The sequence below is a fragment of the Adhaeribacter swui genome (assembly GCF_014217805.1).
Classification (GTDB): Bacteria; Bacteroidota; Bacteroidia; order Cytophagales; family Hymenobacteraceae; genus Adhaeribacter; species Adhaeribacter swui.
Genome location: NZ_CP055156.1, coordinates 5,594,127 through 5,651,797, shown reverse-complemented (window position 1 = coordinate 5,651,797; position 57,671 = coordinate 5,594,127). Strand labels below are relative to the sequence as shown.

43 protein-coding genes (1 of these 43 only partly in view) are annotated in these 57,671 nt (G+C 42.5%); 32 read left to right on the top strand and 11 right to left on the bottom strand.

Going from position 1 to position 57,671, the window contains the following annotated elements:
* Positions 1–138: 138 nt before the first annotated feature.
* Positions 139–981, bottom strand: coding sequence for a ThuA domain-containing protein (locus HUW51_RS23300; RefSeq protein ID WP_185271983.1), 843 nt, complete (start codon positions 979–981; stop codon positions 139–141).
* 271 nt (positions 982–1,252) lie between these two features.
* The gene (locus HUW51_RS23295; RefSeq protein WP_185271982.1) at positions 1,253–2,446 is read right to left on the bottom strand and encodes a phosphoglycerate kinase; all 1,194 of its coding nucleotides are present in this window, start codon (positions 2,444–2,446) and stop codon (positions 1,253–1,255) included.
* Between the two features lie 401 nt (positions 2,447–2,847).
* Between HUW51_RS23295 and HUW51_RS23290 the strand changes: the two genes are divergently transcribed.
* From HUW51_RS23290 to HUW51_RS23265, 6 genes are all read left to right on the top strand, one after another.
* Positions 2,848–5,553, top strand: coding sequence for a D-alanine--D-alanine ligase family protein (locus HUW51_RS23290; protein ID WP_185271981.1), 2,706 nt, complete (start codon positions 2,848–2,850; stop codon positions 5,551–5,553).
* Between the two features lie 262 nt (positions 5,554–5,815).
* Positions 5,816–6,586, top strand: coding sequence for a PASTA domain-containing protein (locus tag HUW51_RS23285; protein WP_317175612.1), 771 nt, complete (start codon positions 5,816–5,818; stop codon positions 6,584–6,586).
* Positions 6,587–6,705: 119 nt separating this feature from the next.
* Complete coding sequence (locus tag HUW51_RS23280; RefSeq protein WP_185271979.1) at positions 6,706–6,960, top strand: hypothetical protein; 255 nt, start codon at positions 6,706–6,708, stop codon at positions 6,958–6,960.
* Positions 6,915–8,540, top strand: a complete 1,626-nt coding sequence (locus HUW51_RS23275; protein WP_185271978.1) for a T9SS type A sorting domain-containing protein — start codon at positions 6,915–6,917, stop codon at positions 8,538–8,540. The genes HUW51_RS23280 and HUW51_RS23275 overlap by 46 nt, the downstream gene beginning before the upstream one ends.
* A 4-nt stretch (positions 8,541–8,544) precedes the next feature.
* On the top strand, positions 8,545–8,844 hold the full coding sequence (locus HUW51_RS23270; protein ID WP_185271977.1) for a rhodanese-like domain-containing protein: 300 nt from the start codon (positions 8,545–8,547) through the stop codon (positions 8,842–8,844).
* Between the two features lie 305 nt (positions 8,845–9,149).
* The gene (locus tag HUW51_RS23265; RefSeq protein ID WP_185271976.1) at positions 9,150–9,596 is read left to right on the top strand and encodes a hypothetical protein; all 447 of its coding nucleotides are present in this window, start codon (positions 9,150–9,152) and stop codon (positions 9,594–9,596) included.
* Between the two features lie 271 nt (positions 9,597–9,867).
* Here the strand turns inward: HUW51_RS23265 and HUW51_RS24810 are convergent, their stop codons facing one another.
* The 3 genes from HUW51_RS24810 to HUW51_RS23255 form a co-directional block, all read right to left on the bottom strand.
* A complete protein-coding gene (locus HUW51_RS24810; RefSeq protein WP_262891304.1) occupies positions 9,868–9,993 on the bottom strand; it encodes a hypothetical protein in 126 nt (41 codons plus the stop codon).
* 146 nt (positions 9,994–10,139) lie between these two features.
* A complete protein-coding gene (locus HUW51_RS23260; RefSeq protein ID WP_185271975.1) occupies positions 10,140–13,547 on the bottom strand; it encodes a methylmalonyl-CoA mutase family protein in 3,408 nt (1,135 codons plus the stop codon).
* A 230-nt stretch (positions 13,548–13,777) separates the two neighbouring features.
* A complete protein-coding gene (locus tag HUW51_RS23255; protein ID WP_185271974.1) occupies positions 13,778–14,962 on the bottom strand; it encodes a sensor histidine kinase in 1,185 nt (394 codons plus the stop codon).
* A 274-nt stretch (positions 14,963–15,236) separates the two neighbouring features.
* Between HUW51_RS23255 and lepA the strand changes: the two genes are divergently transcribed.
* The 4 genes from lepA (at position 15,237) to HUW51_RS23235 (ending at position 20,771) form a co-directional block, all read left to right on the top strand.
* A complete protein-coding gene (gene lepA, locus HUW51_RS23250) occupies positions 15,237–17,024 on the top strand; it encodes a translation elongation factor 4 (RefSeq protein WP_185271973.1) in 1,788 nt (595 codons plus the stop codon).
* A gap of 49 nt (positions 17,025–17,073) precedes the next feature.
* Positions 17,074–17,961 (top strand): bifunctional 5,10-methylenetetrahydrofolate dehydrogenase/5,10-methenyltetrahydrofolate cyclohydrolase, encoded by an 888-nt coding sequence (locus tag HUW51_RS23245; RefSeq protein WP_228466867.1) that lies wholly within the window; start codon positions 17,074–17,076, stop codon positions 17,959–17,961.
* A 221-nt stretch (positions 17,962–18,182) separates the two neighbouring features.
* Entirely contained in the window at positions 18,183–18,836 is a 654-nt protein-coding gene (locus HUW51_RS23240; protein ID WP_394353943.1) for a 7-carboxy-7-deazaguanine synthase QueE, read from the top strand.
* Positions 18,837–18,845: 9 nt separating this feature from the next.
* Positions 18,846–20,771, top strand: coding sequence for an OmpA family protein (locus HUW51_RS23235; protein WP_185271972.1), 1,926 nt, complete (start codon positions 18,846–18,848; stop codon positions 20,769–20,771).
* Positions 20,772–21,022: 251 nt separating this feature from the next.
* On the opposite strand, the gene HUW51_RS23230 is transcribed toward HUW51_RS23235, so the two are convergent.
* A complete protein-coding gene (locus tag HUW51_RS23230; protein WP_185271971.1) occupies positions 21,023–22,309 on the bottom strand; it encodes a citrate synthase in 1,287 nt (428 codons plus the stop codon).
* 554 nt (positions 22,310–22,863) lie between these two features.
* On the opposite strand from HUW51_RS23230, the gene HUW51_RS23225 reads away from it, so the two are divergent.
* The 4 genes from HUW51_RS23225 (at position 22,864) to HUW51_RS23210 (ending at position 26,788) form a co-directional block, all read left to right on the top strand.
* Positions 22,864–24,048 (top strand): porin, encoded by a 1,185-nt coding sequence (locus tag HUW51_RS23225; protein WP_185271970.1) that lies wholly within the window; start codon positions 22,864–22,866, stop codon positions 24,046–24,048.
* A gap of 397 nt (positions 24,049–24,445) precedes the next feature.
* Positions 24,446–25,882, top strand: a complete 1,437-nt coding sequence (locus tag HUW51_RS23220; RefSeq protein ID WP_185271969.1) for a glycoside hydrolase family 140 protein — start codon at positions 24,446–24,448, stop codon at positions 25,880–25,882.
* A gap of 100 nt (positions 25,883–25,982) precedes the next feature.
* Positions 25,983–26,393, top strand: coding sequence for a MarR family winged helix-turn-helix transcriptional regulator (locus HUW51_RS23215; protein ID WP_185271968.1), 411 nt, complete (start codon positions 25,983–25,985; stop codon positions 26,391–26,393).
* 80 nt (positions 26,394–26,473) lie between these two features.
* The gene (locus tag HUW51_RS23210; RefSeq protein WP_185271967.1) at positions 26,474–26,788 is read left to right on the top strand and encodes a YciI family protein; all 315 of its coding nucleotides are present in this window, start codon (positions 26,474–26,476) and stop codon (positions 26,786–26,788) included.
* 74 nt (positions 26,789–26,862) lie between these two features.
* Here HUW51_RS23210 and HUW51_RS23205 read toward each other — a convergent pair whose 3' ends face one another.
* Positions 26,863–27,852 (bottom strand): AraC family transcriptional regulator, encoded by a 990-nt coding sequence (locus HUW51_RS23205; RefSeq protein WP_185271966.1) that lies wholly within the window; start codon positions 27,850–27,852, stop codon positions 26,863–26,865.
* Positions 27,853–27,920: 68 nt separating this feature from the next.
* Here HUW51_RS23205 and HUW51_RS23200 point away from each other — a divergent pair, with 68 nt between their 5' ends.
* Positions 27,921–28,133 (top strand): hypothetical protein, encoded by a 213-nt coding sequence (locus HUW51_RS23200; protein WP_185271965.1) that lies wholly within the window; start codon positions 27,921–27,923, stop codon positions 28,131–28,133.
* Positions 28,134–28,661: 528 nt separating this feature from the next.
* Complete coding sequence (locus HUW51_RS23195; RefSeq protein ID WP_185271964.1) at positions 28,662–29,351, top strand: helix-turn-helix transcriptional regulator; 690 nt, start codon at positions 28,662–28,664, stop codon at positions 29,349–29,351.
* A 240-nt stretch (positions 29,352–29,591) separates the two neighbouring features.
* Here the strand turns inward: HUW51_RS23195 and HUW51_RS23190 are convergent, their stop codons facing one another.
* Complete coding sequence (locus tag HUW51_RS23190) at positions 29,592–31,112, bottom strand: malate:quinone oxidoreductase (protein WP_185271963.1); 1,521 nt, start codon at positions 31,110–31,112, stop codon at positions 29,592–29,594.
* Between the two features lie 326 nt (positions 31,113–31,438).
* On the opposite strand from HUW51_RS23190, the gene HUW51_RS23185 reads away from it, so the two are divergent.
* From HUW51_RS23185 to HUW51_RS23165, 5 genes are all read left to right on the top strand, one after another.
* Positions 31,439–31,687, top strand: a complete 249-nt coding sequence (locus tag HUW51_RS23185) for a hypothetical protein (RefSeq protein ID WP_185271962.1) — start codon at positions 31,439–31,441, stop codon at positions 31,685–31,687.
* A gap of 129 nt (positions 31,688–31,816) precedes the next feature.
* Positions 31,817–32,767 carry a D-2-hydroxyacid dehydrogenase gene (locus tag HUW51_RS23180; protein WP_185271961.1) on the top strand — a complete coding sequence of 317 codons (951 nt, stop codon included), beginning with the start codon at positions 31,817–31,819 and terminating at the stop codon, positions 32,765–32,767.
* A gap of 61 nt (positions 32,768–32,828) precedes the next feature.
* Positions 32,829–33,977, top strand: coding sequence for a glycerate kinase family protein (locus tag HUW51_RS23175; RefSeq protein ID WP_185271960.1), 1,149 nt, complete (start codon positions 32,829–32,831; stop codon positions 33,975–33,977).
* Positions 33,978–34,083: 106 nt separating this feature from the next.
* Positions 34,084–35,010, top strand: a complete 927-nt coding sequence (locus HUW51_RS23170) for a nucleotidyltransferase family protein (RefSeq protein WP_228466865.1) — start codon at positions 34,084–34,086, stop codon at positions 35,008–35,010.
* 88 nt (positions 35,011–35,098) lie between these two features.
* Positions 35,099–35,878, top strand: a complete 780-nt coding sequence (locus HUW51_RS23165; RefSeq protein ID WP_185271958.1) for an L-fucose dehydrogenase — start codon at positions 35,099–35,101, stop codon at positions 35,876–35,878.
* A 117-nt stretch (positions 35,879–35,995) separates the two neighbouring features.
* Here the strand turns inward: HUW51_RS23165 and HUW51_RS23160 are convergent, their stop codons facing one another.
* Positions 35,996–39,025 (bottom strand): PKD domain-containing protein, encoded by a 3,030-nt coding sequence (locus HUW51_RS23160; RefSeq protein ID WP_185271957.1) that lies wholly within the window; start codon positions 39,023–39,025, stop codon positions 35,996–35,998.
* Positions 39,026–39,806: 781 nt separating this feature from the next.
* Here HUW51_RS23160 and HUW51_RS23155 point away from each other — a divergent pair.
* The gene (locus tag HUW51_RS23155) at positions 39,807–39,944 is read left to right on the top strand and encodes a hypothetical protein (protein ID WP_185271956.1); all 138 of its coding nucleotides are present in this window, start codon (positions 39,807–39,809) and stop codon (positions 39,942–39,944) included.
* A 108-nt stretch (positions 39,945–40,052) separates the two neighbouring features.
* Here HUW51_RS23155 and HUW51_RS23150 read toward each other — a convergent pair whose 3' ends face one another.
* Entirely contained in the window at positions 40,053–40,916 is an 864-nt protein-coding gene (locus HUW51_RS23150; protein WP_228466861.1) for a sugar phosphate isomerase/epimerase family protein, read from the bottom strand.
* Positions 40,917–41,564: 648 nt separating this feature from the next.
* Between HUW51_RS23150 and HUW51_RS23145 the strand changes: the two genes are divergently transcribed.
* From HUW51_RS23145 to HUW51_RS23100, 10 genes are all read left to right on the top strand, one after another.
* Positions 41,565–43,109 (top strand): alpha-N-arabinofuranosidase, encoded by a 1,545-nt coding sequence (locus tag HUW51_RS23145; RefSeq protein WP_185271955.1) that lies wholly within the window; start codon positions 41,565–41,567, stop codon positions 43,107–43,109.
* Between the two features lie 272 nt (positions 43,110–43,381).
* Positions 43,382–44,590 (top strand): aldose epimerase family protein, encoded by a 1,209-nt coding sequence (locus HUW51_RS23140; protein ID WP_185271954.1) that lies wholly within the window; start codon positions 43,382–43,384, stop codon positions 44,588–44,590.
* A gap of 622 nt (positions 44,591–45,212) precedes the next feature.
* Positions 45,213–45,920 (top strand): NUDIX hydrolase, encoded by a 708-nt coding sequence (locus HUW51_RS23135; RefSeq protein ID WP_185271953.1) that lies wholly within the window; start codon positions 45,213–45,215, stop codon positions 45,918–45,920.
* A gap of 639 nt (positions 45,921–46,559) precedes the next feature.
* Positions 46,560–48,353 carry a ribulokinase gene (locus HUW51_RS23130; RefSeq protein WP_185271952.1) on the top strand — a complete coding sequence of 598 codons (1,794 nt, stop codon included), beginning with the start codon at positions 46,560–46,562 and terminating at the stop codon, positions 48,351–48,353.
* Between the two features lie 5 nt (positions 48,354–48,358).
* Positions 48,359–49,057, top strand: coding sequence for an L-ribulose-5-phosphate 4-epimerase (locus HUW51_RS23125; protein WP_185271951.1), 699 nt, complete (start codon positions 48,359–48,361; stop codon positions 49,055–49,057).
* Positions 49,058–49,162: 105 nt separating this feature from the next.
* Positions 49,163–49,843, top strand: a complete 681-nt coding sequence (locus HUW51_RS23120) for a hypothetical protein (protein ID WP_185271950.1) — start codon at positions 49,163–49,165, stop codon at positions 49,841–49,843.
* Positions 49,844–49,899: 56 nt separating this feature from the next.
* Positions 49,900–51,405, top strand: coding sequence for an L-arabinose isomerase (gene araA / locus HUW51_RS23115; RefSeq protein ID WP_185271949.1), 1,506 nt, complete (start codon positions 49,900–49,902; stop codon positions 51,403–51,405).
* A 360-nt stretch (positions 51,406–51,765) separates the two neighbouring features.
* Positions 51,766–53,463, top strand: a complete 1,698-nt coding sequence (locus HUW51_RS23110) for a sodium:solute symporter family transporter (protein ID WP_185271948.1) — start codon at positions 51,766–51,768, stop codon at positions 53,461–53,463.
* 505 nt (positions 53,464–53,968) lie between these two features.
* Entirely contained in the window at positions 53,969–54,685 is a 717-nt protein-coding gene (locus tag HUW51_RS23105) for a 3'-5' exonuclease (RefSeq protein ID WP_185271947.1), read from the top strand.
* Positions 54,682–56,589: a DUF294 nucleotidyltransferase-like domain-containing protein gene (locus HUW51_RS23100; protein ID WP_185271946.1), complete on the top strand. Its 1,908-nt coding sequence runs from the start codon at positions 54,682–54,684 to the stop codon at positions 56,587–56,589. The genes HUW51_RS23105 and HUW51_RS23100 overlap by 4 nt, the downstream gene beginning before the upstream one ends.
* Positions 56,590–57,227: 638 nt before the next feature.
* Here HUW51_RS23100 and HUW51_RS23095 read toward each other — a convergent pair.
* On the bottom strand, positions 57,228–57,671 hold the end of the coding sequence (locus tag HUW51_RS23095) for an alkaline phosphatase family protein (RefSeq protein ID WP_185271945.1). It continues 681 nt past the right edge of the window; only the last 444 of its 1,125 coding nucleotides appear in the window; its start codon lies beyond the right edge, outside the window; the stop codon is at positions 57,228–57,230.

Here is a 57,671-nt window from a genome sequence, read left to right as displayed (position 1 = left end):
TAAAAGGGCATCTTCTTATAAAATTTTTAAATTTTTGCATTTCCGGGAATTACAATGAGCGCAGTTAATATTAGTGAATGCAATACTTTAAAAAATAACGGCAGATGAATTCCTGAAAAAATGCAGTTTAAGGAATGTTTACTTGCTTTTAACCTTATTTCCCAGCCACAATAAAGCTTGCAATACAAGTTTGTTCTGGATTTCATTCTGAAAGGTAAACGACATTTCGCGGTTGGTGCCGTGTTCGTAATCAATGTCGTTGTGGCCCATGTTAAAATAAACCATGTTGTATTGGCGGTTGGTCCAGGCTACCGGGTAGTAGCCGCTGTGCCAGATTTCGTGGGGTTTGGGTCCGGTGCCCAACGGAAAACTCGTGGAATCGATAGCTAATAAAATCTGGATATGGGGGTTCTTACGCAAATCGTTTTGCCACCGGTACCATTCGTTAGGTGCCGATTTCCAGGTGCGTGGCAGGTTTTTAGTAACCGGGTGTTTCGGATTTTCGACTTTCAGGATAGCTGAGGTTGGTGGCCAGGTATTGCTGCCATATTGCCCCGAGCCCAGAAACTGGTTATGGTACCAATCCCAGTTTTGCGGGTAAGCCGAAGGCGTCAGGGCGAAAGCCGCAAAATGAAACCCCATCCAACCGCCGCCTTGCTGCATGTATTTCTCGAACGCTGCTCGCTGCGGCAGCGAATCGGGCCGGGTATCCAGAAATACCACTACCTGGTAATTCGATAAAAATTGCGGATTTAAATTGTTCCAGTTGGAGGTGGTGTCGTAGCTAAAAGGATGGCTGGTACTCATTTTCGAAAACCAGGTATTGGCTTCGTGCACAAAACTAATGTGCGCCCGGTCGTTTTTAGCCGTATAAAATGTCACTACCTTAAATGATTTGGCCTTGTTTTGAGCCTGGCTGATGAAACTGCAGCAAATAAGTAATCCGGTACACCAAATACAGGCCAGGTTTCTTAAGAACATGGTTTAGCAACTTTAGTTTTAAAGTAATAATAGTTAATGTTTTACAAAACGCTCTAACTAAAATGAGGGAGGTAGCAGGTAAATCTACTATTTTAATAAGTTTACCTGGGTTGTAATTCACTAATTTATGATGAAAGATGAACTAACCATTTGAAAAAGCAGCAGTCAAAAATCTAAAAATTTAAAAAATTATATTTAGAATAAACTGTAAAAACCAAAACACCCCGGCTGTTATTAACCGGGGTGTTTCATTTATAATTATTAAAAAAAATTATTCTTCCAGAGCAGCTACGCCTGGTAATGTTTTGCCTTCCATGTATTCCAGCAAAGCGCCACCACCTGTAGAAACGTACGATACATCATCGCCGTAACCGGCTTGGTTGATAGCGGCGGCGGAGTCGCCGCCGCCAATTAAAGAGAAAGCGCCGTTGCGGGTGGCTGCCACTACCGCTTCTGCAATGGCAGAGGTGCCTTTTGCAAAGTTCGGCATTTCAAATACACCCATGGGGCCATTCCATAATATCGTGCGGGATTTCCTTACTACTTCGCCAAAAGTAGCGCGGGTTTCGGGTCCTATGTCCAGGCCCATCCAGTTATCCGGAATGGTGCCGCTGGTTACTGTATCCGAGGTAGCATCGTTGGCGAATTTATCGGCAATAACGGTATCCTGAGGTAAATACAGTTTCACGCCTTTTTCTTTAGCCTTATCCATTAAGCTCAGCACTAAATCCAACTTATCGGCTTCCAGCAACGAATCGCCCACGGTACCGCCTTGCGCTTTGGCAAAAGTGTAGCTCATGCCGCCGCCAATAATCAGGTTATCTACTTTGTCGAGTAATCGCTCAATAATTAAAATTTTGTCGGAGATTTTGGCGCCCCCCATAATGGCGGTAAAAGGCCGTTCCGGATTTTCGAGCACTTTTTTCGCGTTTTCTAACTCTGCCTGCATTACGTAACCGGTCATTTTAGCGTCGCCGGGAAAATACTGGGCAATAATGGCCGTAGAAGCGTGCGCGCGGTGAGCCGTACCAAAAGCATCGTTCACGTAAACATCACCCAGTTTGCTTAACTTTTCGGCAAAAGTGGCATCGCCTTTTTCTTCTTCGGGGTAAAAACGTAGATTCTCCAGTAGCAATATTTCGCCGGGTTTTAAATTTTGGGCCAGTTCGGTTGCTTCGGCGCCAATGCAATCGGGGGCAAATTTAACTTCGGTGCCAAAAGCTTTAGAAAGTGCATCTACAATGTGGCGCAGCGAATACTTATCGCTGGGCCCGCCTTTGGGCCGGCCCAGGTGCGACATAAGAATAGCCGAACCGCCATCTTTTAAAATCTTTTGAATAGTGGGCACCGCCGCCCGGATACGGGTATCATCGGTAATCTGAAATTCTTCGTTCAAGGGAACGTTAAAATCTACCCGCACTAAGGCTTTTTTGCCGGCAAAATTATAATCATCTACTGTTTTCATAGTGGTTTTATTTGGTCCACAATCCATGGTCGATAGACGATGGATTTCTTGTTAGATTGTTTTGTGTTGGATTGTTGGGCTGTTATACTGTTAAAATAGCAGAAAGATTTATAGATTATTCCTTAAACAAAACAACCTTTAAACTTTTAAACTTTCCAACTTTATAACACAACAGCCGGGCAAAGTTAAATGATTTTGGGAATAAGAAAATACTTCGGTAAAAACCACAGCTTAATTTAAGCGCCTGCCTTACCCGGAAAAGCATTTAAGGTACATTACCAGAATAAACGTTTTGCCCGTGGCTGGCGTTGTAAGAACAGTTTTAAGGCAGGAGTTAGGCAGGCCTAATTTTAAAAATTTGGGCTTCTCCAATTTCCACATTTTAGAATATCTTTGCAGAGATGAAAGTAGGAATCATATTTGGCGGACCATCGCGCGAACGGGAGATTTCGTTTGCTGGTGGTCGTACGGTTTACGATAATTTAGATAAGTCATTGTTCGAGGCCATCCCGGTTTTTGTGGATAGCCTGGGCAATTTTATTTTACTCGACTGGCATTATATTTATAAAGGCACTATTCGCGATTTCTACCCACCCGTAGAAGCTTTGCCGCCATCCATCCACCAATTGCAGATTTACATTGAATCGTTGGGCGAACTGAGCACCGAAGAGCAAGACAGCATTATTAACCGGGTAGGTAAACGCATTTTGCCCCACCAGTTTAAAGAATATTTTGATTTTGCATTTTTGGCTTTACACGGCCCTTACGGCGAAGATGGCAGTGTGCAAGGTTTGCTGGAGTGGTACCGTATTCCGTATTCTGGTTCGGGTATTTTACCTTCGGCCATTGGCATTGATAAAATCTTGCAGAAAGATTACATGCACAGTCATGGTTTTGCCGTGCCGCGTTACCGCATTGTACCCGCCGAAGAATGGGCCGATATTAGCCAGCGCCCAATTATATTTGAGCAACTTACCCGCGATTTAGGCTTGCCGCTCGTGTTAAAAGCGCCCCACCAGGGTTCTTCTATTGGGGTTTCCATTATTAAAAAAGCTGATTTTAAAGCTTTTGAAGAAGCTATGGCGCGCAGCTTCTTTGCCAAGACCATTTACCGCAGCACCTGGGAGAACTACACGCCGGAAGAAAAACTAAGCTTAATTAAACAACTCACCGATATCCGGGAAGGCATTGGTTTACCGGTACGCAGCGAAAACGGCGTGATCATTCACCATCCGGAGCAATTGTTGGAAGTGCTAAATGGAGTTTTTAAAGATGATCCGCGCGAAGCAATTACCTTAACCAATATCGAGAGCGAACCTTACGTTTTGCTAGAATCATTTATTCAGGGTAAAGAGTTTTCGTGCATTGTTATCCAGGACCCGAATGGCAAACCTCTGGCCTTACCGCCCACCGAAATTATTAAAGGCGGCGAAGTGTTTGATTACCGCAGCAAATATTTGCCGGGCTTAAGCCGTAAAATAACGCCGATTGATTTACCTCATGAGCAAATTCAGCACATCCGGCAGGAGTGCAGCCGTTTGTTCCAGGCTTGTGGCTTTAACGTGTACGCCCGTTTAGATGGGTTTATAACCGATGATGGTCAGGTTTTTCTGAACGATCCCAATACCACTTCGGGCATGTTGCCTTCCTCGTTTTTCTTCCATCAGGCGGCCGAAATTGGCTTAAATCCTTCGCAGTTTTTAACGTATATTATCCGCACTTCATTAGTTGAAAGATTAAAGTCGGGGAAAGACACCGCGCATTTATTAAAGCAATTGCACCAACTGGATGCCGCAATTCAGAACGAGAAATCGGCTAAACAAGATAAAATAAGAGTGGGCGTAATCATGGGTGGTTATTCCTCGGAGCGGCATATCTCCGTGGAGAGCGGCCGGAATATTTACGAAAAGCTAGCTTCCTCAGTAAAATACCAACCCGTTCCGATTTTCCTGACGGGTTCGGCTGATGCGCACCGATTATACGTGATGCCGGTAAATATCATGTTAAAAGATAACGCCGACGATATTAAAGAAAAAATTGCGCAGGCCGAAGCCGGGCATTTACTGCACCCGGTGCTGGAGCAAATCCGGGAAGAGGCCAGTCTTATTACCGAAAAGTACGCCGGTAAAATGGTGCGCGAACCGCAACTGATTTCTTATGAAAATTTAAAAAATTTAGTAGATGCGGTGTTTATAGCGCTGCATGGCCGGCCCGGCGAAGATGGTGCTTTGCAAACTGAACTGGAAAAGTATCATATTCCGTACAATGGCTCCGGCATTCAATCGTCCCGGATTACCATTAATAAATACAACACTAACGAAATTCTGCGGCAACACGGCATTAAAGTAGCCGACCATTTAATGGCCTATAAAAAAGATTGGCTCTTGGATAAAGAAACTTTCTTCCGCCACATCGAAAACGCTTTTAGCTATCCGATCATTGCCAAACCGGCGGATGATGGTTGTTCTTCGGCGGTGAAAAAAATCAAAAATCGGCAAGAACTGGAAGCTTTTTCGGAACTCATTTTCCGGGAAACCGAAGATCTTGCGCCGGAACCAGCAACGGTATTGGCTTTAGGGTTTAAAGAAGAATTTCCGCAGAAAGATGCGTTCTTAGTAGAAACTTTAATCTCGAAAGAAGATGGCACTCACTTTCTGGAAGTAACAGGCGGTTTGCTAACCCGGTATTTACCCAACGGCCAGGTAGAATACGAAGTATTTGAAGCATCAGAAGCTTTGGCCGTTGGCGAAGTTTTGTCGTTGGAAGAAAAGTTTTTGGCTGGCGAAGGGCAGAATATTACGCCCGCCCGCTACGCGGCTAACCCGCAGCAACGCCAGTTAATTTCAGATAAGGTTAAAGCCGACTTAAAGAAAGTAGCCGAAATTTTAAATATTGAAGGTTATGCCCGCATTGATGCTTTTGTGCGCGTGAAAGAAAATGCCGAGGTAGAAACAATTGTAATTGAGGTAAACTCGTTACCCGGTATGACTCCGGCTACTTGTATTTTCCATCAAACCGCTTTAAACGGGTACAAACCCTACGACTTTATCGATCGCATTTTAACTTACGGCATGGAACGTACCCAAAAGCAGGAAGCTTCGCTTTAATGTTTTGTTACTCGTTGTTGAATCAGATTTGATTGGGCATATCTAAAACGAATGGGGATTTCTCATTTGTAAGGAATAGGGGGGCTAGCTCTCTAAATAAAGTAGAACAGTAAAAATTAATTCATCCAAATAAATTGGAATGAGTTAAAGTTAAAGGCGGAAAAATTAGAAACGTTTAGGCGTAACTTAACTTACCAGAAAACAAAACCGGTTATTTCTGGAAAATTGAAAAAATAAATTTTGCATGAGCAATCTATTTCGAGTGAATTCACCCTGGGGGGTATTAAAACATTTGATCATTATCGTCCTGATTGTGGCGTTAATTCTTTTTGTTTTCTTTTTCGTGTACTTACCGTCTACTACCAACCATGGGCAAACCATAACGGTACCTAAAATTACGGGTATGCGCTTGGACGAGGTAGAAAGCTTTTTGGAAGACAATAATTTACGGTATTTCGTAAGCGACTCTAGCTACAGCACCAGCAAGAAGCCTTTTGAGGTGCTAACCCAGGATCCGGTGCCTGGCTCAAAAGTAAAAGAAGACCGCAAAATTTACATTTCGTACAACATGAAAACGCCGCCCCAGATAAAAATGCCCAAGCTGGTAGATGGATCGGTGAAAAATGCCCAGATGATTTTAAAAAGTTACGATTTACAGGTGGGCGAAGTACGTTTTGTGCCGGATTTACAGGAAAATGCGGTGTTAAAGCAGTTGCACCAAGGTAAAGAAATTGCTCCCGGTGCACCAATTACCAAAAGTTCCGTAATTGATTTAGTGGTAGGCAATGGTTTAGGCAACGATGAGTTCGACGTGCCGCGCGTAGTGGGTATGCCCGTGGATGAAGCTACTGTGTTACTAGTTGGGCAAAATTTACAGGTTGGTAGCATTACCTACCAGACTGCCCCCAACGGCGAAGCCGATGGTACGGTGCTCCGGCAACGGCCAAATGCTGGCTCGGGCGCCCGCATCCGGGTAGGCGAGCTGGTAGATTTATGGGTAGCTGGTCCGGAGCCGGTGCAACCCGTAGAATAGAAAAATTTAAAAAAACGGTGCTGGTAGGGTTATGGCGGCAAGCAAAATAATGCTGCTGGAATAGCGGTATACCGGCACTTTCTGATTTTAACATTAACCGGAACAGCTTTAAATTCAGCATGATGAAACATTTATTGGCCGCGTTGTTTTTCTGTTTTAGCTTTATTTCCGGTTATGCCCAGTTTATCACGCCGCTCGAATCCTATCCCAAACCAGTTACTTCCGGCCGCAACCAGCTTGCCCGCATTAGCACCGTCGGCGACACGCTGGACTTGCCTTTTTTCGACGATTTCTCAGGGCAATTTAACGGAGCGCCCAACACGTTGCATTGGCAGCCGGGGGGGGGGCCTATGTTAACAATCAATTTGGGGTAAATCCACCCTCGTTTGGCGTGGCTACTTTAGAAGGAATCCGGGCCAATGGTTTGGCATACAATAACTTTACCGCCTACGGCTACTCCGATACGCTTACCTCCAAGCCATTAAATCTAAAAAATTACAATCCGGTTAGAGATTCGCTTTATTTAAGCTTTTTTTGGCAAGCCGGAGGTTTGGCGGGTTCGCCGGATACGGACACCCCGGCGCGGCCCGTATTTCTGGCTCTGGAATTTAAAGAACCAAGTGGCACCTGGCGGGAAGTGTGGCGACAAGTTGGCGAAAACAAATTTACTGCTTTTGCCAGGGTGGATGTACCCATTACCGATCCGCTGTTTTTGTACAAAGGTTTTCAATTCCGTTTCCGTAACTCGGGCGAGCAAAAAGGCACCGGCGACGCCTGGAACCTGGATTACATTTACCTGAATAAAAAGATTAATCCGGCCAAAACTTTACTGGAAGATGTAGCCATAAGTACCAGCTTAAACTCACTTTTAAACCGGTATACGGCCATGCCGGCCTGGCAATTTCTGGCGAATGCCGACGCCGAGTTAAACGATTCTCTTTTTACTACTATTAACAACCAGAACAACCGGTTTGCCCCGATTACCTGGCGCGGCTATAATCAAATTTTAAACGTGGCGCAGCCGATTGATACTTTCCTGCGGGGCAACGCTGCCATTGAACCGCTGGCCGCCCAATATCAAGTCTTAGGTAAACCGGAGCTAAGCAGTTCTACCGCCTTGGGCAACGACTTTTCGGTGAAAAGCAGCATTTTTTTAAATTCCCGCGAAACTTTTGCCCCTACCCGTCAAAACGATACCATTAGTAGGTTAACCGAATTTAAAGATTATTTTGCCTACGACGATGGTACCGCCGAAACCAACTTTAGCTTAGATAAAACCGGACAACGCCAGGGAGCCTACAGCTTTGATTTAAACGTGCCGGATTTTGTAAAAGGCATTCGGGTGTACTTAACCAAAACCAACGTGCCCAGCCACTTAATTACTTTCCGGGTGTGGGATGCCGGGGAGCAAGGCAATCCGGCCAGCACGGCAAAAGCCCAGCAAGGTTTTGTAATTCCCAAGGTAGATACGCTAAACCGGTTTTATGATATTCTGTTTCCGACGCCAGTGCCGGTGCAGGGGACTTTTTTTATTGGCTGGAGTTTAAGTAATACCATACCAGATTTTGTGAATATCGGCTTTGACCTGAACGAAGATGCACCCGGCAAAATTAAATACAACAACGGCACCGGCGGCTGGACTACTTTCACGGGGCAACGCGGCGCTTTATTAATGCGGCCGCTCATGGCCCGAGTTACCGGCAATAAAAACATTATAGCGGATCAATCGGCGGTAAATGCTTTTCCGAACCCCAGCACGGGTAAAGTAAACCTGGTAGGCGATGTATTGAACTGGGTAGTGACGGATGTAACAGGCAAAGTTTATCTGAAAGGTGCCGGCAACCGTACCAACCGCAACGAAGTAAATTTATCGTTTGTAAGCAATGGCTTATATTTTATACATTGCTATACCAAAAAAGGAATTATTATAAAAAAAATCAGCATAAATCATTAACACTATGGAAGATATAACCACCAACGAATTAAAAGAAAGGTTAGCTAACGGCGAAAAACCTTTTATTGTGGATGTGCGGGAGCCACACGAATACGAAGAATTTAACATTGGCGCTTTAAATATTCCGTTGGGCAGCTTGCCCCAGCGCCTAGATGAACTGGAAAGCCACAAAGACGAAGAAATTATTTTGCATTGCCGATCCGGCGCCCGCTCGGGAAATGCCAAAGCTTACTTATTACAACAAGGTTTTCCTAAAGTAAGAAACTTACTGGGCGGCATGTTAGCCTGGCAAGCTCAGGGATAAAATTTTTAAAAAATTAAAAAAGCGGCGGTAATCAGATTAACGGGTTACCGCCGTTTTTTTTGTCCTTTGCTTAGATTATCAATTTACTTCTTGGCTAAAGCGATAAACAGGCTGAGTTCCGGAGGTCTTACTTTTAAATTTTGATTGAAAATATAATACATTGGTTAAATGTGCATTATAAATTATCTGTTTTTAAATATTTACTATTTGGCAGATGCTACCGCAAACAAAATAGAAAATACTACCTCATTCTACAGCCAAAAATTTTTATAATTCGTTAGAGGGAATGTAATTAAATGTAGAATATGAAATTCAGAATAATAATAGTTTTATTTGTGGCCGCCTGTTTGGGGGTAAATTCAGCCGCTATAGGTCAAACCCTTTCGCGGGAAGATTCGCTGCGGCGCGTATTAAATAGTCAGGATTCTTTACGTACTGTATCCCAGCAAAATTCGGATCGGTTACGCGATAGCCGGGATTACAGCAACGCGACCAAGGCCCAAGCCAAAGATGCGAAACGTTACTCCAACGATGCCTCAGCTATATCTAAGCAAGCTAAGAAAGATGCGAAGGCTGCCCGCCAGCGGGAAAAAGCCGCCCGTAAAGAAGAAAAGCTAGCAAAACAGCGGGAGAAAGCGATTAAACGAGAAGCCCGCGCCGCTAAAAAATCGGAGCGAGCCGAAAAGAAAGCCGAGAAAGCCCGCAAAAAAGCTGAAAAACAATCGCGGCGAACAGAAAGAAAGTTAAATTAAATGTATTATTAAACTAAAAACCTCTGTTAAGGAGGTTTTTTTATTTCTATAAAATTGAAAAAATCAGCATATTAAAAACGAGGTACGCCCTACAAGTACCTCCATTCTATTGATTTAGCGATTTAATAATTTAAAGCAAATTACCGATACTCTGAAGTACAGCCATTTTGCCAAAAGTTTTGTTACAGCTAAAAATATTAGATGCTAAGTAAACTTTTGGGATAGGAGAGTCCTCCTTCGTAAAAAGGTAAATTCTTAAAGCCCGGTATAATTACAAATACAGGTGACTATCCTCTTCGTTGAGGTTAATCTGGATTTCTTCTGTATCCATCCAGGATTTTAAAAATAAACTTAAAGTACCAATAATCAACAAAGAGGAAAAGGCGAATTTTTTCATGGAACTACTACATTACATTTTCTTAATTTAATAACGTAATAGTTGTATATTTAGTTTATCCGGGAGGTTATTAAATTATTAATAATTAATACCCGGTTTTATAAACTAATTTTATAAATTTTTTAAAATATTAAAATAGGATGATATTACATGTTTCGTCGGTATTGCCCTCCTACCTGGAACAGTGCATTAGTAATCTGGCCTAGCGAGCAAAACTTAACCGTTTCCATCAACTCCGCAAAAATATTTTGTTGTTGCACCACGATTTGCTGCACTTTTTTTAATTTTTCTTCGGCCATACCTTGGTTTCGTTGGTGCAATAGCTCCAGCATTTTAATCTGGTATTGCTTTTCTTCTTCGGTGGCCCGGATAACTTCCGAAGGAATAATAGTAGGAGAACCTTTGCTGCTTAAAAATGTATTTACCCCCACAATCGGGTATTCGCCGGTGTGTTTCAGGGTTTCGTAGTACAAACTTTCTTCCTGAATTTTTCCGCGTTGGTACATGGTTTCCATGGCACCCAATACGCCGCCCCGTTCGGTTATCCGGTCAAATTCCAGGAGTACGGCTTCTTCCACCAAATCCGTTAATTCTTCTATGATAAAGGAACCTTGCAAGGGGTTTTCGTTTTTAGCTAAACCTAATTCGCGGTTAATGATCAACTGAATGGCCATGGCCCGGCGTACACTTTCTTCAGTGGGCGTGGTTATGGCTTCGTCGTAGGCATTGGTGTGCAGCGAATTGCAGTTATCGTAAATGGCGTACAAAGCCTGTAAGGTAGTGCGGATATCATTAAAATCAATTTCCTGGGCGTGCAGCGACCGGCCCGAGGTTTGAATGTGGTACTTGAGCATTTGCGAACGGGCATTGGCGCCGTACTTTAATTTCATGGCTTTGGCCCAAATCCGACGGGCTACCCGGCCAATGACGGCGTATTCCGGATCAATGCCATTGGAGAAGAAAAAGCTCAGATTGGGAGCAAACGCGTTAATATCCATGCCGCGGCTCACGTAATATTCTACGTAAGTAAAGCCGTTGGCCAAAGTAAAAGCTAATTGCGAAATCGGGTTAGCGCCGGCTTCGGCAATGTGGTAACCCGAGATGGATACCGAGTAAAAATTCCGGACGTTGTTTTGAATAAAATATTCCTGCACATCGCCCATGAGCCGCAGCGAAAACTCGGTGCTGAAAATACAGGTATTCTGCGCCTGGTCTTCTTTTAAAATATCAGCTTGTACGGTGCCCCGCACGGCGGCTAAGGTTTGAATTTTTATTTTCTTGTAGACTTCGGTCGGTAAAACCTGGTCGCCGGTTACGCCCAATAGCATTAAGCCTAAACCATCGTTGCCGGTAGGTAGTGCACCTTGGTATTGCGGCTGGGATTGACCTTTATTTTTAAAAATTTCTTCAATCTTCAGGTTTACTTCATCTTCTAAACCATTTTGTTTAATGTACAACTCACATTGCTGATCGATGGCGGCATTCAGGAAAAAAGCGGTTAAAATAGCAGCCGGTCCGTTAATGGTCATGGAAACCGAAGTTTTTGGGTCGGCGAGGTTAAAGCCGGAATACAGCTTTTTAGCATCGTCGAGGCAGCAAATACTTACCCCGGAATTGCCAATTTTACCGTAAATGTCGGGCCGTAACGCCGGGTCTTCGCCGTAAAGAGTAACGGAATCGAAAGCCGTTGATAAGCGTTTGGCCGGCAAATCCAGACTTACGTAGTGGAAGCGCCGGTTCGTCCGCTCGGGGCCGCCTTCGCCGGCAAACATGCGGGTGGGGTCTTCGCCTTCGCGTTTAAACGGAAACACGCCAGCCGTGTAGGGGAACTCACCCGGTACATTTTCCTGTAAATTCCAGCGTAATAAATCGCCCCAAGCTTGGTAGCGGGGCAGTGCTATTTTCGGAATTTCTAACTGCGATAAACTGGTGGTATGGGTTTTAATTTTAATTTCTTTGTCCCGAACCTTAAAAGTAAAATATTCCTGTTGGTAAGCTTGCTGACGGGTTGCCCAGTTTTCGAGCACTTTGCGGTTCTGGCCGTCTAGTTGGTTTTGCAGTTCGGTATAAGCTTGATTTAACTGATTTTTTAAATTTTCTTTATTTTCTACAGGTAAATCCTGGATGGCCTCGATGGATTTTCTTAAACCAAATAACTTTTGGGCGATTTTGGCTTGGGTATTTACCCATTTATCGTATTGCCGATTGGTATCGGAGATTTCGGCTAAGTAGCGCGTGCGGCTCGGCGGAATGATGTAGATTTTCTCGGATTGTTCTTGGGTACTAGCACCTTTGGTTGCGAATGGTTGACCGGTTTTTTCTGAAATTTTCTGCATCACGGCCCGGTACAGTTGGTTCATGCCCGGATCGTTGAATTGCGAGGCAATAGTGCCAAAAACCGGTAAGGCCTCGTCACTACTATCCCAAAGTTGATGGTTACGTTTATATTGTTTTTTTACATCACGCAAAGCATCCTGAGCTCCTCGTTTATCAAACTTGTTCAGGGCAATTATGTCGGCAAAATCCAGCATGTCGATTTTTTCGAGTTGGGTAGCGGCGCCGTATTCGGGCGTCATTACGTACAAACTCACATCCGAGTGTTCCACAATTTCGGTATCGGACTGGCCAATGCCCGAGGTTTCCAGAATAATTAGATTAAATTGGGCGGCCTTTACTACATCCAGTGCATCCTGCACGTGTTTGCTTAAAGCCAGGTTACTCTGGCGCGTAGCCAGGGAACGCATGTATACCCGGTCGTTGTTAATGGCATTCATCCGGATGCGATCACCAAGCAAAGCTCCCCCGGTTTTGCGTTTACTGGGGTCTACTGAGATAATAGCCACGCTCGCTTCCGGAAAATCATGTAAAAACCGCCGGACTAATTCATCTACCAAGCTGGATTTGCCCGCTCCGCCAGTACCGGTTATTCCCAGGATGGGAGTTACTCGTTGTTCGTTACTCGTTGTTCGATTCTCAGAATAGTTAGATAAATCAGCTCTGAATTTCTCGAATTCAGTGGGGTAATTTTCGGCGGCCGAAATTAAGCGGGCAATGGATTTGGCATCTTTCTTTTTTACATAATTTACTTCGCCATTTATGTTTTTCCCCGTCGGGAAATCGCAGCGTTGCAGTAAATCGTTGATCATGCCTTGTAAACCCATGGCCCGGCCATCGTCGGGGGAGTAGATGCGGGTAATGCCGTATTGGTGCAGTTCGGCTATTTCCTGGGGCAAAATAACGCCGCCGCCGCCGCCAAAAATTTTAATGTGCCCGCAGCCGCGCTCCTGCAATAAGTCATACATGTACTTAAAGTACTCCAGGTGACCTCCCTGGTACGAAGTAATAGCAATGGCCTGAGCATCTTCCTGAATGGCACAATCCACAATTTCCTGCACCGACCGGTTATGCCCCAGGTGAATTACTTCGGCTCCGGAAGCCTGCAAAATCCGCCGCATGATATTAATGGCCGCATCGTGCCCGTCGAAAAGCGAAGCAGCAGTTACAATCCGGAGGTGGTTAACGGGTTTATAAATTTCTACAGAAGCAACCGGCATAGGCGTAAGAATTAGTTCGAGTTACGAAGATAGCGAAAAATCCTACGCTCTTATTTATAACGCAAGGCAACTAATACAGGATAGCTCACCTGGAAGCCGGGGGCGGCGAATACTCTTTACTAAGATGGTTTCGGCTGGACTAATGGCGTTTTATTGGAATTACTCTTAAAAGAATAAGATGGGGTATTTAGTAGAATAGTAAAAGAAATTTAACGTTTAGTAGTTTCGGCCTAATTTGAGGTGCCATGCACTGCATAATCAATTTTTTTTGCGAGTACTTCGGGGTTCAATTTTTTAAAAAAAACCTTAAATTCAGTGCCTTTGTTTTCTTCGCTTTCTACCTCAATTTTGCCGCCTACATTTTCAATAATTCGCTTAATCATGTACAAACCAATGCCAGTGCCTTCTACGTGGTTATGAAACCGTTTAAACATCGTAAACAATTTTTTCTGGTTAGTTTCTTTTATTCCCAAACCATTATCTTTTACACTCAGCACCACATGCGACTCATCTTCAAACGTTTTAATTTGAATTATACAGTTCCGGTCCGGGGAATGATAGCGATAGGCATTACTTAATAAGTTATACAAGATACTCCGGAAGTTTTTGCGGGAGTACCGGATGTGCTCAACTTGAAAATCTGTTTCGATTTCGCACTTTGCATTGGAAAAAGATAAGCCATTTACCTCCATAATTTCTTCGTAAATCTGCCGGATATTAATTTCTTCTTCCGCTAATCCTTGAGTTAGGTTTTTGTGCAGTTTAGAGATTTCGGTTAAATCTTTTACCGTACCTTTAAACCGTTTAATAGACGAAGTAACATGCTCTAAAATAGTACTGGTAGCGGTATCTAAACAATTACATTCGCTGAGCTCCTGGGTTAATAAATCTATTAAACCTTCAATATTGGCAATCGGGGATTTTAAATCATGCGAAGCCGTGTAAATAAAATTATCCAGATCTACGTTTATTACTTTAAGCTCATTATTTTTTTGAATAATTTCTTCGTGCTGCCGGTTTAATTCGTCTTTTAATTTTTTTTGCTCAGTTAAGTCCTGGGTAACTTTGGTAAAGCCAATCTGATTGCCATCAGGACCATAAATAGGGGTTAGTGCAACTTTTGCCCAGAACAAAGTGCCGTCTTTGTGTTTTCGCCAATCTTCGGCTTCGTATAAACCATTTTCGCGGGACAGTTTTACTTCTCTTTCGGGTTTACCTTCTTTTTGGTATTCATCCGGAAAAAGAATACCGTAATACTTACCGATAATTTCTTCGTCTTTGTAACCCTTAATCCGTTCGGCTCCTTCGTTCCAGAATGTAATAATGCCATTATTATCCGTAGCAAATATGGCGTATTCTTTAACCTGGTTTATGAACTGTGAATAAATAAATGTAGGATCTACGGGCAATGACATAAAGAATAAAATAAGTTAATACATGTAATACTATAAACTTAACGGATGGTTTTAGAAAATTTAAATTTTTAAAGAATGAGGTTTGGCTTTATTTCGGATTGTAGCCGTACTAAATAAAGCTTATTTATTTAAACCATAATTTTGGTGCCTAGAATTGCATTATTAGATGAATAAAGGTTTGTGTAATTATTGCCGGGTATAAAGCACTTTTACTATTCGTAGAACAGATTAAATTTTAAAAAATGATTACCTTTGCTTTTCGTGTAATTGATTTATGAAGAACATCCGGAATTTTTGTATTATAGCCCACATCGACCACGGGAAAAGTACCCTCGCCGACCGCTTATTGGAGTTTACCTCTACCGTAGCGGAGCGCGAAATGCAGGACCAACTGCTCGATAACATGGATTTAGAGCGGGAGCGGGGCATTACCATTAAAAGTCACGCCATCCAGATGGTGTACCAATATAAAGGCGAAGAATATATTTTAAACCTGATTGATACGCCGGGCCACGTGGATTTTTCTTACGAAGTTTCCCGTTCCATTGCGGCATGTGAAGGCGCCTTGCTTATCGTGGATGCGTCGCAGGGGATTGAAGCGCAAACCATTTCGAACCTGTACCTGGCCATTGGCAACGACCTGGAAATTATTCCGGTTTTAAATAAAATAGATTTGCCACATGCCATGCCCGAAGAAGTGTCGGATCAAATTATTGATCTGATTGGCTGCGACCGCGAAGATATTATTCATGCCTCTGGGAAAGAAGGCATTGGCGTGGAGGATATTTTAAATGCCATCTGCGACCGGATTCCGGCTCCTAAAGGCAACCCGCAAGCTCCGTTGCAAGCGCTTATCTTCGACTCGGTATTTAATTCGTACCGGGGTATCGAAGTTTATTTCCGGATTATGAACGGTACCTTGCGCAAAGGCGAGCGGGTAAAATTTATTAACACCGGTAAAACTTATAATGCCGACGAAATTGGCGTATTAAAACTAAACCAGGAATCGCGCGATGTAATGAGCGCCGGTAACGTGGGTTATTTAATTTCGGGGATTAAAAATGCCAAAGAAGTAAAAGTAGGCGATACCATTACTACCGTCGAAAACCCGACTACCGAAGCTATTCAAGGTTTTGAAGAAGTAAAACCCATGGTTTTTGCCGGTATTTACCCCGTAGAAACCAGCGAGTTTGAAGAGTTACGCTCTTCTATGGAAAAATTGCAGTTAAATGATGCTTCTCTGGTTTGGGAGCCCGAAACTTCGGCGGCCTTAGGTTTTGGTTTCCGGTGCGGCTTTTTAGGTATGTTGCATATGGAAATTGTGCAGGAACGCCTGGAGCGGGAGTTCGACATGACGGTAATTACCACCGTGCCTAGTGTGCAATTTAAAGCGTTTACAACCAAAGATGGGGAGATTACCGTAAATGCGCCTTCCGAAATGCCGGAACCCAACTACATCGACCATATTGAGGAACCGTTTATTAAAGCGCAAATCATTTCCAAATCCGAGTACATCGGTCCAATCATATCGTTGTGCATGGATAAGCGGGGAATTTTAAAAAGCCAGACTTACCTGACCAGCGACCGGGTAGAAATGAATTTTGAAATGCCCTTGGCCGAAATTGTATTCGACTTTTTTGATAAACTTAAAACCATTTCACGCGGTTACGCTTCCCTGGATTACGAGTTAATTGGCTACCGGGAATCGAACATGGTGAAGTTGGATATTATGCTGAACGGCGAGAAAGTAGATGCGCTAAGTGCTATTGTACACCGCGACAAAGCCTATGAATGGGGCAAACGCCTCTGCGAAAAACTTCGCGAGTTGCTGCCACGCCAAATGTTTGAAATTGCCATTCAAGCGGCTATTGGTCAGAAAATTATTTCCCGCGAAACGGTAAAAGCCTTACGCAAAAACGTATTGGCCAAATGCTACGGCGGTGATATTTCCCGGAAACGTAAACTTTTGGAAAAACAGAAAAAAGGTAAAAAACGCATGCGCCAGGTAGGTAACGTAGAAATTCCGCAGGAAGCGTTCCTGGCCGTATTAAAGCTGGATTAGTCTTTACATACTCAACTTTTCAACCTTTAAACTTTAAAACTAAATCTACTTGGAAGTAACATTAATAGACGGTAAAAAAACGTCGGAAACGATAAAACAAGAAATTGCCGAAGAAGTAAGCCGGATCAAAGAACAAGGTGGCAAAATTCCGCATTTGGCGGCGATATTGGTAGGTAACGACGGCGGCAGTTTAACTTATGTAAACAACAAAGTGCTGGCCTGCGAAAAAGTAGGTTTTAAATCTACGCTCATTCACCTGGAAGACTCGGTTACCGAAGAAGAACTTCTGGCTAAAGTTACTGAGTTAAACAACGATGCCGACGTAGATGGTTTTATAGTACAGTTGCCCTTGCCCAAGCATATTTCAGCGGAAAAAGTAAACGAAATTTTGTTGCCGGAAAAAGATGTGGATGGCTTTCATCCGGTAAACGTGGGTCGGATGGTATTGAATTTACCAGCTTATTTACCGGCTACCCCCAACGGAATTTTAGAATTACTAAAACGCTACGACATTGAAACCAGCGGCAAACATTGCGTGGTTATTGGCCGGAGCAATATTGTAGGTTCGCCTATGAGTATTATGATGGCGAAAAATGCGAAGCCAGGTAACTGTACCGTTACTTTATGCCACAGCCGTACGGTTAATTTACCCGAAATTACTCGCACCGCTGATATTATAATTGCGGCCATTGGTATTCCGGAGTTTGTCACCGCCGATATGGTAAAGTCCGGCGCCGTAGTAATTGATGTGGGTACCACCCGGGTAGTAAGCCTCACCAAAAAATCGGGTTTTGAACTAAAAGGAGACGTTAAGTTTGACGAAGTAGCGCCCAAATGCAGCTACATTACTCCCGTACCCGGTGGCGTAGGGCCCATGACCATTGCCTCGTTACTGTTAAATACATTAAAAGCGGCTAAGAAAGAAGTTTATAATTAATTGAAATTTTAAATTTTTAAAAAATTTAAAGCGTAGGGGTTTACTCTACGCTCTTTTTTTATAATCCCGGCTGCACGTGGGTTCTGGTAATTGCCAAATAAATTCACGGAATCAAAAAACGCTTGGGGCTGTTACTTGGTTGTTAAAACAGTTTGATTAAATTGTAGATAGGCTATATTTACAATTGTTGTTACCATATATTGAATTTAAAAAATTATCCGTTGAATATTACAAAAGAAAATAAGCAACCATCTGTTTTTACGGTACCCCGCGATGGCCGTGAGTTGCCCTTAATGGAAGCTTTTTACACCATTCAAGGCGAAGGATATAATACCGGCCGGGCCGCCTATTTTATCCGCTTAGGTGGTTGCGACGTTGGTTGCCATTGGTGCGATGTAAAAGAATCCTGGGATGCAGCCGCTCACCCGCTTACTCCGGTAGATACTATTGTGGCTCAGGCCTTGAAACATCCGGGCCAGGCCGTAGTAATAACCGGGGGCGAACCCTTAATTTACAATCTAGACCTGCTAACGCAAACCTTACAAAATGCGGGCATTTTAACGTTTCTGGAAACTTCCGGGGCTTACCCGCTTTCGGGTTCCTGGGATTGGATTTGCGTATCGCCCAAAAAATTTAAAAAACCGCTGCCCCAGGTTTTAGAAAAAGCCGGGGAGCTGAAGGTTATTATTTTTAACAAAAGCGATTTTGAATGGGCCGAAGAACATGCCGCGCAAGTAGGTCCTCAAACCAGATTGTATTTGCAGCCCGAGTGGAGCAAAGCGCCGGAAATGATGCCTTCTATTGTAGATTACGTTAAAAACAATCCGAAATGGCAGGTGTCGTTGCAGACGCACAAGTACCTGAATATTCCGTAATACTTAGCTATGGTTAAGAATTTATGTTTTTTAATTTTTTGTTTTTTCTCAACGATAACTTCTGCCTGGGCGCAGCAAAGTCCGCTCAGTACTAAGTCCAGTAAGGCCGCCGATTTGTACTACAAAGCGCAGAAATACATGACCGCCCGCGATTTTGATAAAGCTTTAACAGCTTTAAACGAAGCTGTTAAAAAAGATCCGGGTTTTGGCGAAGCGTATATTAAAGCGGCTGGTTTACATAAAATGTCGGGGAACATACCGGCTACTTTCGAGGCGTATAAAAAAGGCTTGGCGTTATTACCGGTGCAGCCCGGCTTAGCCAACGAATATTACAATTTTGCCGATATGGCCCTAAGTAGGGGCGATTACGCTTTAGGTAAAAAATATTACGAACTGTTTGTTCAATCTAATCCTAAAAATACCAAAGCTTTAAAGTACGCGCAGCAACAATTAAAAAACATTGATTTTGCCCAGGAAGCCATAAAACGTCCGGTAAATTTTAAACCCGTACGCATGCAGGCGCCGTTAAATAAATTTCAGTTGCAATACTTTCCGGCTTTAACCGCCACCAAAACGCACCTGGTATTTACGGCCCGCACCAGCGATGCTCCCCAAGCCGACGAAAACCTGTACGTTTCTGTTTTTCAAAATAATGCCTGGTCGGAGCCGGTTTCTATTGCCAGCAGCATTAATTCGGAGTTTAACGAAGGAACCGCCAGTATTTCGGGCGATGGCAAAACTTTGGTTTTTTCGTCGTGTAACCGGCCTAATTCTTTAGGCGATTGTGATTTATACATATCCACCCGCAATGGCAATACCTGGAGCAAACCCGTAAACTTAGGCCGGCAGGTAAATTCGGCCGCCTGGGATTCGCAGCCTTGCTTATCCGCCGATGGCCGCACTTTATACTTTTCATCGGACCGCGGACAAGGAAGTAAAGGCCGCGAAGATATTTGGGTGACGAAACTTCAAGAAGATGGTACCTGGTCGGTGCCCGAAAACCTGGGAGAGCCCGTAAATACTGCCGGTTCCGAAACCGCGCCTTTCTTACACGCCAGCGGCAGCACCCTGTATTTTTCGAGTAACGGACACACCGGTTTGGGTGGGGCCGATATTTTTAAAACTACTTTAACGAATGCGGCCTGGTCAGATCCCGAAAATCTAGGTTATCCGTTAAACACGGCTTCCAACGAAGCGTCTTTCTTTATTACCCCGGATAATAGCAAAGGTTATTACTCGCGCTTAGAATTGGATCAAAGTAAAAAAACGGCCAGTTTATTTGAGTTTGACGTACCTGCTGCCTGGAAAAGTAAAGAAACCAGTACCTATACCCAAGGCCGGGTGTTTGATGCGCAAACTAAAAAGCCGCTCGGAGCCTACGTGCAACTATACGATTTAAATACCAACGAACGCGTGCAGCAGGTTTTATCGGATCAGGAGAATGGTACTTACACCATTGTGTTAAACGAAGGCAAGCAATACGGCATGTACGCCAGTGCCGACCATTATCTACTCAAAAGCATTAGTTTTGATTATAGCTCCAAAAAAGATTTTAACCCGCTTACCCTGGATATTTACTTAGAGCCGGTAGCCAAAGGCGCTTCGATCGTACTCAACAATTTGTTTTTTGCTACCGGTAAGTACCAATTAGAGAAAAAGTCAAAAACCGAGTTAGATAAAATTGTGGGCTTTTTAGCGGATAATACCCAGGTGAAAATTGAAATCTCCGGCCATACCGATGATATAGGCAACGATGCCGCTAACCAGGAATTATCGGATAAACGGGCCCGGTCGGTGTACGATTATCTGCTGGCGCAGGGCGTAAAAAAAGAAAGGATTATATCTAAAGGTTACGGCGAAACCAAGCCCTTGCAACCCAATACTTCCGAAGAAAACCGGCAGCTAAACCGTCGGATTGAATTAAGGGTTTTATAAAAAAGTACTTTTACTCCGTAAATCAGGCCGGCAAAAGGCAGAAAAGAAGAAATTTTAAAAAATTTAAATATTTATCTGAAAATTATTTTACTGATTTTTAATGAGTTAATTATTTTTTAAGAAATAAATGCAGATTTTTTTAAAAAACACATAACCAAACAAGCAACCTCTCCGTATATGTACTCGGATTGATTAATTGTTTAAATGTATAAAGAAGAAGCCCGCATCTTGCGGGCTTTTCCTTTTTATAGCTATCTGTTTTTAATATCAACGTACTCGCGGGCAGTTTGGCCGGTATAAATCTGGCGTGGCCGTCCGATTGGTTCTTTATTTTCCCGCATTTCTTTCCATTGGGCAATCCAGCCGGGCAAGCGGCCAATCGCAAACATCACCGTAAACATTTCTTTCGGTAGGCCAATGGCTTTATAAATAATGCCGGAGTAAAAATCTACGTTCGGGTATAATTTGCGCTCGATGAAGTACGGATCCGTTAAAGCTGCTTCTTCTAACTGTTTCGCAATTTCCAGAATCGGGTCTTTAACTCCCAGGTTATATAAAATATTATCGCAGGCCGCTTTAATAATTTTTGCGCGTGGGTCAAAGTTTTTGTACACGCGGTGGCCAAAGCCCATTAACCGGAACGGGTCGTTTTTATCCTTTGCCTTTTCGATGTATTTTTTCGAGTCGCCGCCGTCGGCCTTAATAGCTTCCAGCATTTCAATTACTTCCTGGTTGGCGCCGCCGTGTAACGGTCCCCATAAAGCATTAACTCCCGCCGAAATAGAACCAAACAAGCTGGCGTTAGAAGAACCTACCAACCGCACCGTAGAGGTAGAGCAGTTTTGCTCGTGGTCGGCGTGCAGGATTAACAATTTATTTAATGCATCTACTACTACCGGGTTTACGTGGTAATTCTCGGTAGGATCCGAGAACATCATCTGTAAAAAGTTAGAGCAGTAATCTAAACTTTTCTTGGGGTAAACCAATGGCCGGCCTACCGCATGTTTATACGACCACGCTGCAATGGTAGTAATTTTACCCATTAAGCGCGCAATATTTAAGTCAACTTGCTCATCCGTTAAATTTGGGTCCAAGCTGTCCGGATGAAATGCGGTTAACGAGCAGATCATGGAAGACAAAATGCCCATGGGGTGAGCATTGGCCGGATAAGCGCTTAATAAAGTACGGAAATTTTCGTGTACCAGGGTGCGTTTAGCAATTTGCTCATTAAAATGAGTAAGCTCGTGCTGGGTAGGTAGTTTGCCGTAAATCAATAAATAAGCTACTTCAATAAAATTCGACTTGGCGGCTAGTTGCTCAATAGAATAACCCCGGTAGTGCAAAACTCCCAATTCCCCGTCTAAATAAGTAATGGCACTTTGGGTTGCTCCGGTGTTTTTGTACCCCGAGTCGATGGTAATATGACCCGTTTGCGCCCTTAAGGAATTTATATCAATAGCTTTTTCATTTTCGGTACCAACAACTATAGGCAGAGTGTAGGATTTGCCTTCTAAGATTAATTCTGCTGAATCAGACATGCTGTTTTATTATAGTATAAGGATGGAACGTGAGGATTTCTTAGGAAGCGAAATTAGATAAAAATGTATAAAAAGAAAATCTACCCTCAATAATAAACCATTGCTTTAAAATTTTAAGGCTCTTTAATTAATCTTTCATTACGTTCCGGTAATTAGTCTTTAATCGTGGTTTTAAATTGGTAAAATGATTGGTTTGTTGTGGGTATGGTTAAATATTGGAGCGAAATTTTAAAATAGATATGCTTTAGGGTTTGTAGGTATTAAATATAGGTAGTGTTATGATAAATTTTTTAATAATATTAAGTTGGTAAGTATACATTGATTGAGTTTATAAGAAATATAAGTAAGTGTTTTGTAAATAGATTTAAATTTTAGGTTTGATAGGTTTAAAAATGATGTTATTTGTAATTATAAGTTATAATTTAAGGTGTAAAGTAGAAAAATAATATAAATTTTTTAAAAATGCTTTTGATTTTAAAGTTGGTTATTATATTTACATCGAAATAATTAATAAAGCACCACTATTATTAACCAACCTAAAAATTTAAACATTTATGAAAAGACGATCTTTACTCTTAATGGCTGCCTTTGTTATGGGGGCTTTTGGGGCAAATGCCCAATCAGATTCTACTGCTACTGCTGTACCGGCGGCAGCTAAAGAGGCGGGGTCCTTAAGTATTAGCGGTTACGTGGATGCTTATTACCTTTATAATACCAATAACCCTTCCGGTGGTATTAACCAAGGGCGCATTTTTGATTTAATGCACGATAACTTTTCGCTGGGTTTGGTTCAAACGGCACTTACCTATACTAAAGGTAAACTAAAAGTAGTAGCCGATTTAACGTATGGCCCGAACGCCGATTTAGGAAACTTTGGAAATTATAAAACTTTAAACACCAATAAAGACGACATAACCTCTACTTCTTTTGCTATAAAACAAGCCTACGGTACTTATAACTTCACCGATAAACTTGCTTTAACCGTTGGGCAATACGGTACGCACATTGGCTACGAACTCATCGATGCCCCTTTGAACTATAATTACAGTTTGTCTTACTTGTTCGGCAATGGCCCGTTTTACCATACCGGGGCTAAACTGGACTACGTGGCTTCGGATAAATTTAGTTTAATGTTTGGAGTGGTTAATGGTTGGGATGCTTTGCAGGATTTTAACGATAAAAAATCGGTTACGGCCCAGGTACATTTAATGCCGGCCGAAGGCTTTCATGTGTACGCAAACTGGATTGGCGGCGATGAATACGGTGGAAACTCTGCTTTTGGCGCTACTAAAGGTTCTTATACCAGTTTATTTGATATTACCACCGCTTTTCAGGTGAACGATGCCTTTAAAGTAGGTGTAAATGCCGCCTATGGTTCTTTTCGCACCGGTGCCGACCGCGAGGTAGCTGGTACCCGCTGGATGGAAGATGCGACCTGGGGGGGGGCAGCCGTGTATTTAAATTATGAAATGTCGGATAAGTTTGGCTTAGGTTTACGCGCCGAGCATTTTAACGACAAACACGGCGTACGCTACTTCGATAAAATACAAGCTACCGAATTTACTTTAACCGGCGACATAAAATTAGCCGATGGTAACTTTCATTTAAAACCCGAAATCCGTTTTGATGCCACCAAAGATCCGTTTTTTGTGTCGGGCGAAAGCAAGTTGAAAAAGAGTCAGACTACCATTGGAGCCGCCGTTATTTACTCCTTTGATGGCTCTTTCGGCCAGAGATAATCAGGTTTATCAAAATACCTGTTTTTTAAAAAATGAGCCGGTTGGCTGTGCCAAAGTACGCAAACCGGTAAAGATATGAAGCAGCTTTGCGGTGATGTCATAGGGCCTTCTTTAGGATGCGCCCGAGGGGCATTATCGGAGCTGCTTCCCTTTTTTTGTAGCTTTCCAAACGCCAGTTGAACATTATACCCGCCAGCTTAAGCTGGCGGCAATGCAGGTTTTCCGCAGTAGGTTTTCGGATGCTACTACCAACGTCGTTTTTTATTTAATTCTGGAATTGCTTATTCCTTTATTTTAAAAATATTCTTGATTTTACTTATCCTGTAAATTAATTCTTTATTTTGAAGGCTATCATTAACTTATGTGTAGCTCTGTTTAATCAAAATAAATGATGTTAATGCGTTCTCTGGAAAAGTTTAGCCGCCGGTACTTAAGATGGATAATAGGTTTAAGTAGCATCTGGTGTTTTGCGCAAGCAACACCGGCTTGGGCGCAGTATCAGTTAAAAGTAAGTACTAACAAACGGTATCTTCTAAAAGAAAACGGACAGCCTTTTTTTTACCTCGGCGACACGGCTTGGGAATTATTTCATCGCTTAAATCGGGAAGAGGCTACTACCTACCTGCAAGACCGCGCCAATAAAGGTTTTACCGTTATTCAGGCAGTTGTGCTGGCCGAACTGAATGGTTTACACGATCCCAACCCCTACGGCCATTTGCCTTTAATAAACGACGATCCTACCAAACCCAACGACGAATATTTTAAACACGTAGATTATATTGTAGATAAAGCTGCTTCTTTGGGTTTATACATTGGTATGCTGCCTACCTGGGGCGATAAAGTTTTTAAAGATAAATGGGGCGAAGGCCCGGAAATTTTTAACCCCAAAAATGCCGAAACCTATGGCCGTTATATTGGTAACCGGTACAAGAACAAGCCCATAATCTGGATAATTGGCGGCGACCGCAATCCCCGAAACGAACAAGATGTAGCTATTTGGCGCGCCTTGGCAGCGGGCATAGTGGCAGGAGCCGGTAATGTCAATCAAGATAAAGTCATGATGACTTTTCATCCGCAGCCCAAAGAAAAAGGCGGCTCGTCTACCTGGTTCCACAACGATGCCTGGCTCGACTTTAACATGTTTCAAACGGGCCATTGCCGTTTCGCTGACGTGTACGACCACATCAGTCACGATTATAATTTAGCCAATACCAAACCCACCATGGATGGTGAACCTATTTATGAAGATCATCCGGTGTGTTTTAATGCGAAAGAAAACGGCTACTCTAAAGCTTATGACGTGCGCCGCGCCGCTTACCTGGATTTATTTGCCGGGGCCCACGGCCATACCTATGGGTGCCACGCCATCTGGCAAATGAACAAACCCGAAGGTAAAAATTTAAACAATCCTTTAGGTCCCTGGTCCGAAGCCATACATTTGCCCGGCAGCAGCCACATGAGTCACGTACGTTCCCTGATAGAATCGCGCCCTTTCCTGGACCGGGTACCCGATCAAAGTTTGATAACTGCAGCCCTGGAGGGTGGAGATCGCATACAGGCTACCCGGGGAAAAGATTATGCGTTTATTTATTCCACTTCCGGCAAACCCTTTACTGTAAACATGGGCAAAATATCGGGTAAAGAAGTGAACGCCCATTGGTTCGACCCACGAACTGGCGTATCCACGAAATTTGGAAAATTTAAAAATTCGGGTGCCCAGCCATTTACTCCGCCTAGTCAGGACCGCGATAACGATTGGGTTTTAATTTTAGATGATGTTGCCAAGGCCTACGCTGCTCCCAAAATCTGGAAAAAGCCTGATATTAAAAATTAAAATCTTTATAAGTAAATTAGGTTTGGGTAATTAAACGCTTAACTGTAGAAATTTTAAAAATTTAACACAAATCAAGGCCGTAAAACAAAAGCGTTAGCTTATGAAATCAAAAGATTTGCCTATAGGCTATTGGTTGATAAAAGCCGATGCTCTGCTAACCCAAGGCATTAATCAAATTCAAACTACAACCGGGTTGACGCGCCAGGAATGGCAGGTATTACATGCGGTGCAAGAAAGTAAGGGAATTGCAATGCAGGAGCTTTGCAGTATCATGCAGCCCTTCGGCGACGATTTTGCTATAAAGAAGATAATACAGCGTTTCGAACGGGAAAATCTAGTAGAACAACAACAAGATAAGTTGTATGTAACACCTCAGGGCCAGCAACTTCATCAGACAGCTTTAACGCTACAAACAAATTTTCGGGCAAGAAGTATGCAAAACATTACCGAAGCCGAATACCAAACTACCATCGCTACCCTGCAAAAGTTAATCGCTAATCTCGAAGATTAACGACTGACCTGATATTAAAGTAAAGGATGTATTTTTAAATTTTTTGAATTTAACAGCTACCACAAACATCAACTGGTACTATGGAAAAGAAATATTTTCTTCTCAAACTAACTCCAAGCCGCAACGACTTTGCCCAAACCATGACGGACGAAGAAAAAAGCATTATGCAACAACACGTGCAATACGGGCAGCAATTTCTGGCTAATGGTAAAATGCTGGTGTTTGGGCCGGTGTTGGACCCCGCAGCTACTTATGGAGTAGCCATTCTGGCGGTTTCCGACGAAAATGAAGTAATTGAATTTATTCAGAACGATCCGGCCTCGAAAATAAACCAGTACGCGTACTTCCGGATGTTGGCTATGGTAGCGCCGAATGAACTTAATCGCTCCATTTAAGCAGAACAGTATTCTGCGTTTTTAAATTATTCTGCAAGATTAATAATAGGTAGTAATGTAACTAGTAAGCTTATTTATTTTAAAGAAGCGGCATTCCACTTTTTCCGGCGAATCCGGTCCGGGGAATCGCCGAACCATTTTTTAAAAGAATGAATAAAAGCGGCCGGCTCAGCATATCCCAATACATAAGCCAGATTGGTAACGGAATACTCTTGATGTTGCAATAAAAAAGAGCAGATTTGCTTCTTTAAATCTTGCGACAGCAAACGATAACTGCTGTTTTCCCGTTCCAGGCGGCGCTGCAAAGTTCGGGGAGTAAGGCATAAAGTTTCCGAAACGGCTGCAATATCAGGTAAAAGCGGATCCGACAGGGCGAGCATGGTTATTTTAACCTGATTTGGGAAATTTGAATCAGCGGCTTTTAGTACTTCCAGAAGCTTGATGTACTCCGGTATTAAAATTTCCAGCTTTTCTTCCGAGCGTTTACGAATGGCCGCTTTTAAGGTAATCGGTGCAAAAGAAATGCTGTAAGTGGCACCATATACCCAGTTTTTCGGGTAAGAAGAATGCCAAAACGGAGAGCTTAAAGTAAATTCTACCTCGCCACTAACCATCATGGTAATTTCCCGGGAAATAATGGTAAGCACATTTTCCATGATCACCCGGTTTAGTTGTTCTTCGTGGTTGTTAATCTGGAGGGTAATGGTAGCCTGCTCTTGGGTTACCTGGGTGAAAGTAGCTAAAAGGGGCAAGGTAGTTTGCAAATACGAATGCAGGTAATGGAAAGCTTCTTCCAAGGTGGTGGCTTGCAGCGATATCTGGTAAATCAATCCCAGTAACTTTAAGGTCAGGTAATTGCCGGCTTTTATGCCCCACAAATCATCTTGTATTTGCTGGTGCGCCTGTTTTAAAGCAGCATAAAAATCCGGTTCCGGTATCATTAACAAGTCGTCGGTGGCATTAGCTGGTGCTGCAGTATTACCGGCTGCCAACTTGGGTACCAGAACTCCCCGGATTTGGGCGTACTCTAAAAAATTATGTAAATGCAGGGCTGCAATTTTCATTTTGTCGCAAAATATCAACTAATAGCTTAGGAGGGTAGCTAGTTTTGAGTACACTAAAAAATACAATTATGAAAACAATAACAAGCTTAAAATCAGTATTATTAATTAATGCTTTAAGTTCTGGAGCCACTGCCTTGTTGCTATTGCTTTTTCCCGGTTATATTGCAGAATTATTCGGTGCGCCCAAAACCTTGCCTTTTGTAGCCGTCGGCATTTTCTTGTTGCTGTTTGCTGGTTTTGTTTTGGTGCAGAGTCGTAAACCCATCGTGCAGAAAGGCTAGGTAAAATTTATAATTGCCCTGGATATTCTTTGGGTAGTTGAAAGCGCCATTATTTTAGTACCGCAATGGTTCCATTTTAGCACAATTGGTTACTTTTTAATTGCGGCGGTAGCAGTATGGGTAGGAGCAATGGCTATATTGCAAGCTAAAGGTTTAAAGCAAATAACGGTAGCAACTAGCTAATTGGTTTAACTTGCTTAAGTTAAATAGAAGAAAACTAGGCTATCAAATTTTAAAAAATTTAAAAATTTGATAGCCTAGTTTTCTTCTATAATTGAGCGCAGAACGATTTAATATTAGTTCCTGAATTTGCCTTATCAGCCGCAGTCAAGATTATTAAATTAAAAAAATTAACTAAGTAATTTAGCAATTTAGTGCTTGCGTGCGATAAAATATTTATCTTTATTCCTCCAGACCTAAGCCAGATTTGCTGCTTCTACCAAGACTTATAATCTTAATACCTAAAGATTTATAAGTAGAAAAAGGCTTTAAAAGAAAATAGATACTCACAAATTTAATAAACCTCCAATGAACCGGATTGATCGCTTATTTGGCATATTAACTTTGTTGCAATCTAAAAAATACGTTACCGCCGAAAAAATAGCCGATAAGTTTGGCATTAGCGTGCGCACGGTTTACCGCGACGTAAAAGCTTTGGGTGAGCAGGGCATACCGGTAAGTTTTGAGCAAAATAAAGGCTATTTTATTGTGCAAGGCTATTTTCTGCCGCCTATTTCCTTTTCCTGCGAAGAAGCCAATGCCTTACTGCTGATGGAAAGTTTAGTATACGGATTTGCCGATAAATCCATTCAGACGCATTACTCCAGCGCTTTAAGCAAAATAAATTCGGTGCTGCGGGGTTCTCAAAAAGAGAAGCTCGAAATACTAACCAGCAACATCCGGTACCAATTTCCAGCTTGCATACAAAACGATTACGAGTACTTATCGGTGCTGCAAAACGCCATCTCAAACAAAACCATTGTGCAGCTCGATTATAAAAACAATAAAAGCGAAGTTAGCAAGCGCTACATCGAACCGATTGGTTTGCTTTTTTACGCTTTTAGCTGGCATTTAATTGCCTGGTGCCATTGGCGGCAAGAATACCGCGATTTTAAAGTTTCCCGAATTTTAAAAATTACCCCTACGGAGCGGCCTTTCGAGAAACAAGACCACATCGATTTAAAAACCTACCAGAAATTAATTCCAGTGGATTTCTAGATCACGGATTTTCCCGGATTTAGCGGATTACGCGGATTGTATCAATGTGCAATTTATCAAATTTTTTAAATTTCTGATTTTCTCAAATTAGAAGAAAGGTCTTATGCATCTTCTACAAAAGCAGAAAGGTGAACCATTACGTTCACCTTTCTGCTTTTCTGAAAATATTAAAAATTAAAAATTTACGATTAAGTAGAATGAGCATCTGTGTTATCCGCTAAATCCGGAAAAATCCGTGATTTAGATTTGCACGGGTTCGGTTTCTTTAATTCCGAGTACTTCGTGGGTCATGTTGCGCACTTCTTCCAAAAGAGCCTCGTTTTTACTCAACGATTCGCCGAAAGAAGGAATCATTTGTTTAATTTTGGTTTGCGCTTTTTCGGTATTAAACCGTTCCGGGAAGCACCGTTGCAACAAGCTCAGCATAATAGAAACGGCCGTAGAAGCTCCCGGTGATGCCCCGAGTAGAGCGGCAATAGAGCCATCGGCGGCACTTACTACCTCGGTACCAAATTCCAGAACCCCACCTTTTTTCGCGTCTTTTTTAATTACCTGTACCCGCTGACCAGCCGTTTCGAGTTTCCAGTCTTCCATGCGGGCTTCCGGCACAAACTCGCGCAAAGCGGCTAACCGGTCGGCAGGCGATTGCCGTACCTGGTTAATTAAGTACCGGGTTAAAGGTATGTTTTTAATGCCCGCAATAATCATGGGGCGTAAATTATTGGCTTTAATGGATAAAGGTAAATCCAGGTAAGAGCCTTGTTTTAAAAATTTGGTGCTAAAGCCGGCGTACGGACCAAACAACAAAGCTTTCTCGTTATTAATTACCCGGGTATCCAGGTGCGGTACCGACATGGGCGGCGAACCTACGGCAGCTTTACCGTAAACTTTGGCCTGGTGACGGTTTATAATATTGGGGTTGGTGCACACCAGCCATTGCCCACTTACCGGGAAACCACCAAAACCTTTTCCTTCCGGAATTTCTGATTTTTCGAGCAAAGGCAACGAACCGCCCCCCGCGCCAATAAACACAAACCGGGCGCTTAATTTTCTTTTGGCATCGGTAGCTAAGTCTTTTACTTTAATCTGCCAACGGCCATCTTCGGTTTTTTTAAGTTTGCGTACTTCGTGGTGAAAATGGATTTTAACGCCGTCTTGTTCTTTTAAATAATCCAGCATGCTGCGGGTTAAAGCGCCAAAGTTCACGTCGGTACCAATTTCCATGCGGGTAGCCGCTACTTTTTGGTTCGGGTCGCGGCCTTCCATAATCAAAGGCATCCATTGGGTAAGCTGGTTTAAATCTTCGGAGTACTGCATGCCTTTAAACAGCGGGCATTTGGTAAGCGCAGCGTGGCGTTTTTTTAAATATTCTACGTTTTTCTCGCCCCACACAAAACTCATGTGCGGAATACGCCGGATAAAAGACTCCGGAAGGTCGATTAAATTATTCTGAATCAGGAAAGCCCAGAATTGCTTCGATATTTCGAAAGATTCGGCAATATTAACCGCTTTCGACGTATCAATAGAGCCATCCGGTTTTTCGGGCGTGTAATTTAGTTCGCAAAACGCCGAGTGGCCTGTTCCTGCATTATTCCAGGCATCCGAACTTTCCGCGGCGGCTACGTCCAGTCGCTCAAAAATTTCTACGGTAACATCCGGTTCCAGTACTTTAATCATCATGCCCAAGGTGGCACTCATAATACCGGCGCCAATTAAAATAACATCCGGATTATCTTGATTTATTTTATCGTTATTAGTCATAAAAATAAAAGTTTAGAAATGCATCATCCGGTAAAAGAATGATGTTCTTTAAACCGATTACGAATTTGAGTTACAAAAGACTTATTTAAAATCGGATTTTTTTAAAAAATCCGAAAAATTAATCGGGAAAATACCCGCAAGCGCGTAGCCAAAATTAGCCATTCACCCACTATAACAATTGAAAGAGGCTATTGGTTATATCCCCAATACCGGACTTTGGATATACTTTTTAAAATCCGGCTGAAATATGCAAATAGGAGCAAGGCTGAAAGAAAACAAAAACCGATGAAGTTAGTATGCTTAGTTTCTAACAATATAAACCTCACATGAAACAAAGAGAAGTTACCGCTATCGATAATACCACCTGGACTTGCGTGCAGGCTTATGCTGCTGTTAATAGTAAAGCCGCCGAAAAAGCTAACGATTTAAGTGAAAGTGAAAACGGCGAAGTACCGGTTGTTTGCACCCCCAGCGGCGGCGCCCAAACCGTACGGTTGCAGTTACCTAAAAACTGGCTCGAGGCCTACTCCGACGAACAGTTATTGCAAGAAATTGCCGCTAACCAAGGTGCGTAGCGTGGGCTTTGATAAATTATTTTCTTGGTTCGCGCTTCTTTTAAATACGTCAATAGCTTTCGGATTTTTAGAATTAACCATAAGAATTTTTATTTGTAGATTGTTGCCTCAGCTAATTTTTTAAATTTTATGAAGATTGCCTTTTTAGATACCAAAACCATGGGCGATATTCCGAACCTGGAAAAACTGCGTGAGTTCGGGGAGGTAAGTTTATACGCAACTACAGATCCATCAGAAACCTTGGCCCGCGTAAAAGATCAGGATGTAGTTATTACCAATAAAGTAGTTCTGGATAAGGATACGCTGGAAAACAGCCCGAATTTAAAATTAATTTGCGTGGCGGCTACCGGCATGAACAACATAGATTTAACCGCAGCTCAGGATTTAAATATTACCGTAAAGAATGCTGTTGATTATTCTACGCACAGCGTAGCGCAACTTACTTTTGCTTTGCTGCTGCAATTAATAAATAATATACCTTATTTTGATAATTATGTTAAATTGGGTGGTTATTCGGAGTCCGATATCTTTACCCACCTGGGTCCTTCTTACTTTGAAATTAGCGGTAAACAATTTGGTATTATTGGCTTAGGCAACATTGGCCGGCAAGTAGCTAAAATTGCTGCAGCTTTCGGGGCCAAAGTCGTTTATTACTCTACGTCCGGCAAAAACCATAACCCGGATTATGAAAGGTTGGAGCTAAATGAATTTTTAGCTACCTCCGACATTATTTCTATTCATGCTCCCTTATCCGGAAAAACGCGCAACTTAATGGCTTATCCGCAACTGCAGCAAATGAAAAAATCAGCCTTGCTCATTAATGTGGGGCGGGGTGGCATTGTCGATGAAAACGACTTAGCAAAAGCTTTAAACGATGATTTGATTGCCGGGGCCGGTTTAGATGTGTTTGCCGCTGAGCCTATTAAACCCGATAACCCGTTGTTGAAAATTAACAATCCGGCTAAACTGGTATTAACCCCACACATTGCCTGGTCCAGCCACGAAGCCCGCATATTGCTCATGGATAAAGTACTGCAGAATATCCGGGATTTTTTTAAAATAGATGGAGTTCATTCATAAATCTAACCTCAACCCAATTAATTTTAAAAAATTTAATTTTTGAATAAATAATCTTCAACAAATGCACGTAGTAATCTCTCCCAATGCTTTTAAGCACAGCCTTTCGGGTTTAGAAGTGGCAAACGCTATAAAAGCGGGTCTGGAAGAAAGTAATATAGACGCTACTTACTTCATTTTTCCGGTGGCCGATGGGGGAGAAGGCATGCTGGAAATTCTGGTAAACCATTGGCAGGGAACTTACCGGCAGGTGGCCGTGCTGGATCCATTACTCCGGCCAATTACCGCAACATTTGGCTTAGTTAACCAAGGGAAAACCGCCGTAATAGAGTTGGCGCAAGCTTCCGGGTTAAAACACCTGACTAGCACAGAACCTGATCCCTTGCAAGCTTCTACCTATGGTACAGGGCAATTAGTAAAAGCCGCTCTGGACGCTGGAGTTCAGGAAATTTTAATAGGCGTAGGCAATAGTGCCACTGTAGATGGTGGTACCGGCTTGCTGCAAGCTTTAGGCGTTCAATTTTACGATGAACAAGATCAGCAACTACCGCCTGGTGCGGCCTCTTTGCGGCAACTAGCCCGGATAGACTTAACAGAACTCGATTCCCGATTAGAAACTTGTGAAATTACCGTAGTGTGCGATGTCGATAATCCTTTGCTTGGCCCCAAGGGAGCTGCCTTCGTATTTGGGCCGCAAAAAGGCGCCGACGAAAAGGCAGTGGTTTTACTCGAAAATGCCCTAACTAACCTAGCTCAAATCATTCAGCAGCAATTTAATAAGCAAATAGCGCATTTGCCCCACGGTGGAGCCGCCGGAGGAACTGCCGCCGGGTTAGCCGCTATTTTAAATGCTAAGCTGGTGCCCGGTACAGAATACATCCTACAGAAAACCAATTTCCGGGAATTACTTAACAATGCCGATTTACTGATAACCGCCGAAGGAGGCCTGGACGAGCAAACTTTAGCCGGTAAAGGGCCCTACGGTGTAGCTAAATTGGCAAAAAATTTAAAAATTCCGGTGGTTGCCTTGGCCGGGCAAATGCCAGTTGATTTAAATTTAAAAGATTTCCACTATTTCGATGCGGTATTTCCGATTGGTACAGGGCCGGTACCTTTAACCGAAGCCATTGCGCATACGGCCGTAAATCTAAAACGTACCGCCTGTCAGGTAGGCAAACTTTTGCTATTACCGGTAAATACCCGTAAAACATAACTGATCTGGCTGGTTAGGAGTAAAAGAAATTGGTTGCAGTATGCCGCCAAAGGCAATGCTACTTACGGTATACTTAACTTATTTCTTTACTAATAAACTAACAGGCATGGAACAAGCGCCCACTTTAGTGGTTCTGGCGGCCGGTATGGGCAGTCGATACGGTAAACTCAAGCAACTCGATAGCTTTGGGCCAAACGGTGAAACGATTATGGATTACTCGATTTACGATGCTGTTAAAGCCGGTTTTGGTAAAATAGTGTTTGTAATCCGGAAAGTTCTGGAAGAGGAATTTACTGCTACTATTTTGTCCCGGGTGCCAGCCCAGGTTCCGGTGGTTTTGGCTTTTCAGGAGCTCCAGGTGGTACCGGGCAATCTGGCCGTACCGGCTTCACGTGAAAAACCCTGGGGCACGGGGCATGCTTTGTGGTCGGCACGGGCGCAGATACAAGAGCCTTTTGCGGTAATTAACGCCGACGATTTTTATGGTTATTCTTCCTTCCGGCAAGTAGCTGATTTTTTAAAAAATTCCTCTCGTAGCAACTCAACTAAGCCGCAATGGTGCCTGGCAGGTTATCCTTTACTGAATACTTTGTCTAAAAACGGTAGCGTGTCGCGGGCTTTGTGTAAAGTAGATGAAAATAAGCAGTTGCTTTCGGTGCGGGAGTTAAAAGAAATTTTTAAAAAAGAAGACCAAATTGTCGCCAGTTTACCCCAGCAAAAAGAATTGCATTTAACCGGCCAGGAAACCGTATCGATGAATTTCTGGGGTTTTACGCCGGCTATTTTTCCTGTATTGGAAAACTACCTGGTAGCATTCTTAAAAAAACAAAACCACACCGAGAAAGCGGAATTTTATATCCCGGAAGCCGTTAATCAGATGCTAACGGATAATGTAGCAACAGTACAAGTGCTCACGTCTGCGGATCAGTGGATGGGCGTAACTTACCCCGAAGATAAAGAAGAAGTAAAACGCCAGCTCTCCGAGTTAATTGCTACCGGGCAGTATCCGCAAAAATTGTGGCCATCTGGTTGAGAGTGGTACTGGCCAAAAGAAAAAAATAAAAGTTTTGCCTTTTTAGATTAATCCTGATTACTTGGCTCCCTGTATCTAAAAAGCAACCATGAATTTAGAGTTAAAAGATAAAATAATTTTAGTAACCGGGGGAGCCAAAGGGATTGGCGCCGGCATTTCGCAGGTGTTGGCGGCCGAAGGCGCTCTGCCGGTAATTATTGGCCGCAACGAGCAAGATAATCAAGCCATGGTGCAAGAAATTGTACATGCCGGCGGAAAAGCAGACCAGGTAGTAGCGGAATTAACCAATCCGGAGGCCAGTAAACTAGCCGTAGAAACCGTAATGGCGCGTTATAACCAAATTGATGGGCTGGTAAACAATGCCGGCGTAAACGATGGTGTGGGTTTAGAACATGGCGATTACGAAAAATTTATGCTTTCGCTGCACCGGAATGTAGTACACTATTACCTAATGGCACATTATGCGCTACCGGCTTTAAAGCAAAGCCAGGGAGCTATTGTAAACATTACTTCCAAAACGGCCAAAACCGGCCAGGGCAATACCTCGGCTTACGCGGCTGCTAACGGCGGCCGGAATGCGCTAACCCGCGAATGGGCTGTGGAATTATTGCCCTACAAAATCCGGGTAAATGCCATAATAGTAGCCGAAGCCTGGACTCCCTTGTACCAGGATTGGATTAAAACTTTCCCGAACCCGGAAGAAAAACTAAAATCCATTACCGATAAAATACCCCTGGAAAAACGCATGACCACCGCCGAAGAAATTGCCAATACGGTAGCATTTCTGTTATCGCCCAAATCCAGCCATACCACCGGCCAGTTAATTCACGTAGATGGCGGCTACGTGCATCTCGACCGGGCTTTGTAAGGATCTGTTAAATTGCTTAGAAGGTAATTTTTTAAAAATTTAGAATGGCTACCAAATTTAAAAACAAGAAGGCCTTTGCAAATCTGCAAAGGCCTTCTTGTTTTTAAATTTTATTAATTATTTACCCAGGATAACCCGTAAATGTTGTACGTCGTTTTTAGTAGTTAACCGGATGATGTAGATACCTTCTTTATTTTGGCTGGCATTCCAAGTTACTTGTACGTTTTCGCCGGCTACCGCTTTCGCAGTTTTTAAAGTTTTTACTAAGTTACCGCTCAAATCATATACTTCTAATTTGTAGTCTTGCGATTGCGCAGAGGTAAACTGGATGGTAGTTTGACCTTGGAACGGGTTCGGGTAGTTACTCAGGCTTACGGCGGTAGCAGTTTGTAAAGTGGCGTTAGCAGATGCTACTTTGCTGGCTGCCTGGTTGATTACTTTAAATTTAATGGTAGCTGAAGTTCCTGCTGTACCGCTGGCATTAGTACCGGAGTATGGAGAAGCTTTTAAGGTGTAATCGCCTAAAGAGAATACCACACCACCGTAGTTAATGCTGCCATCACTTTTTTTCTCGTCACCGAATAAGGTGTAAGGAGCTGTTTCGGTTTTGTTTACAGTCCATTTGCCGCTTAAAGCTAATTTAATGCTTTTTACTGTAGCAGCGTCGGCGTTAACCCGAATGTTTAAGTTTTTAGTTGGCAGGGTAGCTAAGTTTAAAGTAGCGCCATCCTTTAGGGTTAAAATATCTTTATCTGTATCGGCATTAACTAAAGTAAATACCAGTTGCGAATTAGTAGTTACTTTGTTGTTTACCACAATTGTTACCTGGTCGGCTAAACTTACTGCTTTTTGAGAGTTAGTAGCTACTAAACTGAAAACATAAGTTCCGGCGGTTAAATTACTAACAACTGGTTTTGCTGTAGTTTTGCTGCTGAAGCTGGCCGTAGAAGGGCCGCTTACCTGGCTCCAGGTATAACCCGAGATGGTAGCTTTTGCATCGGTAGCGCTGCCGGTCAAAGTTACGGAGTTAGTTGGTAGCGTAATAGTAATATCGGCACCGGCATTGGCAACTGGTAAAGAAGGAGCTGTATTTACGGTTACCGTTACTTGGTCACCGGCACTGGTTAGGTTTAAGTTGTTAGTAGCAACCAGGTTGAATACGTAGGTTCCGGCGGTTAAGCCACCAACAATTGGCTGCGCAATTGTTTTACTGTTAAAGCTGGCCGTAGTAGGACCGCTTACCTGGCTCCAGGTATAGCCCGTAATGGTGCCATTCACATCGGTAGCGCTACCGTTTAACGCTACGGTGCTGGTGGGCTGGGTAATGGTAATATCGGTGCCGGCATTAGCTACGGGGTTTTGATTCACCACCGGATTTTGCGTTTTAGTTGAATCGGTCTGGTCTGTTACGGTAAAGGCGATTGTTAAAGAGGTTCCAACGGTATCTGAGTCCATGGCAGCAGAATAAATATTACCTTGCAATTGATACGTACCTACGGTTGGAGTCCAGGCGTTGTAATCATTACCTACAGTTCCAAATAAAACAAAAGGAGCAGTAGCTTCGGCGTAGTTTTTATTTTCGGCGCCGCTTAAACGGAAAGAAACGCTATCTACGGTGTTGGTGGAGGTGTTTGCCCGGATGTTCAGGTTGCGGGTTGGCAAAGTAGCCAGATTCAGTGTGGTGCCATCCGTTAAAGTAAATAAATCTTGGTCGGTGTCGGCGTTTACTAAGGTAAAGCTTTCTACTTTTTGGTCTACTACTGGTTTTTCTACTACCGGTGGTTGTTCTGTACCGTTTACAGCAGTATTTATAATCCAAAAATCAGTTTCGCCTTTGGCAACAGCCAATTTTTGGGTGCCGGTGGCAGAGTTGGAGGTGCCGGCTAAAATGTAAGCGCCAGTGCTTGTTTGTTGAATGGATTGCAGGTTATCGTAGCCAGCGCCCCCGAAAGTTTTGTCCCATTTTTTAGCGCCATTGGCATCTACTTTAACAATCCAATAATCGGCATTCCCGTTGGTATCGGTAGTTTTATCGCCGCTGATCGGGGAGCTAGAGGTTCCGCCTAACAAATAACCGCCATCAACAGTAGAGATTACACTTTGTAAGTAGTCGTTGTTTGTACCGCCAATCGTTTTATCCCATTTTTTAGCGCCGGCCGCATCTAATTTAACAATCCAGTAATCGCCGAAGCCTTTAGAAGCAGCTGATTTATCGCCGCCAACCGCTGATTTAGAAACGCCTCCTGCCAAGTAGCCACCATCATTGGTAAGTACCATCGAGGTAAAAATCTCGTCTAAATTTCCGCCTAAGGTTTTATCCCATTGTACATTGCCGGCAGCGTCGGTTTTTACTATCCAGAAATCGCCGTAACCTTTAGATGCAGCTGATTTATTGCCACCAGCCGGCGAGAAAGAATGACCGCCTAAAATGTAGCCGCCATCAGTAGTTTGTTGTACGGTTTGTAAATAATCAAAGCTGCTGCCACCAATGGTTTTATCCCAGGTTTTAGCGCCGTTTACATCTATTTTAACTAACCAGTAATCGTGTTCGCCTTTAGAAGCGGCAGTTTTATTAAATCCGGTTTTACCACTAACCGGAGATTCTGAGATACCACCTAAGATATAACCGCCTTCTTTGGTTTGTACCACTGATTTTAAATAATCGTTAGAATTACCGCCGTAAGCCTTATCCCAGGTTTTATTGCCAGTAGCATCTAATTTTACCACCCAAAAATCTTGTTTGCCAGCGGCGGCGGCAGTTCTGTCGCCGCTTACTGGCGAATCAGAGCTTCCGCCTAAAATATAACCGCCATCATTGGTTTGCTGAATGGCTTGTAAATAATCAGAACCGCTGCCACCTAAGGTTTTATCCCATTGTTTGTTGCCGGCGGCATCCAGTTTTATAATCCAGAAATCTTGTTTTCCTTTAACATCTACCGATTTGTTGCCGCTAACCGGCGAATCAGAGGTGCCGCCCAAAATAAATCCACCGTCTTTAGTTGGTAAATGAATTTGCAAAATATCCGCTTTGCTTCCCCCGTAGGTTTTATCCCAAACTTTAGATAAACCATCTTGAGCGAAGCCAGTATTGGCAAAATGAAAGCTTGCTAATATAATCAGGGATGCGCGGGTAAAGATTTTTTTCATATTAAAATTTATAAGGACTTTAAAGCGTAGTTTGTATTGGGTTTGTACTAGTGTACTTATTGTATTATTTTAATTTTTTAGGATAAACCTGGTAAGTTTTGCTGGCTTATTGAACTTTAGAGAGTAAATCAGTTAAAAAGTTCAAGATTATTAAAGTAAAAGGCGATAGTTGAAAGTGATTAATTTATAATTTAAGCTCTGTGATAGTGTGGCTTTTAAAGTTATTCCGTTTAGCACTGTTCTTGTTAAATTTTTAGTTAATTGTTAGCAACTATCTTAATTACTGTTGTTTTTATCAATATAAAGCCTTTTTTGCTTCCGTTTATATTGATGATACAAAGTAAAGTATAATTTGATTAATTAAGTTTAGGTAGCTAAAGGTATATCTAAAAATTTTTACTGTTCCTGTAAAAGTTATATTTATAACTTAGATTATAACTGTATTTTAAAATGAAGCATGAAGCAGTGCTTTGTATTTAATTGATGTTGTGGGGCAATTTTAGGTAAGGTTTTTAGTATAGGAATATATCTTTTGGTGCGGGAATGTAGCCGTGCGAATCAGGGTAATATTGTATTTTGAAGGGGCGGGTCTACAGTAATTGGTTTTTTAATGGGAAGGGCAGAAATTAAACTAAATTGAAATAAGAATTCTGACACCCAGGCCGTAACCAGCAGACGTCCCTAAATGAAGCTGTTAAAAAAGTAGCATGTATGCGTAATTATAATAAGATTGCAGAACCTAACTTTTTAAAGTATATTTTAACTTTTTAAAACTACGACTATGAAAAAATCGACGGCGCTTATAATTGCTGCTTTGGCCCTGTGCGGCACCTTTACTTACTTGTATTTAAACCTGGTGCTGGAAGAAGATGAACTGGATATAGATTTGTATGATGAAGAAGAAAGCAACTATTATTAACAGACAGGTTTAATTTATTTTCGAGCACAAACCAAGGTTGTTTACGAAAACGGCACCTTTAAACTGTTATTAAGCAACTAAATTTCTGTTTTTTTAATTTTTAAAATTTTAAAAATTCTTCTTTAAAATATAATCGCGGCTCATAGTTAAACTTTCGAAAGGCTCCCGGCTGGTTTGGTCTTGTTCTACAAACCAATGCTTTAAGCCGGCTATTTCCCGCGCGGCAAACAGGCGATCAAAATTGATAATGCCATGGCCTACTTCGGCAAATTGCTCCGAGCCTTTTTCCATATCTTTCACGTGCCATAACGGAAAACGGCCGGGGTGTTTTTTAAAATATGCTACCGGATCTACTCCGGCTTTGGTTATCCAGAAAAGGTCGGCTTCCATTTTTAATAAATCTTTATCGGTTCGTTCCAGCAAAAGGTCGTAGGGAACAATGCCGTCTATCGGCGGAAACTCGAAATTGTGGCTATGATAACCTAATTGGATTTTAACTTTTTGGCAAGTTTCACCCGCGGTGTTTAATTTATCGGCTAAGGCTTTATAAAGGTCCAGGCTGGTGCGTTCTTCTTTAAACAGCCAGGCGCACACCATATAGGGTATATTCATCAAGGCAGTATCTTCTACGGCTTTATCCCAACCGTACCATAAAGTGCCTTTGGCTTTATCAATACGGCCGGTTTCAAAGTGTGCACTAATAATGGTAAAGCCCAAATCCGTGCATATTTTACTGAATTCCTTTGGGGTTTTACCCCAGTAAGTGCCATCGTAGCCAAATAACTCTAATTGGTTATAACCTATTTTGGCGAGTTTAGTTAAAGAGCCGATTAAATCTTTTTTTAAGTATTCCCGGATATTCCATAGCTGCACGCCAATGGCTTTGGGCAGGGGAGTAGCTAATAATTTTGGCGCCAGTGTTATACTGGCAGTTCCCATTGCCAGCGATTTCACGAAAGCTCTTCTTTGCATAACCAGGTTCGGAGTTTTTAAAATATAGAAAATTAAAAAATGAGAAATCGGTATTCTAAATTAAATAGGCGAAACAGCTTCTAAGTCAAAAAATTTAAAAATAAGCCTGCAGGTAGCTGCTTAAATTGTAATAACCTATTTTTTTATTTTTTATGGCTGCTTGTTCTGGAGCAATTTTTTAAATTTTAAAATTTTGATTAATTACCGGGAGTGATATTACAAATACTTAAAGTGTAAAGCTTCTATTTTTTAACCCTGATATTTGAAATTATAGCAACAGAAGCTATCATTTATTAAAGTATTATATCAATTATACTGTGTATTGTAAAGGTATTTGAAAGTTAGTAGCTGCTTAAACCAAAAGTATTGCAAACTTCCCCGGCATAACTTACATTTGAAACTTTAATGATAAATGTATTTTTAACACTTAAATACCTGCTTTACTATTTCCTTTACCTTTTTAGGTGAGTTAGTAACGCTAAAAAGTTTATGGGTTAGTTGATTTTTTTAAATTAATAATAGGGTACTAATAGTTGCTCCTAATTTTAGAGACGTTTTTAAAATACAATTTTCCTTCACCAAATACGCACTAGGCTATTGGTTAAGTAAGGCAAGAAGAAAATAAGTTAAATTTATACAACCTTTATAATGAACAAATTAAAATTAAGTTTGCTTTTTCTGGTAAGTGGTTTTTCTTCGTTTGCGCAGAATACCATTAAAATTAATCCGGCCGGAACTGGCAAGGCCGAAGTAAAAATCAGCAAACACATTTACGGCCATTTTGCCGAACATTTAGGCGCCTGTATTTACGGTGGTTTTTATGTAGGCGAGAACTCCAAAATACCCAATACCAATGGCGTTCGTAACGACGTAGTAACGGCGCTAAAAAATTTAAAAATTCCGAATTTACGCTGGCCCGGTGGTTGTTTTGCCGATACTTACCATTGGAAAGACGGCATTGGACCCAAAGATAAACGCCCGACCATTGTAAATACCTGGTGGGGTGGCGTAACCGAAAATAACAGTTTTGGTACCCACGATTTTTTAAATATGTGCGAGTTAATCGGCACCGAACCTTACCTGGCCGGTAACATTGGCAGCGGCACGGTGCAAGAACTGGCCGATTGGGTACAATACACCAATTTTGATGGCGAAAGTCCCATGTCGAAGCAGCGCCGCGAAAACGGCCGCGAAAAACCTTGGAAAGTTAAATACTGGGGCGTTGGTAACGAAGCCTGGGGTTGCGGCGGTAACATGACCGCTGATTATTACGCCAACGAATACCGCAAATACGCTACTTTTATTACGGACTGGAACAAATCCGGCGACTTATTCCGGATTGCCTCCGGCGCTAATTCGGCTGATTATAACTGGACCGAAACCTTAATGAAAAACATTCCGGGTAGTTTATTGGAAGGCGTAGCTTTGCACCATTATTCGGTAATTGACTGGAATAAAAAAGGGCCTTCTACCGATTTTAATGAGCAGCAATATTTTACCACCATGCAGCGGGCCTGGCAAATGGAAGAACTGGTAACCAAACATTCTGCTATTATGGATAAGTATGACCCGCAGAAAAAAATAGCTTTGGTGGTAGATGAATGGGGCGGCTGGTACGAAGTTGAGCCGGGTACTAACCCTGGATTTTTATATCAACAAAACACCATGCGCGATGCCATGATTGCCGGGATGACTTTAAATATTTTCAATAATCACAGCGACCGCGTTCGGATGGCAAACCTTGCTCAGGCTATAAACGTGTTGCAGGCCGTTATTCTGACGAAAGACGAAAAAATGATACTGACGCCTACCTACCACGTGATGGAAATGTACAATGTGCACCAGGATGCCACTTTACTACCATTAGAAGTTAAAAGTAAAGATTATGTAATGGGAGATAAAAAATTGCCGGCGGTTTCAGCTTCGGCTTCCCGCGATGCTAAGGGCTTGACTCATATCTCGCTGACAAATATTGATAGTAAAAATACCCAGGAAGTAAGCATTGATTTGCCTGGTACAAAAAATGGTGGCGTAACAGGTAGAATATTAGCTTCCGGAAAATTGCAGGATTATAACTCTTTCGAAAATCCTAAAAAAATTCAGCCAGCCGCCTTTAAAGATGCCAAGTTAAATGCCGGTAAATTAACCGTAAAAGTGCCGCCGTTTTCGGTAGTTGTGTTGGAAGTAAAGTAGTTAGTTCTTCTAACCAATTACTAACTTCTTAAAAATGTAGCCCCTTCGTATTTAGATCAATAATAATCTAGGTATTAAGGGGCTATAATTTTTTAAAATTATTTAAAATTAGAAATTAATAACCTAAGCAGACGATGTTATAATGCTGGCATTTAGTTTTAGTAAATACCTCGGGCAAATAGATTTAATTACTACTTTTAGAACCGATTAGTAAATTATTAAAAATAAAAGCTATACTTTAAACCTTCCACTTACATACGTAAAACTAAAAAATGAACCTTCGACTGAAATTACCTTTCTCTATTCTGGGAATTTTTTTATTGTCCTTGGGCGCCTGTAACAGCGGCAGCAAAAATCAAAATGCCGAATCTGATAGCAGCCAGGCCGCCGATTCTACGGCCACAGCTTCGTCGCCGGAAGTAAGTTTGCCCACAAAATCTGATTTTCAGAATGTTTTTTCCGACCAGAAAACGGACTTGTACGTGCTAAAAAACAAAAATAACGTGCAGGCAGCTATTACCAATTACGGAGGACGTTTGATAAGCTTGCTGGTTCCGGACAAATCCGGCAAAATGACCGATGTAATTGTGGGTTTCGATAAATTAAAGCCTTTTACCGAAGGAGGAGATACGTATTTTGGCGCCTTAATTGGTCGTTACGGCAACCGGATTGCCAAAGGTAAATTTACCCTCGATGGTAAAACGTATACCCTCGCTACCAATAACGGCCCGAACCATTTACACGGCGGTAAAGTAGGTTTTTCGCGGGTTATCTGGGATGGTAATCAAAGCAACGATAGCACTTTGGTATTAACCTATGTATCTAAAGATGGGGAAGAAGGCTATCCGGGTACTTTAACTTCTAAAGTAACGTACACCCTCAGCAGCGCGAATGAATTGAAAATTGATTACGAAGCTACTACCGATAAAAAAACCGTAGTAAACTTAACCAATCACTCATATTTTAACTTAAACGGCGCAGGCAGTGGTACCATCCTGGGCCACCAATTACAAATTAACGCCGACCGCTACACACCCGTTGATTCTACTTTAATTCCTACGGGTAAAATTGAAGCGCTAGCCGGCACCCCGCTCGACTTTAAAAAAGCTACTGCCATTGGCGACCGGATTAACGACACACACCAGCAAATAAAATTTGGCGGAGGCTACGACCATAATTACGTATTAGCTACCCAAAGAAGCGCTACGTTAAAACCGGCGGCTGCCGTACTCGGCGATAAAACCGGTATTTACATGGAAGTATCTACCCAAGAGCCTGGTATTCAATTCTACAGTGGTAACTTTTTAGAAGGTAAGAATCAAATTAAAGGCGGCAAACAAGACGAATACCGCTCAGCCTTTTGCCTCGAAACGCAGCATTTCCCTAATTCGCCGAACCAACCTAATTTCCCTTCCACGACACTAGCGCCGGGTCAAACCTATAAAACATCCACGGTTTATAAGTTTTCGGTGAAGCAGTAAATAATGGTGGAGCGGATTAATTAAAATTTAAAATTTTTAAGATTCTGATTGATCCGCTTTGCCGTTTTGCTCTACAGGAATGGTATACTCCCTAAAGAGTTTTCTTCTGGCGTATACTGTTCCTAAAACAATCTCCTTCATGAGCTTAACTTTATGGTTCGTATATCCGGTTCTCTTTAAAATAAAGAGACACAAGTAGCAAGATATTAGATGTTAGACTTTAGTGTAAAGCACTTAGAAGCCAACGTTTTAAAGTGATAATTTCTTTAAATCCTAAATCAAGTAGATTAGATTTCTGACCAGGTACTTAGGATATGGGCAAATGCGGGCAGTGAAGACACTGCCCATGGGCGATTAGATTATAGTGCTGGTGCAATCGATTGTGATTTCATAAACGAAATCCAATGCCATCGGCCATCGTTTGTGTCTTCACAAACGAACTCGTCGCAAACAGTTTTTAGTGCCTTGTACGAAAGTTCGATTGAAGAAATATCTCTTGCTGTTCAAGGTTTAATCCGGAATTTACTTTTATTTAAATCTGGTAGCGCCCAGGTAGCAAATTTTTAAAATTTTATATTTCTTGGAAGATAAATGGTTTATCCTTCCTTATTCTTTAAACTAAATGATGAAGTATATAGGTCAAACCCGAATATTGGTCGCCGTAGACTGTATTATATTCGGTTTTGATGGTACCGATTTTAAATTATTATTGATTCAGCGGGGCTTTGCGCCGGAGAAAAAGAAGTGGAGTTTAATGGGCGGGTTTATTCAACCGGAAGAAACCCTGGAAGTAGCCGCTAACCGGGTACTTAAACAATTAACCGGTTTAGAAGACGTGTACTTGGAACAGTTACCTGCATTTAGCGGTCCGGACCGCGACCCCGTGGAAAGAACTATTGCCGTACCTTACTTTGCTTTAATTGATATACACAAGTACGAAAAGCAAATCAGCCACGAGTACCACGCCGAATGGTTTTTACTAAACGACATGCCGCAGTTAATTTTCGACCACCGCGAAATGGTAGAATTAGCAAAAAAACGACTGCGCTACAAAGCTGCTTTGCATCCGGTGTTGTTTGAATTATTACCCGAGAAATTTACTATTCCGCAATTACAAGCCCTGTACGAAGGTCTATACGAAGCTGAATTTGATAAACGGAATTTCAGCCGGAAACTTTTATCGACTGGTTTGCTGGTGAAGCAAAACGAAAAAGACAAAGAAAACTCCCGCAAAGGCGCCTTTTACTATAAATTGGATAAGCGGAAATACTCCGAAAACTTCCAGGCATTTTTAAAATTCATCCCCAATCCGGATAAATTTCTGGTATAATAAGAAAAGAGACACTAGTATTTAGATATTAGATGTTAGATTTTTTGTGATTATTGAATTAAATATCAATGCTTTATTCAATAATTCCGACAACAATTAAAGTACTATACTTTAGCAAGTTACTTAACTTCATAATAGTTAGCGCTACATTAAAATTTTTAGAATACCCAGTTTAGGTTTCTGTTTATCTCTTTTAGTAAATTTTAATTTATCGCCTAGCCCAAAAACGTACAAGTAGTCCCAAAACAGGTTGCAGGTATAACCGTTAGTTTGTAAAAATTTTAAAAATTTTCGTTCACTGATCCAGTAAAGCTATGAAGAAATTACTTTTAATAATTAGTGTTACAACAGGCGTTTGGTTATCTGCTTGTTCAAACGAAAAGTCCGGTGCTAATAACACCTCCACTGAATCCGGCACAACGGTCAACTCGGATTCCAGTACAACCAATCCCATTAATTCCGAATACGGCACTCCGAACGCTTCCGAAAACCCGATAGACTCTGCCCAGAGCGCCAATCAGGATAGTACCTCGAAATAGCCCTTTTTCTATAAAATTATTTTGTTAAAAATGGCCGAAAAGAAAGCGGATATTTTTTTCTGAAAATAATAAGCGTTAATTTGACATTTTAAATTGTTTTATGGAAAAAGAGGCATATGTAATTGGGATTGATTACGGCACGGATTCGGTACGGTCGGTAGTGGTGAACGCGCTTAACGGACAGGAAGTAGCCGCCGTCGTGTACCAGTACCCCCGCTGGCAACAAGGTTTATATTGCATCCCCACCGAAAATCAGTTCCGGCAACATCCTTTGGATTATATCGAAGGTTTGGAACACACGGTTAAAGCTTGTCTGGCGCAAGCCGGACCGGAAGTAGCTGCGGCGGTTAAAGGTATTGCCGTAGATACTACGGGGTCTACGCCGGTGGCCGTGGATAAATCGGGTACGCCGCTGGCATTACTGCCGGGTTTTGAAGAAAACCCACATGCCATGTTTGTGCTCTGGAAAGACCATACCGCCGTAAACGAAGCCGCCGAAATAAACGAACACGCTAAAAATTTTGATATTAACTACCTGCAATACGTGGGCGGGATTTATTCTTCGGAGTGGTTCTGGGCCAAGTTACTGCGGACTTTACGCGCCGACGAACAAGTGCGAGCCGCTGCCTATTCCTGGGTAGAACACTGCGATTGGATTCCTTTTCTGCTTACTGGTGGTACCGAAGTTCAGGATATGAAACGCAGCGTGTGCGCGGCCGGTCATAAATCGTTATGGGCAACGGAGTTTAACGGTTTACCCCCCGAAGAGTTCTTTGCCTCTTTAGACAACTTACTTTCTGGTTTCCGCGAGCGGTTATTTACGGATGCTTACTCTTCTGATAAACCTGCTGGTAATCTTAGTTCGGAATGGGCCGAACGATTAGGGCTATCTACCGACGTTGTAGTAGGAGTAGGGGCTTTCGATGCGCACATGGGCGCTGTGGGCGGTCAGGTAGAACCATATCACCTGAGCAAAGTAATGGGCACTTCTACCTGCGACATGTTGGTAGCCCCTCTGGATGAAGTAAAAGATAAATTAGTAAATGGCATTTGCGGCCAAGTGCCGGGTTCGGTTATTCCGGGCATGATGGGCATGGAGGCTGGTCAATCGGCTTTTGGGGATACCTACGCCTGGTTTAAAAAAGTTTTGCTCTGGCCACTGCAACAACTGCTTGCTCAATCTAAAGTAATTAACGCCGAAACCGCAAATGATTTAATAGCCGAGATTTCTGGTCGCATTATTCCGGAGCTTAGCGCGGAAGCAGCCAAAATACCGGTGTCCGAAAATCTGGAATACGCCCTCGATTGGCTCAATGGCCGGCGAACTCCCGATGCCAATCAGCTTTTAAAAGGTGCTATTTCGGGTCTGGGTTTAGGCAGCGATGCTCCCCGTATTTTCCGGGCCTTGGTTGAAGCTACTTGCTTTGGCGCTAAAAATATAGTAGACCGCTTTAACGAACAAGGCGTGCCGGTGAAAGGCTTAATTGGCTTAGGCGGTGTCGCTAAAAAATCGCCGTTTATTATGCAAATGATGGCCGATGTAATGAATATGCCTATCCGGATTCATAAATCGGAACAAACCTGCGCGATTGGGGCTGCTATGTTTGCCGCTACGGCGGCCGGGATTTACCCTCGGGTAGAAGAAGCTATGGCCGCCATGGGGCAAGGCTTTGATGCCGAATACTTCCCTAATGCTGAACGGGCTAAAGTGTATGCCCAACGCTATGAAAAATATACTGCTTTAGGCGGATTTGTGGAAGGTCAGTTACGCGTCGTAAAATCACCTTTAATATCAGACTTGCCCGAAACGGGTACTAAAGCCCAGGAGCCACACACCAACGAGGAAAAGCAAAAAGAAGATGCCCTGGAAACGGCCGAAAATAGTAACAATTAAAAAACATGAGTACCTACGCCCACATTCAGGAAGAGGCCTACCGGGCCAATATGCAATTACCTAAATTAGGATTAGTACTATTTACTTTTGGCAACGTAAGCGCCGCTGACCGCAGCCAGGGTGTTTTTGCCATTAAACCCAGCGGCGTACCCTACGAAGACCTGACTCCTGAAAAAATGGTTATTGTGGATTTCGACGGCAATACCGTAGCTGGAAAGTTACGTCCTTCTTCGGATACTAAAACTCACGCGGTGCTGTACAAACATTGGGACAAAATTGGTGGCATTGTGCATACGCATTCTACTTACGCTACGGCTTGGGCTCAGGCGCAACGCGATATCCCGATTTACGGCACCACGCACGCCGACCATAATACCGTGGATATACCGTGTGCCCCACCCATGAGCGACGAAATGATTCAGGGCGATTACGAATACCAAACCGGTTTCCAGATTATGAATTACTTGCAGGATAAAGGCATGAGCTACGAAGAAGTAGAGATGATTCTGGTAGGAAATCACGCACCCTTTACCTGGGGCAAAAACGCCGACAAAGCCGTTTACAACAGTGCCGTGGTGGAAGAAATTGCTCGTATGGCTTTCTTAACCGAACAAATCCGGCCGGACGTGCCCCGTTTGCAGAACTCCTTGATTAAAAAACATTTCGAACGTAAACACGGTCCGCATTCTTACTACGGGCAATAGTTTTAGACCATAGTCCATGGTCGATAGACGATAGATTCTGGGCTAGGGGTTTTCAGGAGAATATAATGGTTTACAGTCAAGCTTTATGATATTTATAATAAAGGAATGTTTGAATTATTTAAGAAATCCAGGTGGAAAATTGAGGGAGCGGCTTTAAACTTCTTTCATTCTATCTTCTGTCAACTACCAATTAAGTATGAATTTCTCTTACAGGGACTTCATAAAGGTTTATACAAAAGTTATTTTATAAACTATGCAATGCCCAAAAACAATTACGCAATTGGGTTTGATCCTTCTCAGTCTGATAAGGAAGTAATAAAAGGACTGCGGTTTAAGCTAAATAACATTCAAATAATAGAAAATGAAAGGCCATTGAAGTTTGATTTGATTGTGTTTGATGGATTATGGTCTGGATTTGAGTTTGAAAAAAATATTTTACACTTAAAAGACCATCAAATTGATACTTCAAAGCTGGAAGAAATTAAAATTCTTAATAATGAGCTTTCAAGCCTGATTGGTGATCTTAAATCGGATAAACTAGACCTATATGATTTATCTGACATAGAAGTAGATAACAAAGAATTCTACCAAATCAAAGATTTAGAGGATGGAAATTATTTATGTATTGACCGCTCTGGAAAAGTTTATGGTTTGTTTCATGATCCTTTCGAAGTAGAATTAATTAGTTCTAGTCTAAGGAAGTTTGTTGGAGAAGTGAACTCAGGTGAATTTGATATTGATAACTATCTTAGGCTCAAAAGACAAGTAGATAACAAAAAATTATAAGGCAAATCTTTAATCTCATCCATGGACCATGGTCTATGGACCATCGACTAAAATACATGATAAACTTAAAAGAATTGGAAGTCTGGTTTATTACCGGTAGCCAGCATTTATACGGCGAAGAAACATTAAACCAGGTAGCAGAACATTCACAGCAAATAGCTAGTGCTTTAAATGAAGCTGAGCAAATTCCGGTGAAGGTGGTTTTTAAACCTACCGTTAAAACCACCGAAGAAATATACCGGATTTGTCAGGAAGCCAATGTAGCTGAAAAATGTATTGGGGTAATTACCTGGATGCATACTTTTTCGCCGGCTAAAATGTGGATTACCGGCTTAAAAATATTACAAAAACCTTTGCTGCATCTGCACACCCAATTCAACCGCGATATTCCGTGGAACTCTATTGATATGGATTTCATGAACCTGAACCAAAGCGCCCACGGCGACCGCGAGTTTGGTTTTATGGTATCGCGCATGCGCATTAACCGCAAAGTGGTGGTAGGTCACTGGCAAGACCCGGAAGTATTGACCCAAATAGGTGGCTGGAGCCGGGCCGCGGCCGGTTGGTACGATTGGCAAGGCGCTAAATTCGTACGTTTCGGCGATAACATGCGCTTTGTAGCCGTAACCGAAGGCGACAAAGTAGAGGCCGAAATGCAGTTTGGTTTTTCGGTAAATACCCACGGCATCGGCGATTTAGTAAAAGTAATTAACGAAGTACCCGAAACCGCCATTGAAGAGCTTATTCAGGAATACGAGGCAAGTTACACCTTAACTGAATCTTTACGCAAAGGAGGGGAGCAGTATTCCTCGTTGTACGAAGCAGCTAAAATTGAAATCGGGTTACGTACTTTTTTAGAGAACGGTAATTACAAAGGCTTTTCCGATACGTTTGAAGATTTGCACGGCATGGTACAATTGCCAGGTATAGCAGCCCAACGCTTAATGGCTCAAGGATATGGTTTTGCCGGCGAAGGTGACTGGAAAACAGCGGCTTTGGTCCGGGCAATGAAAGTAATGGGCAGCGGTTTACCAGGCGGTAACGCCTTTATGGAAGATTATACCTACCACTTCGACCCAAATAATGCCTTAGTATTAGGTTCGCACATGCTGGAGGTAGATGAATCTATTGCCACAGGCAAGCCTTCCTGCGAAGTACATCCTTTAGGTATTGGAGGTAAAGCTGATCCGATTCGGTTAGTATTTAACGTAGCCGGTGGACCTGCTTTAAATGCCTCGGTAGTGGATATGGGCAACCGTTTCCGGTTAATTGTAAACGAAGTAGAAGCCGTTGAACCGCAGCATGACTTACCAAAATTACCGGTAGCCCGCGTGCTTTGGAAACCGTACCCGGACATGAAAACCGGTTGTGCCGCCTGGATTCTGGCTGGCGGAGCGCACCATACCTGCTACAGTCAAAACTTAAGCTCTGAAATCCTGCAAGATTTTGCCGAAATGGCCAATATCGAATTTGTGCTGATTGACAAAGAAACCAAGCTGAATCAATTACGCAATGAGTTGCGCTGGAGCGAAGTGTATTACCAGGTAAATAAGAAATTTTAAATTTTTAAAAATTTAGGCTTTAGATCTCTAATTACAAGTATGAAGGCTTTCGTCAAAGTAGGCAGTGAGACACTTCCTACGGCGGTGTCGTGGTTTACGCCTTCTGTGCCGTCGTTAGTGTCTCAATGTCATCGTTTATGTCTTCACAAATGACTTACTATTTTTTGCTAAAGTCTTCCTGATATAAAATTAGGTGTAGGTAAACATTGCCAGCTTTACTAAATATTTAAAAAAAATGCTTCCGAGCCAAAAGCCATCTGCTAAAATACCTAAGCAACATTTATTTAAGGTTCTTTAACAAAGTATACCCCGTAGCTATCATAATGAAAATTTAATCTTATCACTTTTAATGAATCCGGCATGAGCAAATTCGCTACCATTGATTACGTAATTTTTTTCGTCTACTTTATTGTGGTAGCCGGTTATGGCTACTGGGTTTACCGGCGCAACCGCAACGTTAATGCCGATAGTAAAGATTATTTCCTGGCCGAAGGTACCTTAACCTGGTGGGCCATCGGGGCATCCTTAATTGCTTCTAATATTTCGGCGGAGCAGTTTATTGGTATGAGCGGGAATGGTTTTGTGGTAGGTATTGCCGTGGCTGCTTACGAGTGGATTGCCGCCATTGCTTTAATTATTGTGGCCGTCTGGTTTATTCCGGTATACCTTAAAAACCGGATTTTTACGATGCCGCAATTCCTGCAAAACCGGTACAACACCACCGTAGCTTTAATTATGGCTATTTTCTGGCTGTTCCTGTACGTGTTTGTAAACTTAACTTCAATTTTATACCTGGGCGCACTGGCCATCAATAACCTGGCCGGTGGCGCTAATTTCCATCTAATCGTAATTGCCCTGGCCATTTTTGCCATAATTATTACCCTGGGTGGCATGAACGTGATTGGGTACACCGATGTAATTCAGGTAACGGTGCTGATTCTGGGTGGTTTGGCTACAACGTATACCGCTTTAACGCTGGTAAGCGAAAAGTTTGGCTTAGGCAGCGATGTTATTGCCGGTTTTAACGCCCTCTTGCGCGATTCGCCGGATCATTTCCGAATGATTATCGACAAACCTGGACCGAATGCCTCGCAATCTGAAATTAATAAATACCTGATGCTACCGGGCATTGCTATGTATTTTGCCGGTATCTGGATTGTAAACCTGAACTACTGGGGCTGTAACCAATACATTACCCAACGGGCTTTGGGCGCTAACCTGGAAACTGCCCGTACCGGTATTTTATTCGCAGGTTTATTAAAATTAATGATGCCCATCATTGTAATGTTACCTGGTATTGCCGCTTACGTGTTGTACAAAAACGGTTCTTTGCAGGAAGAAATGGCGCCAGGTGGGACCTTTAACGCCGACAATGCTTACTCCGCTATTCTGGGCTTTTTACCAACCGGTATGAAAGGATTGTCTTTAGCAGCTTTAACTGCTGCCATTGTGGCCTCACTGGCAGGTAAAGCCAACAGCATTTCCACCATCTTTACTTTGGATATTTATAAAAAGTATATCAACCCAAAATCCGATGAGAAAAATTTAATCCGGATTGGTAAGATAACCATAATTGTGGCCATGCTATTCTCTATCTTCCTGACTTGGGACGACTTACTGGGAATTGGCGGCGAAGGTGGTTTTACCTTTATTCAAAAATATACTGGCTTTATCAGTCCGGGGGTATTTGCCATGTTTTTACTGGGTATGTTCTGGAAACGAACCACCGGTACAGCCGCAGTAGCCGGTTTGCTGACGGGCTTTATCTTATCGGTAATCTTTAACAACTACGCCCCAGCCTGGTTCGGCAACGAAACATTCCTGTATACGGCTTACCCGAACGGCAAAGGCGGCTACGAAATTCCATTCCAGATATGTATGGGCTTAGCCTTCCTGTTTACCATGATTGTGATGATTGCGCTAAGTTTAGCCGGCCCCAAAGTAAATCCGAAAGCCTTCGAACTAGACGCCACCATGTTCCGGGTTTCTAAACCTACCCTGGCTTTAATTGTAGTAACTATGTTACTCATCACCGTCCTGTACGTGCGTTTCTGGTAGAAAGAGAGAAAAGCAAAAAATTTAAAAAGCGAGCTGAGAAGTTCGCTTTTTAAATTTTATAGTAAACAATATTGCAACCACGAAGCAAATACCAACACAAGCAAGTTGAATAAAGAAAAGCAGTAGCTAAGAGAAACTGACACCAGTTTGGCTATTGAGATCCTTCTAAGGTTCCGGTGTGGCAAAGCCAAATTCCGCAGACGGAGTCGAGGAAAGGAAGCTTAGACAGCCCGAAAGAGCCAAACGAGGCCCGCCGGCCAGGAGGCAAACTCAGCCTTGTCAAACAAGATAGCACCAGTAAATGGAGACGGGAACCGGCTCCAATTAATACAGGTAAAGGATGAAACTACTAAAACTCTCTTTTAGCAGCTTGCCAACGCAGATCAGGGTTCCGGCTTTTGGCCGGAGTAAAGTCACAGACTTTACTTTATAAGAAGGTACAAGTTTAAAAACTTGCACCAGCATAAAGGGTATAAGGGGATAAACGAAAATTTAAAAATCCGGCGTGAGAGAATACCTGTTGTTTATTGATACCGAAGCTTCCGGACTACCTAAAAATTGGAATGCCCCATTTTCCTTAGCCGGTAACTGGCCGTACGCGGTGCAGGTATCCTGGTTAATTTACACGCGAGATGGGCAGCAAATAAAATTTGAAAATCACTACATCAACGAACCTGATTTCCAGATTACCCCTTCGGCTTTTAACGTGCATGGCATTACCCACGATTTTTTAGAAAAACAAGGCGAAAGCAGAAGATCGATTTTAACCTTATTAGCAGATGATTTACAGCAATATCAGCCACTGATAGTAGGCCATTTTATGAAATTTGATGCTTCGGTTCTGGGGGCGGATTATTACCGGATTGGCTGGAAAAACCCATTGGATCTTCTGCCCACCTTTTGCACCATGGAGGCAACAACTTCCTACGTGCGGAATCCCCGGATAAAATATCTGCGGCTTGGCGATTTATATTATATTCTTTTTAAAAATAATTTAGAACAACAGCATAATGCGCTGGTAGATGTCCGGGCCACCGCCGATTGTTTTTTTGAACTGGTAAAAAGGCGCGAAATTGACCTGTCTGCTATTTTGCAGCAGGAAATAAAACAAAAACCAACGCCGGCCACACTGGAAATAAAACCTCCTCCCCGAAAAATTAAATACGGTATTGTTGCTTTCATTTTGTTTTTGTTAACTCTTTTACTGTATTATTGGCTATGACCGATCGATTTCAAGTTCTGAAAAACGCTGTTCCCTTTAACCTGTTACCCGACGAGGTATTAATGGGAGTAGTCGATTTGCTGGAAGAAGTAAAGTATACCAAAGACACAACCGTTTACCATCAGGAAGTGAGTAAGCTGCGGGGAGTTGATATTATTGCTGCCGGCGAATACGAATCTTTCTTTTACGATAGCGCCCAAAATAAACGTTTACTGGATCATCACCGGGTCGGATATTGTTACGGCGGCATTTCGGTGTTGCTAAACCGGCGTAAATCCCTCCGGACGGTTATTGCCAAAAAAGGAACCGTGGTTTATTTCCTGCACCGCCGCGATTTTCGAGCACTATGTCAGGCTTACGACGCATTTTTTCATTTTTTCACTACCGATTATGGCAAGCGCATGCTCAACGACGAGTTTGCGCATTTTGCGAAACGCCCGGCAGCTTTCGAAGAAAGTTACATTGCCTCGGAGCAACTATATTCCCGCAAAATTGAAAGCCTGGAGTACCGCGAAATAGTAGCCTGCCCTCCGGATACGCCCGTGTACCAGGTAGCGCAAATGATGGCCGAACATAAAGTAAGTTGCTCGTTTGTGGAGGAAGAACCCGGCAAAATTATTGGCTTTGTAACCGATATTACCCTCCGGGATAACGTAGTAGCCAGGCAAGCCGATGCGCAGCTGCCGGTTAAAAACTTCATGGACAATCCCATTGTTACCATTAATGCGCAGGCCTATATCTACGAAGCCATTTTGCTCATGTTCCAGACGAATACCCGTTATTTGTTGGTAGAGCAAAACGGACAATTCCGGGGTTTTCTGAGCCGCAACCGCTTATTAAGCGAGCAGGCGCAGTCGCCGTTTATGTTTATTCAATCGGTAAAACTAGCGCTTTCGCTGGATGAGTTAAAGGGCAAGTGGCAAAAAGTACCCGAAATAGTAACCCAGCTCTTAAGCCGGGGTGTGAACGCCGAAATTGTGAACCAGGTAATTACTACAGTAGCCGATACGATTGCTTTAAAAGTAATTCAGGGCGGGCTGGATGAAATGGGTACGCCGCCGGCCAAGTTTGTTTTTATGGTATTGGGCAGCGAAGGTCGTAAAGAGCAAACTTTAAAGACGGACCAGGACAACGCGATTATTTACGAAGACAAAGCCAACGAGCAACGCGAACTGGTGCGGGAGTATTTTTTAAAATTTGCCGATTTAATTTCCGAACGATTAGACCAGATTGGCTTTAGTTTTTGCACCGGTGGTTTTATGGCGAAAAATCCGAAATGGACGCATTCTTTATCGCACTGGAAACGCAATTACACCAGTTGGATGCAAGACATTGTGCCCGAAACGGTGATGAATTTCTCTACTTTTTTCGATTGCCGCTACCTGTACGGTGAAAAATCCATTATGGACGAATTGCAAGAATTTCTGGATCAGGAACTGCAGCAACCTATGGAGCGGCTTTATTTTCACATGGCCAAAAATGCCCTGCAATACGAGCCGCCACTTACTTTTTTCCGGAATATCCGCACGTTTACCGTGGGGAGTCAGGAAGTTTTTAACATTAAAAAAGCCATGACCCCAATTGTGGATTTGGTGCGGGTATACGCGTTGCAAAACTGTATTTTTGTTACCAATACCGGCGAGCGGCTCGCGGCTTTAAAAGAAAAAGGCATTTTCACTGAAAAGCAATATCTGGAACTGATACAATCGTATTATTACCTGATGAGTGTTCGCCTGAAAAAACAAGCCAACCAAATTACCCGCGACAAAGCCGAACCCGAAAACTACATGGACGTACGCAGCCTCACCAAAATTGAACAGGTAACGATCATCGAAATTTTTAAAATTATTAAAGATTTTCAGGCCGGCATAAAGCTAAAGTTTACCAATAACCTGTTTGGGTGATTTGTAGAAGTAAATGGGTGAGAGGCTTATAGCTTGATAAGAAAATTAGGAAGCTGAGTGAATAATAGCGAGGAAAAATAGGAGTAGGTGGAAGAACTAAGTAAATATTATGCTGTAGTTTCTTGCAAACTACTCCTGATGTATTGCTTACTTAACTAGTATACGAAAAAAAACAATTAGACACTGTAATATTAACTGGTTTGTGTACTATGATCCGTAATCTGGAACGACGGAGTTCCTAAAGACTCTTCTTTTCTTTCGATAGCCTTTTTACGCTGATTCTTCTTCTTTTTTTGTTTGCGTAAATAAATACTATAGTAAGCGGCTAAATAGAGAAAAACCAATAGTCCGATAAAAGGAATACTCCACAAAAGGAATAAAGCCATATTATTTTTGTTTTTATGTTTTACTTAAAATAGAATAAAAAGTTTGAAATTACGAGTTCTGGATAGATAATAACTGTTTTATTCCTTGTTAAGCTTTTGATTATTAACGAAGAATAATCTGAATAAGTATGTAATTATTTTGATAACAAGCTCTGGTTAAGAGCCAGGCAGAGCTGATGGTATGGATTGTGTTATTTCGCTTTTGAATTTCTTCTAACAAGGTAAAAGCTTAACTTGATCATACAGTACAACTTACTCCGCAGAACTAATTATCTCCGGATTTTTAAATACCGCTTTGATTACCTCTCCAGCCGGTTTGTCTGGCTTGTAAGTAATACCGAGGAAGGTAGTAAGCGTTTGAGCTAATTGGTCGGTGTAATATTGGCCGGCTTCTTTTACTTCGCCTAAAGCTGGCGTATCCGGTCCCAGAACCATAAACCATGTTTCGTCGGCTTCGCCGATGTTGGAGCCGTGATTTTGCCACGATCTTTTATTATTACCCCGGCCATGGTCGGTAGTTATAAGCAAAGTGGTTTTATTCCGGTATTTCGGGGTGTGTTGCACCCATTCCCAAAGTTCCTTGATAAAGGCATCGGTTTGGTGCGCCGATTTTAAGTAAGCTTCGTAACTGCCTTCGTGGGCAAAATCATCGGTTTCGCCGTAAGCTATGTAGAGCACCCGCGGCGAAGCTTTTTT

Coding starts and splice junctions, on each gene's coding strand:
- HUW51_RS23120 (WP_185271950.1), top strand. CDS start 49,163: ATGTTTGAATTATTTAAGAAATCCAGGTGGAAAATTGAGGGAGCGGCT.
- HUW51_RS23150 (WP_228466861.1), bottom strand. CDS start 40,916: ATGCAAAGAAGAGCTTTCGTGAAATCGCTGGCAATGGGAACTGCCAGT.
- HUW51_RS23260 (WP_185271975.1), bottom strand. CDS start 13,547: ATGCCGGTTGCTTCTGTAGAAATTTATAAACCCGTTAACCACCTCCGG.
- HUW51_RS23155 (WP_185271956.1), top strand. CDS start 39,807: ATGAAAAAATCGACGGCGCTTATAATTGCTGCTTTGGCCCTGTGCGGC.
- HUW51_RS23200 (WP_185271965.1), top strand. CDS start 27,921: ATGAAAACAATAACAAGCTTAAAATCAGTATTATTAATTAATGCTTTA.
- HUW51_RS23295 (WP_185271982.1), bottom strand. CDS start 2,446: ATGAAAACAGTAGATGATTATAATTTTGCCGGCAAAAAAGCCTTAGTG.
- HUW51_RS23290 (WP_185271981.1), top strand. CDS start 2,848: ATGAAAGTAGGAATCATATTTGGCGGACCATCGCGCGAACGGGAGATT.
- HUW51_RS23235 (WP_185271972.1), top strand. CDS start 18,846: ATGGTTAAGAATTTATGTTTTTTAATTTTTTGTTTTTTCTCAACGATA.
- HUW51_RS23180 (WP_185271961.1), top strand. CDS start 31,817: ATGAAGATTGCCTTTTTAGATACCAAAACCATGGGCGATATTCCGAAC.
- HUW51_RS23270 (WP_185271977.1), top strand. CDS start 8,545: ATGGAAGATATAACCACCAACGAATTAAAAGAAAGGTTAGCTAACGGC.
- HUW51_RS23145 (WP_185271955.1), top strand. CDS start 41,565: ATGAACAAATTAAAATTAAGTTTGCTTTTTCTGGTAAGTGGTTTTTCT.
- HUW51_RS23215 (WP_185271968.1), top strand. CDS start 25,983: ATGAAATCAAAAGATTTGCCTATAGGCTATTGGTTGATAAAAGCCGAT.
- HUW51_RS23160 (WP_185271957.1), bottom strand. CDS start 39,025: ATGAAAAAAATCTTTACCCGCGCATCCCTGATTATATTAGCAAGCTTT.
- HUW51_RS23185 (WP_185271962.1), top strand. CDS start 31,439: ATGAAACAAAGAGAAGTTACCGCTATCGATAATACCACCTGGACTTGC.
- lepA (WP_185271973.1), top strand. CDS start 15,237: ATGAAGAACATCCGGAATTTTTGTATTATAGCCCACATCGACCACGGG.
- HUW51_RS23175 (WP_185271960.1), top strand. CDS start 32,829: ATGCACGTAGTAATCTCTCCCAATGCTTTTAAGCACAGCCTTTCGGGT.
- HUW51_RS23225 (WP_185271970.1), top strand. CDS start 22,864: ATGAAAAGACGATCTTTACTCTTAATGGCTGCCTTTGTTATGGGGGCT.
- HUW51_RS23135 (WP_185271953.1), top strand. CDS start 45,213: ATGATGAAGTATATAGGTCAAACCCGAATATTGGTCGCCGTAGACTGT.
- HUW51_RS23100 (WP_185271946.1), top strand. CDS start 54,682: ATGACCGATCGATTTCAAGTTCTGAAAAACGCTGTTCCCTTTAACCTG.
- HUW51_RS23110 (WP_185271948.1), top strand. CDS start 51,766: ATGAGCAAATTCGCTACCATTGATTACGTAATTTTTTTCGTCTACTTT.
- HUW51_RS23280 (WP_185271979.1), top strand. CDS start 6,706: ATGATGAAACATTTATTGGCCGCGTTGTTTTTCTGTTTTAGCTTTATT.
- HUW51_RS23165 (WP_185271958.1), top strand. CDS start 35,099: ATGAATTTAGAGTTAAAAGATAAAATAATTTTAGTAACCGGGGGAGCC.
- HUW51_RS23190 (WP_185271963.1), bottom strand. CDS start 31,112: ATGACTAATAACGATAAAATAAATCAAGATAATCCGGATGTTATTTTA.
- HUW51_RS23125 (WP_185271951.1), top strand. CDS start 48,359: ATGAGTACCTACGCCCACATTCAGGAAGAGGCCTACCGGGCCAATATG.
- HUW51_RS23265 (WP_185271976.1), top strand. CDS start 9,150: ATGAAATTCAGAATAATAATAGTTTTATTTGTGGCCGCCTGTTTGGGG.
- HUW51_RS23195 (WP_185271964.1), top strand. CDS start 28,662: ATGAACCGGATTGATCGCTTATTTGGCATATTAACTTTGTTGCAATCT.
- HUW51_RS23205 (WP_185271966.1), bottom strand. CDS start 27,852: ATGAAAATTGCAGCCCTGCATTTACATAATTTTTTAGAGTACGCCCAA.
- araA (WP_185271949.1), top strand. CDS start 49,900: ATGATAAACTTAAAAGAATTGGAAGTCTGGTTTATTACCGGTAGCCAG.
- HUW51_RS23170 (WP_228466865.1), top strand. CDS start 34,084: ATGGAACAAGCGCCCACTTTAGTGGTTCTGGCGGCCGGTATGGGCAGT.
- HUW51_RS23300 (WP_185271983.1), bottom strand. CDS start 981: ATGTTCTTAAGAAACCTGGCCTGTATTTGGTGTACCGGATTACTTATT.
- HUW51_RS23210 (WP_185271967.1), top strand. CDS start 26,474: ATGGAAAAGAAATATTTTCTTCTCAAACTAACTCCAAGCCGCAACGAC.
- HUW51_RS23255 (WP_185271974.1), bottom strand. CDS start 14,962: ATGTCATTGCCCGTAGATCCTACATTTATTTATTCACAGTTCATAAAC.
- HUW51_RS23130 (WP_185271952.1), top strand. CDS start 46,560: ATGGAAAAAGAGGCATATGTAATTGGGATTGATTACGGCACGGATTCG.
- HUW51_RS23230 (WP_185271971.1), bottom strand. CDS start 22,309: ATGTCTGATTCAGCAGAATTAATCTTAGAAGGCAAATCCTACACTCTG.
- HUW51_RS23140 (WP_185271954.1), top strand. CDS start 43,382: ATGAACCTTCGACTGAAATTACCTTTCTCTATTCTGGGAATTTTTTTA.
- HUW51_RS24810 (WP_262891304.1), bottom strand. CDS start 9,993: ATGAAAAAATTCGCCTTTTCCTCTTTGTTGATTATTGGTACTTTAAGT.
- HUW51_RS23220 (WP_185271969.1), top strand. CDS start 24,446: ATGCGTTCTCTGGAAAAGTTTAGCCGCCGGTACTTAAGATGGATAATA.